This window comes from Rhizobium fabae (assembly GCF_003985135.1).
Taxonomy (GTDB): domain Bacteria; phylum Pseudomonadota; class Alphaproteobacteria; order Rhizobiales; family Rhizobiaceae; genus Rhizobium; species Rhizobium pisi.
The window spans coordinates 169470-227140 of the sequence record NZ_ML133648.1; the positions used below are offsets into that span (position 1 = coordinate 169470).

Annotated in this window: 53 protein-coding genes and 1 pseudogene (2 of these 54 cut by a window edge); 35 read left to right on the forward strand and 19 right to left on the reverse strand. The window is 61.9% G+C overall.

Annotation, left to right across the window (positions count from 1 at the left end):
* The 7 genes from EFB14_RS09395 to EFB14_RS09425 form a co-directional block, all read left to right on the forward strand.
* On the forward strand, window positions 1–911 hold the end of the coding sequence (locus tag EFB14_RS09395; protein WP_126824713.1) for an acetate--CoA ligase family protein. Its footprint begins 1144 nt before the window's first position; 911 of the gene's 2055 nt are visible here — the last part of the coding sequence; the start codon falls outside the window, past its left edge; the stop codon is at window positions 909–911.
* Between the two features lie 6 nt (window positions 912–917).
* Window positions 918–1700 carry a carnitinyl-CoA dehydratase gene (locus tag EFB14_RS09400; protein ID WP_125843353.1) on the forward strand — a complete coding sequence of 261 codons (783 nt, stop codon included), beginning with the start codon at window positions 918–920 and terminating at the stop codon, window positions 1698–1700.
* A 118-nt stretch (window positions 1701–1818) separates the two neighbouring features.
* The gene (locus EFB14_RS09405) at window positions 1819–3408 is read left to right on the forward strand and encodes an ABC transporter substrate-binding protein (RefSeq protein ID WP_126824716.1); all 1590 of its coding nucleotides are present in this window, start codon (window positions 1819–1821) and stop codon (window positions 3406–3408) included.
* 100 nt (window positions 3409–3508) lie between these two features.
* Complete coding sequence (locus EFB14_RS09410) at window positions 3509–4516, forward strand: ABC transporter permease (RefSeq protein ID WP_125843349.1); 1008 nt, start codon at window positions 3509–3511, stop codon at window positions 4514–4516.
* Complete coding sequence (locus tag EFB14_RS09415; protein WP_125843347.1) at window positions 4513–5340, forward strand: ABC transporter permease; 828 nt, start codon at window positions 4513–4515, stop codon at window positions 5338–5340. The genes EFB14_RS09410 and EFB14_RS09415 overlap by 4 nt, the downstream gene beginning before the upstream one ends.
* Window positions 5333–6964 (forward strand): ABC transporter ATP-binding protein, encoded by a 1632-nt coding sequence (locus EFB14_RS09420; RefSeq protein WP_126824719.1) that lies wholly within the window; start codon window positions 5333–5335, stop codon window positions 6962–6964. Before EFB14_RS09415 ends, EFB14_RS09420 begins: the two co-directional genes overlap by 8 nt.
* Window positions 6965–6984: 20 nt before the next feature.
* A complete protein-coding gene (locus tag EFB14_RS09425; protein ID WP_126824722.1) occupies window positions 6985–8988 on the forward strand; it encodes a CocE/NonD family hydrolase in 2004 nt (667 codons plus the stop codon).
* Between the two features lie 3 nt (window positions 8989–8991).
* Here EFB14_RS09425 and EFB14_RS09430 read toward each other — a convergent pair whose 3' ends face one another.
* Window positions 8992–9903, reverse strand: a complete 912-nt coding sequence (locus tag EFB14_RS09430; protein WP_126824725.1) for an alpha/beta hydrolase — start codon at window positions 9901–9903, stop codon at window positions 8992–8994.
* Window positions 9904–10168: 265 nt separating this feature from the next.
* On the opposite strand from EFB14_RS09430, the gene EFB14_RS09435 reads away from it, so the two are divergent.
* Window positions 10169–10693 carry an RNA polymerase sigma factor gene (locus tag EFB14_RS09435; RefSeq protein WP_125843339.1) on the forward strand — a complete coding sequence of 175 codons (525 nt, stop codon included), beginning with the start codon at window positions 10169–10171 and terminating at the stop codon, window positions 10691–10693.
* Window positions 10690–12765, forward strand: a complete 2076-nt coding sequence (locus tag EFB14_RS09440) for a VWA domain-containing protein (RefSeq protein ID WP_126824728.1) — start codon at window positions 10690–10692, stop codon at window positions 12763–12765. Before EFB14_RS09435 ends, EFB14_RS09440 begins: the two co-directional genes overlap by 4 nt.
* 63 nt (window positions 12766–12828) lie before the next feature.
* On the opposite strand, the gene EFB14_RS09445 is transcribed toward EFB14_RS09440, so the two are convergent.
* Window positions 12829–13755, reverse strand: a complete 927-nt coding sequence (locus EFB14_RS09445) for an SMP-30/gluconolactonase/LRE family protein (RefSeq protein WP_126824732.1) — start codon at window positions 13753–13755, stop codon at window positions 12829–12831.
* 220 nt (window positions 13756–13975) lie between these two features.
* On the opposite strand from EFB14_RS09445, the gene EFB14_RS09450 reads away from it, so the two are divergent.
* A complete protein-coding gene (locus tag EFB14_RS09450; protein WP_126824735.1) occupies window positions 13976–15052 on the forward strand; it encodes a LacI family DNA-binding transcriptional regulator in 1077 nt (358 codons plus the stop codon).
* 106 nt (window positions 15053–15158) lie between these two features.
* On the opposite strand, the gene EFB14_RS09455 is transcribed toward EFB14_RS09450, so the two are convergent.
* Window positions 15159–16190 carry an L-idonate 5-dehydrogenase gene (locus EFB14_RS09455; protein ID WP_125843331.1) on the reverse strand — a complete coding sequence of 344 codons (1032 nt, stop codon included), beginning with the start codon at window positions 16188–16190 and terminating at the stop codon, window positions 15159–15161.
* Between the two features lie 10 nt (window positions 16191–16200).
* A complete protein-coding gene (locus tag EFB14_RS09460) occupies window positions 16201–17142 on the reverse strand; it encodes a 2-hydroxyacid dehydrogenase (protein ID WP_125843329.1) in 942 nt (313 codons plus the stop codon).
* 134 nt (window positions 17143–17276) lie between these two features.
* Here EFB14_RS09460 and EFB14_RS09465 point away from each other — a divergent pair, with 134 nt between their 5' ends.
* From EFB14_RS09465 to EFB14_RS09505, 9 genes are all read left to right on the forward strand, one after another.
* A complete protein-coding gene (locus EFB14_RS09465; RefSeq protein WP_125843327.1) occupies window positions 17277–18041 on the forward strand; it encodes an SDR family oxidoreductase in 765 nt (254 codons plus the stop codon).
* Window positions 18042–18054: 13 nt separating this feature from the next.
* Entirely contained in the window at window positions 18055–18612 is a 558-nt protein-coding gene (locus EFB14_RS09470) for a gluconokinase (protein ID WP_125843325.1), read from the forward strand.
* Window positions 18602–19495 carry an NAD(P)-dependent oxidoreductase gene (locus tag EFB14_RS09475; protein WP_126824738.1) on the forward strand — a complete coding sequence of 298 codons (894 nt, stop codon included), beginning with the start codon at window positions 18602–18604 and terminating at the stop codon, window positions 19493–19495. The genes EFB14_RS09470 and EFB14_RS09475 overlap by 11 nt, the downstream gene beginning before the upstream one ends.
* Window positions 19496–19601: 106 nt before the next feature.
* Complete coding sequence (locus tag EFB14_RS09480) at window positions 19602–21098, forward strand: sugar ABC transporter ATP-binding protein (protein WP_126824741.1); 1497 nt, start codon at window positions 19602–19604, stop codon at window positions 21096–21098.
* 18 nt (window positions 21099–21116) lie between these two features.
* Entirely contained in the window at window positions 21117–22157 is a 1041-nt protein-coding gene (locus EFB14_RS09485; RefSeq protein WP_007634471.1) for an ABC transporter permease, read from the forward strand.
* Window positions 22158–22203: 46 nt separating this feature from the next.
* Window positions 22204–23301 (forward strand): ABC transporter substrate-binding protein, encoded by a 1098-nt coding sequence (locus tag EFB14_RS09490; RefSeq protein WP_126824744.1) that lies wholly within the window; start codon window positions 22204–22206, stop codon window positions 23299–23301.
* A gap of 95 nt (window positions 23302–23396) precedes the next feature.
* Entirely contained in the window at window positions 23397–23735 is a 339-nt protein-coding gene (locus tag EFB14_RS09495) for a hypothetical protein (RefSeq protein WP_125843315.1), read from the forward strand.
* Between the two features lie 456 nt (window positions 23736–24191).
* On the forward strand, window positions 24192–25262 hold the full coding sequence (locus EFB14_RS09500) for an LLM class flavin-dependent oxidoreductase (protein WP_126824748.1): 1071 nt from the start codon (window positions 24192–24194) through the stop codon (window positions 25260–25262).
* A gap of 505 nt (window positions 25263–25767) precedes the next feature.
* Window positions 25768–27723 carry a HAMP domain-containing methyl-accepting chemotaxis protein gene (locus tag EFB14_RS09505; RefSeq protein WP_126824751.1) on the forward strand — a complete coding sequence of 652 codons (1956 nt, stop codon included), beginning with the start codon at window positions 25768–25770 and terminating at the stop codon, window positions 27721–27723.
* 80 nt (window positions 27724–27803) lie between these two features.
* Here EFB14_RS09505 and mctP read toward each other — a convergent pair whose 3' ends face one another.
* From mctP to EFB14_RS09530, 5 genes are all read right to left on the reverse strand, one after another.
* Window positions 27804–29279 (reverse strand): monocarboxylate uptake permease MctP, encoded by a 1476-nt coding sequence (mctP, locus tag EFB14_RS09510; RefSeq protein ID WP_126824754.1) that lies wholly within the window; start codon window positions 29277–29279, stop codon window positions 27804–27806.
* Window positions 29269–29466: a DUF3311 domain-containing protein gene (locus EFB14_RS09515; protein WP_125843307.1), complete on the reverse strand. Its 198-nt coding sequence runs from the start codon at window positions 29464–29466 to the stop codon at window positions 29269–29271. Before EFB14_RS09515 ends, mctP begins: the two co-directional genes overlap by 11 nt.
* A 264-nt stretch (window positions 29467–29730) precedes the next feature.
* Window positions 29731–30381 carry a two-component system response regulator MctR gene (mctR, locus tag EFB14_RS09520; RefSeq protein ID WP_126824757.1) on the reverse strand — a complete coding sequence of 217 codons (651 nt, stop codon included), beginning with the start codon at window positions 30379–30381 and terminating at the stop codon, window positions 29731–29733.
* On the reverse strand, window positions 30378–31763 hold the full coding sequence (gene mctS, locus EFB14_RS09525) for a two-component system sensor histidine kinase MctS (RefSeq protein WP_126824760.1): 1386 nt from the start codon (window positions 31761–31763) through the stop codon (window positions 30378–30380). The genes mctR and mctS overlap by 4 nt, the downstream gene beginning before the upstream one ends.
* A 100-nt stretch (window positions 31764–31863) precedes the next feature.
* On the reverse strand, window positions 31864–32328 hold the full coding sequence (locus EFB14_RS09530) for an Lrp/AsnC family transcriptional regulator (protein WP_010029817.1): 465 nt from the start codon (window positions 32326–32328) through the stop codon (window positions 31864–31866).
* 161 nt (window positions 32329–32489) lie between these two features.
* On the opposite strand from EFB14_RS09530, the gene EFB14_RS09535 reads away from it, so the two are divergent.
* The 5 genes from EFB14_RS09535 to EFB14_RS09555 all read left to right on the forward strand — a co-directional run bounded on the left by EFB14_RS09535 (window position 32490) and on the right by EFB14_RS09555 (window position 36565).
* On the forward strand, window positions 32490–33269 hold the full coding sequence (locus EFB14_RS09535) for an ABC transporter ATP-binding protein (protein WP_125843301.1): 780 nt from the start codon (window positions 32490–32492) through the stop codon (window positions 33267–33269).
* A 47-nt stretch (window positions 33270–33316) separates the two neighbouring features.
* Window positions 33317–34090 (forward strand): transporter substrate-binding domain-containing protein, encoded by a 774-nt coding sequence (locus tag EFB14_RS09540; protein WP_126824763.1) that lies wholly within the window; start codon window positions 33317–33319, stop codon window positions 34088–34090.
* Window positions 34091–34102: 12 nt separating this feature from the next.
* Window positions 34103–34828, forward strand: coding sequence for an ABC transporter permease (locus EFB14_RS09545; RefSeq protein ID WP_125843297.1), 726 nt, complete (start codon window positions 34103–34105; stop codon window positions 34826–34828).
* A 13-nt stretch (window positions 34829–34841) separates the two neighbouring features.
* Window positions 34842–35531 (forward strand): ABC transporter permease, encoded by a 690-nt coding sequence (locus tag EFB14_RS09550; RefSeq protein WP_126824766.1) that lies wholly within the window; start codon window positions 34842–34844, stop codon window positions 35529–35531.
* A 125-nt stretch (window positions 35532–35656) separates the two neighbouring features.
* On the forward strand, window positions 35657–36565 hold the full coding sequence (locus tag EFB14_RS09555; protein WP_125843293.1) for a homocysteine S-methyltransferase family protein: 909 nt from the start codon (window positions 35657–35659) through the stop codon (window positions 36563–36565).
* 79 nt (window positions 36566–36644) lie between these two features.
* Here the strand turns inward: EFB14_RS09555 and EFB14_RS09560 are convergent, their stop codons facing one another.
* On the reverse strand, window positions 36645–37079 hold the full coding sequence (locus EFB14_RS09560) for a MarR family winged helix-turn-helix transcriptional regulator (RefSeq protein WP_125843291.1): 435 nt from the start codon (window positions 37077–37079) through the stop codon (window positions 36645–36647).
* 228 nt (window positions 37080–37307) lie between these two features.
* On the opposite strand from EFB14_RS09560, the gene EFB14_RS09565 reads away from it, so the two are divergent.
* From EFB14_RS09565 to EFB14_RS09575, 3 genes are all read left to right on the forward strand, one after another.
* Complete coding sequence (locus tag EFB14_RS09565) at window positions 37308–39119, forward strand: chloride channel protein (RefSeq protein ID WP_126824768.1); 1812 nt, start codon at window positions 37308–37310, stop codon at window positions 39117–39119.
* 138 nt (window positions 39120–39257) lie between these two features.
* Window positions 39258–39524, forward strand: a complete 267-nt coding sequence (locus EFB14_RS09570) for a type II toxin-antitoxin system Phd/YefM family antitoxin (protein WP_125843287.1) — start codon at window positions 39258–39260, stop codon at window positions 39522–39524.
* On the forward strand, window positions 39521–39955 hold the full coding sequence (locus EFB14_RS09575) for a type II toxin-antitoxin system VapC family toxin (RefSeq protein WP_126824771.1): 435 nt from the start codon (window positions 39521–39523) through the stop codon (window positions 39953–39955). The genes EFB14_RS09570 and EFB14_RS09575 overlap by 4 nt, the downstream gene beginning before the upstream one ends.
* A 45-nt stretch (window positions 39956–40000) precedes the next feature.
* Here the strand turns inward: EFB14_RS09575 and EFB14_RS09580 are convergent, their stop codons facing one another.
* The 5 genes from EFB14_RS09580 to EFB14_RS09600 form a co-directional block, all read right to left on the reverse strand.
* Window positions 40001–40771: an ABC transporter ATP-binding protein gene (locus tag EFB14_RS09580; RefSeq protein WP_125843283.1), complete on the reverse strand. Its 771-nt coding sequence runs from the start codon at window positions 40769–40771 to the stop codon at window positions 40001–40003.
* Window positions 40772–40780: 9 nt separating this feature from the next.
* Window positions 40781–41764, reverse strand: coding sequence for an ABC transporter substrate-binding protein (locus EFB14_RS09585; protein WP_126824774.1), 984 nt, complete (start codon window positions 41762–41764; stop codon window positions 40781–40783).
* Window positions 41765–41803: 39 nt separating this feature from the next.
* On the reverse strand, window positions 41804–42655 hold the full coding sequence (locus tag EFB14_RS09590) for an ABC transporter permease (RefSeq protein WP_126824777.1): 852 nt from the start codon (window positions 42653–42655) through the stop codon (window positions 41804–41806).
* 10 nt (window positions 42656–42665) lie between these two features.
* Window positions 42666–44018, reverse strand: coding sequence for an LLM class flavin-dependent oxidoreductase (locus EFB14_RS09595; RefSeq protein ID WP_125843277.1), 1353 nt, complete (start codon window positions 44016–44018; stop codon window positions 42666–42668).
* Between the two features lie 358 nt (window positions 44019–44376).
* Window positions 44377–45162 carry an IclR family transcriptional regulator gene (locus EFB14_RS09600; protein WP_125843275.1) on the reverse strand — a complete coding sequence of 262 codons (786 nt, stop codon included), beginning with the start codon at window positions 45160–45162 and terminating at the stop codon, window positions 44377–44379.
* A 223-nt stretch (window positions 45163–45385) separates the two neighbouring features.
* Between EFB14_RS09600 and EFB14_RS09605 the strand changes: the two genes are divergently transcribed.
* The 8 genes and pseudogenes from EFB14_RS09605 (at window position 45386) to EFB14_RS09640 (ending at window position 53647) form a co-directional block, all read left to right on the forward strand.
* Window positions 45386–46456, forward strand: a complete 1071-nt coding sequence (locus EFB14_RS09605; RefSeq protein WP_125843273.1) for an ABC transporter substrate-binding protein — start codon at window positions 45386–45388, stop codon at window positions 46454–46456.
* Between the two features lie 47 nt (window positions 46457–46503).
* Window positions 46504–48018 carry a sugar ABC transporter ATP-binding protein gene (locus tag EFB14_RS09610; protein WP_126824780.1) on the forward strand — a complete coding sequence of 505 codons (1515 nt, stop codon included), beginning with the start codon at window positions 46504–46506 and terminating at the stop codon, window positions 48016–48018.
* A complete protein-coding gene (locus EFB14_RS09615) occupies window positions 48015–48977 on the forward strand; it encodes an ABC transporter permease (protein WP_126824783.1) in 963 nt (320 codons plus the stop codon). Before EFB14_RS09610 ends, EFB14_RS09615 begins: the two co-directional genes overlap by 4 nt.
* A complete protein-coding gene (locus EFB14_RS09620; RefSeq protein ID WP_126824786.1) occupies window positions 48974–49915 on the forward strand; it encodes an ABC transporter permease in 942 nt (313 codons plus the stop codon). Before EFB14_RS09615 ends, EFB14_RS09620 begins: the two co-directional genes overlap by 4 nt.
* Window positions 49912–50865 (forward strand): amidohydrolase family protein, encoded by a 954-nt coding sequence (locus tag EFB14_RS09625; RefSeq protein WP_126824789.1) that lies wholly within the window; start codon window positions 49912–49914, stop codon window positions 50863–50865. Before EFB14_RS09620 ends, EFB14_RS09625 begins: the two co-directional genes overlap by 4 nt.
* Window positions 50858–52169, forward strand: a pseudogene (locus tag EFB14_RS09630) (alanine racemase). The gene EFB14_RS09625 and the pseudogene EFB14_RS09630 overlap by 8 nt, the downstream one beginning before the upstream one ends.
* Before the next feature lie 35 nt (window positions 52170–52204).
* Window positions 52205–52549, forward strand: a complete 345-nt coding sequence (locus EFB14_RS09635; protein ID WP_126824793.1) for a RidA family protein — start codon at window positions 52205–52207, stop codon at window positions 52547–52549.
* A gap of 84 nt (window positions 52550–52633) precedes the next feature.
* Window positions 52634–53647, forward strand: coding sequence for a succinylglutamate desuccinylase/aspartoacylase family protein (locus EFB14_RS09640; RefSeq protein WP_126824795.1), 1014 nt, complete (start codon window positions 52634–52636; stop codon window positions 53645–53647).
* 14 nt (window positions 53648–53661) lie between these two features.
* On the opposite strand, the gene EFB14_RS09645 is transcribed toward EFB14_RS09640, so the two are convergent.
* The 4 genes from EFB14_RS09645 to EFB14_RS09660 all read right to left on the reverse strand — a co-directional run.
* Entirely contained in the window at window positions 53662–54846 is a 1185-nt protein-coding gene (locus EFB14_RS09645) for a hypothetical protein (protein ID WP_126824798.1), read from the reverse strand.
* 95 nt (window positions 54847–54941) lie between these two features.
* Complete coding sequence (locus tag EFB14_RS09650; RefSeq protein WP_125843255.1) at window positions 54942–55883, reverse strand: sugar phosphate isomerase/epimerase family protein; 942 nt, start codon at window positions 55881–55883, stop codon at window positions 54942–54944.
* 78 nt (window positions 55884–55961) lie between these two features.
* Entirely contained in the window at window positions 55962–57134 is a 1173-nt protein-coding gene (locus tag EFB14_RS09655) for a Gfo/Idh/MocA family protein (RefSeq protein WP_126824801.1), read from the reverse strand.
* A 118-nt stretch (window positions 57135–57252) separates the two neighbouring features.
* Window positions 57253–57671 carry the end of a sugar phosphate isomerase/epimerase family protein gene (locus tag EFB14_RS09660; RefSeq protein ID WP_125843250.1) on the reverse strand. The gene runs 487 nt beyond the window's last position, so 419 of the gene's 906 nt are visible here — the last part of the coding sequence; its start codon lies beyond the right edge, outside the window; its stop codon occupies window positions 57253–57255.

Consider the following 57671-nt stretch of genomic DNA (forward strand, 5'->3'; position numbering starts at 1 on the left):
ATTTTCCCCGCAGTGACCGGTGTGAGGCATCCGAATGGATGACGACGGCGGACGCGGTTATCGCAGCAGCCTCCGCCACGGGTACGCTGGCCGGGCTTCTCGCGACCCTTCCTGAGAACATGCCGGAGCCTGTCGCCGAGCGCCTGATGTCAAATGGTATCGTCGCCTTCTCGGGTATCGACGAAGCCATCACCGCGGCCGAAGTCGCCGCTGGGATTGGCGAGGCCTGGGATCGTCCGCCTCCCCTGCCCTTGCTCAACGTCGTCCCCGCGGACGGCGAGATCGAGACACTGACGGAAGCTGATGCGAAGATAGAGCTTGCCGCCTGCGGCCTCCCTATCCCCGGGGGGCTGCAGGCTTTTTCTCCTGGCGAAGCCGCCGAGCTGGCGGAACGGCTCGGTTTCCCCGTCGTGCTGAAGGGTCTCGGTATCGCGCATAAGACCGAGGCCGGGGCCGTCGTGCTCAACCTCAGAGATCCAGAGGCGGTGTCGAATGCGGCGGCGGCTATGGCCTCTGATGCCGGTTATTTCGTCGAGAGGATGGTCGATGCGCCGGTCGCCGAACTCATTGTCGGGGCTACCCGCGACCCCGTCTTCGGATTGTCGCTCATGCTTGGAGCGGGTGGGATCCTCGTCGAATTGCTGGAAGATTCCATCATCCTGCCGCTTCCGGCGACGAAAGCAGATATTCACACGGCGATTGCGCGCCTCAAAATCGCAAAATTGATCTATGGCTATCGCGGGCGGCCGCGAGGCGATCTCGAGGCTATGATCGACACTATCGCAACAGCGGCAGATTATGTCGTAATGAACGCGGCACACCTGGAGGAACTGGACATTAATCCATTGATGGTTCTTCCCGAGGGACGCGGTGTCGCTGCGGTTGATGCCCTCATACGGCGGAGGAGGTAGGATAGGTTGAGCGACCAGATTCGCACACGACAGGACGGCGGAGTGCTCGAAGTCGTCATCGACCGGCCGAAGGCGAATGCCATCGACCTTGCCACAAGCCGTGCCATGGGCTTGATCTTCCGCGATTTCCGCGACGATCCGGCCTTGCGTGTCGCCATCGTGACGGGCAGCGGCGAAAAGTTTTTCTGTGCCGGATGGGACCTCAAGGCAGCGGCATCAGGCGATGCGGTCGACGGGGATTACGGTGTCGGCGGCTTCGGCGGGCTGCAGGAGCTGCGCGACCTCAACAAGCCGGTCATTTGTGCGGTTAACGGCATCTGTTGCGGCGGCGGACTGGAGATCGCGCTTTCGGCCGATCTGATCCTCGCGGCCGACCATGCGACCTTCGCCCTGCCGGAAATCCGCTCGGGCACGGTTGCCGATGCCGCCTCGATCAAGCTGCCGAAGCGCATCCCCTATCACATCGCCATGGACATGCTTCTGACGGGACGCTGGCTCGACGTTCACGAGGCGCATCGCTGGGGTTTCGTCAACGAGGTTCTGCCGGCAGACTGGCTGATGGAAAGGGCGTGGGAGCTTGCCCGCCTGCTCGAAAGCGGACCGCCGCTCGTCTACGCGGCCATCAAGGAAATCGTCCGCGAAGCGGAGGGTTCGACGTTCCAGACTGCCATGAACAAGATCACCAAGCGGCAGTTTGCGACGGTCGACATGCTCTATTCGAGCGAGGACCAATTGGAAGGCGCACGGGCCTTCGCCGAGAAGCGAAGCCCCATTTGGAAAGGAAGATAGGGAGGCGGCAGCAACCGCAGCATTTTCCCGCATGATGCGGGCATCGGAGGTGGAGAGGAAACCGCCTGCGAATCTGCCCGGAAGTTCTGTCAACGCACCATAAAGAAGGAACTGGGGAATGAACGACTACACCAAATATCTCGCAAGCCGCGTCACGGCAGGCGGACTGAGCCGCCGCGAATTCATGGGACGCGCCATGGCGGCGGGCATCACACTTGCCGTCGCCGACAAGCTCTTCACCGAAAGCGCTGAAGCTGCCGAACCGAAGCGCGGCGGCCACCTGAAGCTCGGCCTCGAAGGAGGCGCTGCAACCGATTCCAACGATCCGGCGAAATTCCTGTCGCAGGTGATGTTCTGCATCGGCCGCTGCTGGGGCGACATGCTGGTCGAATCCGATCCGCTGACGGGTGCTGCCGTACCGGCGCTTGCCGAATCCTGGGAACCGTCGAAGGACGCGGCGACCTGGACCTTCAAGATCCGCAAAGGCGTCAAGTTCCACAACGGCAAGGAGATGACGATCGATGACGTCGTTGCGACGCTGAAGCGCCACACCGATAAAAAGTCGGAATCCGGCGCACTCGGTGTCCTCGGCTCGATCAAGGAAATCAAGGCCGACGGCGGCAATCTCGTGCTGACGCTCAGCGAGGGCAATGCCGACATGCCGCTGCTGCTGTCGGACTACCATCTGGTCATCCAGCCGAATGGCGGCGTCGACGATCCTCTGGCCTCGATCGGCACCGGCCCCTACAAGATGACGAGCTTCGAGCCTGGCGTCCGCGCCACCTTCGAGAAGAACAAGGACGACTGGCGAACCGACCGCGGTTATGTCGATTCGATCGAGATCATCGGCATGAACGACGCCACCGCCCGCATCGCGGCTCTTTCATCAGGCCAGGTGCATTATATTAACCGCGTCGACCCGAAGACGGTCAACATGCTGAAACGCGCACCCAATGTCGAGATCCTCTCGACCGCCGGCCGCGGCCACTACGTCTTCATCATGCACTGCGACAAGGCGCCGTTCGACAATAACGACCTGCGCCTGGCCCTCAAATACGCCATGGATCGCGAGACCATGGTGCAGAAGATCCTCGGCGGCTACGGCAAGGTCGGCAACGACTTCCCGATCAACAGCACCTATGCACTGTTCCCCGAGGGCATCGAGCAGCGCGTCTATGATCCCGACAAGGCGGCCTTCCACTACAAGAAATCGGGCCACAGCGGCTCGGTCCTCCTGCGCACGTCGGAAGTCGCCTTCCCCGGCGCCGTCGATGCGGCCGTCCTCTATCAGGAAAGCTGCAAGAAGGCCGGGATCGAGATCGAGGTCAAGCGCGAGCCCGGCGACGGCTACTGGACCAATGTCTGGAACGTCCAGCCCTTCTCGACCTCCTATTGGGGTGGCCGTCCGACGCAGGATCAGATGTATTCCACCGCCTATCTCTCGACGGCGGACTGGAACGACACCCGCTTCAAGCGTCCTGACTTCGACAAGCTGCTGCTGCAGGCCCGCGCCGAGCTTGATGAAGCCAAGCGCAAGGACATGTACCGCACCATGGCGATGACGGTGCGAGACGAGGGCGGCGTGATCCTGCCGATGTTCAACGACTTCGTGAACGCCTCCACCAAGCAGGTGAAGGGCTATGTCCACGATATCGGCAACGACATGTCGAACGGCTACGTCGCAAGCCGGGTCTGGCTGGACGCCTGATGGCAAGAGGGGGCGCTTGCCCCCTCTGATCTCCAACGAAGCCGGGACCGTGGGATGAAACCCCGCGGTCCTCCCGACGTTTTAGCGCGAGGCCTTCGCCATGACCAATCCTGCCCCGAGCGACATCTTGCCTGGGCTAAAGTTCCGGCAGCGTTTTCCGTTGCTTGCCCTTATCCTCGAGCGCTTCGTGCTCAGCGTCGTCCTGCTTTTCGCTGTTTCCATCCTGATTTTCGGTGGTCTGGAAGCCCTGCCCGGCGATTTTGCTACCACCTATCTCGGCCAGTCGGCGACGCCGCAGGCCGTTGCCAATATTCGCCAGGACCTCGGACTGAACCGCCCGGTCACGACGCGTTACGTCGAATGGCTCGGCAACGCCGTGCAGGGTGATTTCGGCACCTCTTGGGCCAGCAAGAATTCGGTGAGCGAACAGATCGGCAAGCGCCTCGGCAACTCCCTCTTCCTCGCGGGTTTCGCAGCGGTGATTTCAGTGCCGCTTGCCGTCGGGCTCGGCATGCTGTCGGTGCATTTCCGCAACCGCATGCCTGACAAGATCATCAACGTGATCTCGCTTGCGGCGATCTCGCTGCCGGAATTCTTCATCGGCTACCTGCTGATCCTCTTCTTCGCGGTGAAGTTCGGCATGGCGACCTTCCCGGCGACGGTCTATGACAGCATGGGCTTCGTCGAGCGGTTGAAGGCGATCGCGCTGCCGACGGCGACCCTCGTGCTCGTCGTGCTCGCCCATATGATGCGCATGACGCGTGCGGCGATCCTTTCGGTCATGTCCTCGGCCTATATGGAGACTGCGGAACTGAAGGGCCTCAGCGCCTCCCGTTCGATCGTCAAGCACGCCGCCCCCAATGCGCTCGCGCCGATCATCAACGTCGTCGCACTGAATCTCGCCTATCTCGTGGTCGGAGTCGTCGTCGTCGAGGTCGTCTTCGTCTATCCCGGCATGGGCCAATATATGGTCGATGCGGTCACCGTGCGCGACATGCCTGTCGTGCAGGCCTGCGGCCTGATCTTTGCCGCCGTCTATATCTTCCTCAACATGACGGCCGATATCCTCGCGATCATCGCCAATCCCCGGCTGAGGCATCCAAGATGAGATTGCGAGACATCCCCATCACCGCCTGGATCGGCATCATCGGCATTGCCATCGCCTTCATCTGCGCCCTCTTCGCACCCTGGATCGCGCCCTATGGCGAGACCCAGGTCGTCGGCGACGTCTGGGCGCCTGCCGACGCGAATTACGTCTTCGGCCTCGACAATCTCGGCCGCGACATCCTCTCGCGGCTGATCTACGGCGCGCGCACGACACTGCTGGTCGCATCGGCTGCGACCATCATCTCCTTCTCGCTCGGCGTCATTTTGAGCTTCACCGCCGCCGTCTCACGCGGCCTCATCGACACCGTCTTTTCGCGCTTCAACGATCTGATGATGTCGATCCCGACACTGATCTTCGCGCTCGTGGTTCTTGCGGTGCTGCCTCAAAACATCATCGTGCTGATCCTCGTCATGGCGATCCTGGATTCGACCCGCGTCTACCGCCTCGGTCGTGCCGTGGCGCTCGACGTCGCGGTGATGGAATTCGTCGAGGCGGCGAAGCTGCGCGGCGAAGGCAAGCTCTGGATCATCTTCCGCGAAATCCTGCCGAACACGCTCTCGCCGCTGCTTGCCGAGTTTGGGCTTCGTTTCGCTTTCTCGATCCTGTTCCTCTCCACACTTTCCTTCTTGGGTCTCGGCATTCAGCCGCCGGCGGCCGATTGGGGCGGCATGGTCAAGGACAACAAGGACGGCATCATCTTCGGCATATCGGCAGCGCTGGTGCCGGGCTCGGCGATCGCGGCCCTTGCCGTCTGCGTCAACCTCGTCGTCGACTGGCTCCTGAAACGCACATCCAGCCTCAAGGGAGGGCGCGGCGATGCCTGAGCTTCTTTCCGTTCGCAATCTGAAGATCGAGGCGACCAGCTATCCGCCGGGCGAACCGCCGAAGCGGGTCACGATCGTCGACGGCGTTTCCTTCGATCTGCAGAAGGGCAAGGTTCTCGGCCTCATCGGGGAATCGGGCGCCGGCAAATCGACGATCGGCCTTTCCGCACTCGCCTATGGCCGGGGTGGCGCCGAAATCACCGGCGGCGAGGTGCTGCTGGACGGCTCCGACATCCTGGCGCTCGGGAAAAACGGCATCCGGAAGATTCGCGGTGCCCGGGTCTGTTATGTCGCGCAATCGGCCGCTGCCGCCTTCAATCCGGCGCATCGGCTCGGCGATCAGGTGATCGAAGCGTCCGTCAAACACGGACTGATGAGCAAGGACGAGGCGCGCAAACGTGCGCTTTATCTGTTCGGAGTGCTCGGCCTGCCCAATCCCGAAACCTTCGGCGAGCGTTTTCCCCACCAGGTTTCCGGCGGCCAGCTGCAGCGGGCGATGACGGCGATGGCGCTCTGCTCCAATCCCGAACTCATCGTCTTCGACGAGCCGACCACGGCGCTTGACGTTACCACGCAGATCGACGTGCTGGCGGCGATCAAGCATGCCATCGAGGAAACACACACAGCTGCCCTCTACATCACCCATGACCTCGCCGTCGTCGCCCAGATCTCGGATAACATCATGGTTCTGCGCTACGGCAAACAGGTGGAATATGGCAGCGTCCAGCAGATCATCGAGGCACCACGGGAAGACTATACCCGCGCCCTCGTCAATGTCAGGCAGGCCTATCGCGAGGAGGCCGCCGACCAATCCACGGCGCTTCTGAAGGTGGAAAATGTCGGCGCCGAATATTCCAACGGCTTCAAGGTGCTGCACGATGTCTCGCTGCATGTGCCGAAGGGGCAGACGCTTGCGGTCGTCGGCGAATCCGGTTCCGGAAAATCGAGCTTGGCTCGCGCGATTACCGGCCTCCTGCCGCCGAGCGGCGGGCGCATCGTCTTCGACGGCAAGCCGCTGATGCCCGATCTCAAGAACCGGCCGAACGATGATCTCAGGCGCATCCAGCTGATCTACCAGATGGCCGACACCGCCATGAACCCGCGACAGACGGTCCGCGACATCATCGGCCGCCCGCTGACCTTCTATTATGGCCTGAGAGGCGCTGAGAAGACGGCAAGGGTCAAGGAACTGCTCGACCAGATCGAAATGGGCAAGGGCTTTGTCGATCGCTATCCGGCCGAACTCTCTGGCGGCCAGAAGCAGCGCGTGGCGATCGCAAGAGCGCTGGCCGCCAAGCCCGAACTCATCCTCTGCGACGAGCCGACCTCGGCGCTCGATCCGCTGGTGGCAGAGGGTATCCTCAAATTGCTCCTGCGCCTGCAAAAGGAAGAACAGCTATCCTATGTCTTCATCACCCACGACATCGCGATCGTCCGGGCGATTGCCGACAGCGTGGCGGTGATGCATCGTGGCAAGCTGGTGCGGTTCGGTCCGAAATCGAAGGCGCTGTCACCGCCCTTTGACGATTACACCGATCTGCTGTTGAAATCCGTGCCGGAAATGGAAATCGGCTGGCTGGAACGCGTGCTCGCCACGCGTCGCATGGAAAGCGCCGGCAACTGAATGTGCATCAAGGAATGAGCATGGCCTCGCGCGGCTTCACCACCATCGAGAATAAATGGATTCTGCTGAAGGATGGGACGCGGCTAGCCGCGCGCATCTGGATGCCCGACGGCGCGGAGAAAGATCCCGTTCCCACCGTCTTCGAATTCCTGCCCTACCGCAAGCGCGACGGGACGAGCCCACGCGATGAATCGACCTATCCGGTGTTTGCTGCGGCGGGCATTGCAGGCGTTCGCATCGATATCCGCGGATCGGGAGAGTCCGACGGCGTCATCGACGGCGAATATACCGAACGCGAGCTTGCCGATGCCTGCGAGCTGATCGCCTGGATTGCCGCGCAGCCATGGTCGAACGGCTCGGTCGGCATGATGGGCATCTCCTGGGGCGGCTTCAACAGCCTTCAGGTCGCAGCACTCCGTCCGCCGGCGCTGAAGGCCGTCATTTCGATCGCCTCGACCGTCGACCGCTACAATGACGATATCCATTACAAGAACGGCTGCCATCTCTCCGCCCAGCTTTCATGGGCGGCGACGATGCTCGGTTATCAGTCGCGGCCGCCCGATCCTGCGCTTGTTGGTGAGCGCTGGAAGGAGATGTGGCTGGAACGACTGGCAGGCGAACCCTTCTTCATGGAAGAGTGGCTGAGCCACCAGCGACGCGATGATTTCTGGCGTCACGGCTCGATCTCAGAGGATTTTTCCCGCGTCGAAATCCCGACGTTGGTCATTGCGGGCTGGGCGGACGGCTATCGCAATACGCCTCTGATGGCGGTCGAGGGCCTAGGCGGCAAGGCAAAGGCGCTGATCGGCCCCTGGGTGCACAAATATCCGCACTTTGCCTGGCCGAAGCCGCGCACGGATTTCCATGGCGAAGCGATCGCCTGGTGGAACAAATGGCTGCGTGGCGAGGACAACGGCATCGACAACCTGCCCCAGGCCCGCGCCTATATTCTCGACGCCATCCGCCCTGCCCCGCGCCGCGACAGCGATCCGGGCTTCTGGGTCGCCAAAGATGAATGGTCGCCTCCGCGGATGCAGTGTTTCTATGTCGAGCAGTTCGGCAAGCTGACGGAAGGCATGCCGATCCCGCATGCGCCCGAGCATCCCGTCTATCTCAGCTCCCCTCTCGACACCGGCACGGCCTCGGGCGAATATTTTACGCTGAAGCCCGACGCCGAAATGGCAATCGATCAGCGCTCCGACGATGCCGGTTCGCTGGTCTTCGATACGGTGCCGCTTTCCGCCGATTGCGATTATCTCGGCCGGCCCGTGCTCACGCTTGCGCTGCGCGCGCGGGCGACGGGCGGCAATCTCTACGCCCGGCTCGTCGATATCCATCCCGACGGCACGGCGACGCGCGTCGCCTTCGGCGTCGTCAATCTCACTCACCGCGACGGCAATGCCGATCCCATGCCGCTCGTGCCAGGCGAGAATGTATCGATCCGGCTCGTGCTCGATGCCTGCGGCTATCGCTTCCGCAAGGGGCATCGCATCCGTCTCTCGCTTTCGACGGCTTATTGGCCGATGATCCTGCCGCCGCCTGAAGACGAAGGGATCGACATCGATATCGCCTCGCTCGGCCTGGGATTGCCGATGCTCGGCGACCACCAGCGGATCGAAATCGAGGAACCGGCCAATCCCGATCCGCTGCCGAAATACATCGAGCATGTCGCCGCCGCGACCAAACGGCAGGTCGTCCGCGATCTCTCGGCCAATCGAACCGATTATTGCATTCATGAGGATACCGGGCTCTACGAGCACCCTGAGACGGGGCTGTCGACCCGTCAATTGCGCGAGGAAGTCTGGTCGATTTCGCCGGGTGATCCGCTGTCGATGAAGGGCACGTCGACATGGACCTGCGACATGCGCCGCCCGGGCTGGTTTGTCCGCACGGTCGCGACCGCGCAGATCGCCTGCACCCGGACCGATTGGATCATCAGCGCCGTCGTCACCGCTTTTGAGGACGACGTGCAGATCTTCAAAAAGGTCTTTGCCGAAAAGCGGATCGCGCGCGATCTGATGTGATCGTCAAGTCGCGGCAAAATGCCTGACGGCCTCGCAGACGGCGCGGAAGCCGTCGCGCGCGCCGTCGCTCATGTGACGGGCGCGCAACCAGGCATGCACCATCTGCGGCTCTTCCCGGAACCAGACTTCGACGCCCGCGTCGGCGAGGCGGGCGGCGTATTGCCGGCTGTCGTCGCGAAGGGGGTCGAAATAAGCGGCGGTGATGAAGGCCGGCGGCAGCCCGGCAGCGGACGATACGTTGAGCGGCGCGGCGATGGAGTTGTCCGCCGGGGCCTGAAGAATCTCGCGGTAATAGGCGACATCTGCCGTCGTCAGGCCAGGTGCCTCGGCCATTTCGACGTAGGAGCCGGTATCGAGGCCTCCGCCGAGCGCCGGATAGATCAAGACCTGGCCGACAATACCGGGCAATTCCTCGTCGCGTGCACGCAAGGCAAGGCCCGCCGCAAGATTGCCGCCGGCGCTGTCGCCAATCAGTACGACCTTGTTGTCGGCGGAAAGCAGATGCTTCAACACGGCGAAGCCGTCATCCGTCTGTGCCGGCCAGCGATATTCAGGGGCGAGGCGATAATCGACCGAAACGAGTTCCGCGCCGGCAAAATCGGCGATCTCGGCGCAGATGGCATGATGGCTCTCGAGCGAACCGACGACAAAGCCGCCGCCATGAAGATAGAGAAGGACGGTACGGGTGCTGATCTTCCGGGGACGGTAACGCCGGATCGGTATGCGCTGGACCATGCCGTCGGCAAAGATCATGTCAGGGGGCAGCGGCCGGTCGAACCGTGCACAAAGAGCGTCGTACCAATGCCGTTGCTGCTCGACTGACGCTTCGACGGCATCGACGGGATAGAAGCTATCGCAAATTTCGAGAAACTGCAGGATGCCCTTTTCGGTAGGGGTAGGCGATGGAGCGGACATGGAGGGTCCTTTCGATTTGGGACAATGCAGATCCATGTCCCTGGCCGACTCTGCTTTCATCATGCGCTCTTGTGTTGCAGGCAATCTGTCCGCCAGCGACCTGTGGATGTCGCGACGCTCCATAATTTTGAACCTGCAATTCGGGCCTCCGTATATTTTTCAAAAGAACTGATAATTTTTTGGTCGTCGACCCAAGGAAAGCCATCGGAGAAACGTCTCAATCCCGAAATAGCATCTTGCTTGATAGCTTGGGGGTAGGTGCGCATTGGACGCGGAGCTCATAGAACGGGCGCAACGCGGTGACCGTGAGGCCTTCGGGCAACTGGTCTCGCGTCATTATGATTTCGTCCATGCGACGGCGTGGCGATGGTCGGGCAGTTCCACCGACGCCGACGACATCGCCCAGGAGGTCTGCGTCAAGCTCGGCGGGGCAATCCGCAGCTTTCGCGGCGCGAGCAGCTTCAGGACATGGCTCTACACATTGACGCTCAACGCTGCCCGCGATCACAGGCGTAAGCTTGCGCGAGAGGAGCGGACCTTCCGCGCCTATGCCGCCGAGCCGCAGCAGGATGGACCACTCGGAAATGACGACGAGGTCTCGAGCGAATTATGGGCGGCTGTGCGTGCTTTGCCGGAAAGACAATGCGACGCGGTGTTGCTCGTCTATGGCGAAGGCCTCAGCCACGCCGCCGCCGCCGATGTCATGGGCTGCTCGGAAACGACGGTGTCCTGGCAGGTCCATGAGGCGCGCAAGAGGCTGAAGGCTATGCTCGGCCAGGAAGAGGTATGACCGTGGACAAGGAACTCGAAAAGCTCTCCCGCACCACACCGCCGGCAGCCGATCCGGAGGCACGCGCGCGTGCGCTTGCGGCGGCGATGCAGGCCTTCGACGACGCCGCAGCGGTGCCCCAAGGAAATGCGAAGGGCTGGCGTCAAAGCTCCATCATCAACTGGATATGGAGCCCTGCCATGAACAAGAAATTTCTCGCCGGTTCAGCCCTTGCGACGCTGCTCGTCATTCCCGCCGCCGGCTATCTCGCAATCGAGCTGACCCGTAGCGGCTTGCCGATCGTCGATCAGGAAAAGATCACGGACAATATTTCGCAAATTATTGCGCCGAAACCGGCAGAACCCGTCACGGCCGCGCCTCAGCTTTCCGAGGCGGCGACCGAAGAGGACGGGCCGGCTCAATCGGCCGCCGCGACTGATGGGCAAACCTCACAGGACAAAGAGCAGCAGGCCGCAAAGCCCGATGCTCTCAAGAGTAAATTGGAGGATTCCGCCGCGACGGACGGGCTGGCCAAGCGCGCTGCGCCGGCCGCTCCGGGCATAGCGGTTGAGGGGCAGCTATTGACCGAACCGATGGCCGCCATCGTCCCTTCGCCTGCGCCGCCGGCGGAGGGACGGGTCCAGATCCAGCTCGATCCCGGCCGAGAGCGATTTGCCAATGCCGCGGCCAATCCGATCAAGAGCGTTGCGACCGATCCGGTGTCGACCTTCTCCGCCGATGTCGACAGCGCCTCCTATTCCTTCGTCCGCAGGTCGCTGACGGGTGGGGCGATGCCCGATCCGCAATCGGTTCGAGTCGAGGAGATGATCAATTATTTCCCCTATGACTGGCCTCGTCCCGAGAATGCCAATCAGCCGTTCAAGGCGACGGTGACTGTCATGCCGACACCGTGGAATCACGACACGGAATTGATGCATGTGGCGATCAAAGGCTATGACATCGCGCCGGCAACGGCGCCCCATGCCAATCTGGTGTTCCTGATCGACGTGTCGGGCTCGATGGACGAGCCGGACAAGCTGCCGTTGCTCAAGAGTGCTTTTCGCCTGCTCGTGAACAAGCTGAAGGCCGACGATACCGTCTCGATCGTCACCTATGCCGGCAATGCCGGCACGGTGCTGGAGCCGACCCGAGTGGCGGAGAAATCGAAGATCCTGTCTGCGATCGACAGGCTTGAAGCGGGGGGCTCGACCGGCGGTGCCGAAGGCATAGAGGCGGCGTATGATCTTGCCAAGCAAGCCTTCGTCAAGGACGGCGTCAACCGGGTGATGCTGGCGACCGATGGCGATTTCAATGTCGGTCCCTCGAGCGACGAGGATTTGAAGCGGATTATCGAAGAGAAACGCAAGGACGGCACCTTCCTGACCGTTCTCGGCTTCGGGCGCGGCAATCTCAACGATTCCCTGATGCAGACGCTGGCGCAGAACGGCAATGGCAGCGCCGCCTATATCGACACCCTGGCGGAGGCGCAGAAGGCGCTGGTCGAAGAAGCCGGATCGACGCTGTTTCCGATCGCCAAGGACGTCAAATTCCAGGTGGAGTTCAATCCGGAACGCATCGCCGAATACCGGTTGATCGGCTACGAGACGCGCGCGCTCAACCGCGAGGATTTCAACAATGACCGCGTCGATGCCGGCGATATCGGCTCAGGCCACAGCGTCACGGCAATTTACGAGATCACGCCCAGGGGAAGCCCGGCGGTCATGAATGACGACCTGCGTTACGGCCCGGCTGAGAAGGCGCCGGCCGAAACATCGGACAGCGCGCATCGTGGCGAACTTGCCTTCGTCAAGATGCGCTACAAGCGGCCGGGCGAAGACAAGAGCGCTCTCATCACCACGCCCGTCGGTGACAGCAACGCGGTCGCCAGCGTTGATGCCGCGCCGCAGGATGTCCGTTTCTCGGTAGCGGTCGCCGCCTTCGGCCAGAAACTGAGCCGCGTCGCCGCCGTTGATTCCTATTCCTATCAGGCGATTGCCGATCTCGCCGCGGCATCGCGGGGGACTGATACTTTCGGCTACAGGTCGGACTTCCTCGGCCTCATCAGGCTGGCGGACGGCCTCAGCCAACGGTGAAGGCTGATCGGATCGTCGGTTCGTGACAGAGAGGCTTTCTGAAAGGGGAGCCTCTCCTCGGCGTTAACCCAGTCTCGATCCGTTGGCCGTGAGATAAACAGCGTAAAGAGAGGTGGTCGCAGTGATGAAGAGACGGTTCAGTTTCTCTCCTGCGAAAGCAACATTGGAAACGATCTCGGGAATATGGATCTTGCCGAGCAGAGTGCCGTCAGGATCATAGGCGTGCACGCCGTCGCCGGCGCTCGCCCATATCCTTCCCTTCCGGTCGACGCGAAAGCCATCGAAAAAGCCGGCGGTGCATTCGGCGAAAACGCCGAGATCAGTGAGCTTTCCATCGCTTGACACTGCGAATTTTCTTATATGACGCGGACCGCCCGGCAGGTGCGAGGCGCCGGTGTCGGCGATGTAGAGCACTGTCTCGTCAGGTGAGAAAGCCAGCCCGTTCGGCTTGACGAAGTCGGATGTCATCTGATCGGTCGCGCCCGTCGCCGGATCATGCCGGTAAACATGGCATCCGCCGATTTCCTCTTCTCCGTAGTCGCCCTCGTAATCGTGGAGGATGCCGTAGCTCGGGTCTGTGAACCAGACCGTGCCATCGGATTTGACGGTGACATCGTTTGGGGAATTGAACCGCTTACCCGTGATCCGGTTGGCCAGGACGCTGACCCTGCCGTCGAATTCGGTTCGCGTGACACGGCGCGTCAGATGCTCGCAGGTGAGGAGCCGACCCTGATTATCGACGGTGTTGCCGTTCGAGTTGTTGCTGGGCGAGCGGAAGACGGAGGTATGCCCGCTGGTATCGTCGTAGCGCATCATCCGATTGTTGGGGATATCGGAGAAAACCAAATAACGGCCCGCGGCAAACCACGCCGGTCCCTCCAGCCAACGGCCGCCGGTCCAGAGCCGTTCGACACGAGCATGGCCGACGAAGCAGCTTTCAAAGCGCGGATCGAGAACCTCGAACCCCGTACCTTCGATTTCCCCGAACATGATGCCTCCTATCTCAAATTGTTATCGATATCATTTTGTCTTGTTTTTCAGGTCTCGTACAGATGTTGATGCGTCCGCACCTGCGGAAATCCCGCCCGAATTCGGCTTTTCAAGCTGTGGAACGACGTATGGCTGCAATAATATCGATTGTAGGATGATAGCGATAACTTTATCGTGTCTCGAACTGCCCGACTCTGAAGCTTTGTGAAAGCGGAGACCAGTGAAAAACGAGGATGAGCCGAAAGACAAGCGTCTCAAGCCGGGAGATGCTCAAAAGCTGACGATGGCGGAGGTCGCCAAATATGTCGGCGTATCGGCCATGACCGTTTCGCGCGCTTTTCGACAGGATGCGAGTGTTTCCGAGGAGACCCGCAAGCGCATCATGGAAGCCGTCGACGCGCTGGGCTATGTGCTCGATCTTTCGGCCGGCAGTCTTTCGTCGCGGCGCAGCGGCTTCATCGCGGCGCTGGTGCCGTCCATCAACAATTCAAATTTTTCCGACACAGCGCGAGGGATTACCGATGCGCTGGAGAATACCGGTCTGCAGCTTCTTCTCGGCTATACCGACTATTCGGCGGAGAAGGAAGAAGAGCTGATCGAGGCGATGCTGCGCCGCCGCCCGGAAGGCATCATCCTGACCGGTGGTTCACATACCGCGCGGGCGCGGCGGATGCTTGCAAAAGCCGGCATTCCCGTTGTCGAAACCTGGGAACTTCCGGAAGACCCGATCAATCATGTCGTCGGCTTTTCCAACAGCGAGGCGATGGCTTTGCTGGTGCGCACGCTTGCCAGCCAGGGATATCGGAAGTTCGGCTATATCGGCGGAACGACGGCGCGCGATACGCGCGGCAGCCAGCGGCGAAGCGGTTTCCAGAAGACTGTCGAAGAACTCGGCCTGGTACCGGGGCGGATGATTTCCTTCGGCATCCCGCCCATCACCATGGAGCAGGGCGGCCAGGCTATCGTCAGCCTGCTGGAGCGCTGGCCGGACACGGAAGTGGTTCTCTGCGTCTCCGACCTTTCCGCTTTCGGCGCCATCATGGAATGTACGCGCAGGGGAATGAAGGTTCCGCGGGACATCGCCGTTGCCGGTTTCGGCGACTATGAGATCTCATCCATCTGTCATCCGCGCATCACGACCATCAATGTGGACTGTTATGGCATCGGCCGCCAGGCGGCTGCTCGCCTGCTGCACGCCCTGCAAAGCGGCGAGGCGACCGGCGACGAGATCACATTGACCAGCTATAGGGTTGTCTTGCGCGAAAGCACCGATCGCGCCGGCGCGCCGACAGTGTGAGCACGACCACGCCGCACGTCTTTTCAGACGCGCGGCGCTGCAACAATTTGAATTGGCGATAATATTATCTCTACGCGATTCCGACTTAGGGAATCACGTGGTTGGGTCAGAAGGCGATCTGCACTTTCATCGACTTGCTGCGATCGCCCGCCAATTCGAAAGCAGCGACGGCCTCGTCGATGGCAAAAACACCCGTCAGCAGAGGCTTCAAATCGACGCGACACGCATTGATCAATTCGACGGCGAGCCCAAACTCCTCGTGGAAACGGAAAGTCCCGCGCATCTCGATTTCTTTCGCAACGATCATGTTCTGCGGAATGGAGACATCGCCGCCGAGGCCAAGCTGCACGAGAACGGCGCGAGGCTTCAGTGTTTCCAGGCCGGCGCGCACGGCCCTCTCATTGCCTGACGCCTCGAACATGACGTCGAAATATCCCTTGTCGGCGCTGTAAGCGGCAAGGTCGGCTGCATGCGTTGCCACGTTGATCGTTCGGTCCGCGCCACTGGTGCGGGCAATGGCCAGAACACTGTCGGTCACATCGGTCGCCACGATTTCGCGGGCGCCGAGAACGCGCGCCGCAACGATTGCCAGCATCCCGATGGGGCCGCAACCGGTGACAAGCACCCGTTTGCCAAGCAGCGATCCGGCGCGGTTTGCCGCATGCAGCGTCACGGCAAAAGGTTCGGCGAAGGCGGCCTCGTGAATGGAAATGCCGTCGGCGACCTTGTGGCATTGCCAGCGCTCCGCCACCAGGCGCTGGCGAAAGCCGCCCTGAATATGCGGCATTGGCATGGCGCTGCCGTAAAACCGCATGTTGAGGCAGTGGTTCTGCTGTCCCTTCAGGCAATATTGGCAATGGTTGCACGGCCTGCTCGGGGAAACCGCGACACGATCCCCCACGGCAAGGTCTGTGACGCCGGCACCCAGCGCCTTGATCGTGCCGGCGATCTCATGGCCGAGGATCATCGGTTCGCGCAGGCGAACGGTGCCGAAGCCGCCATGATTGTAATAGTGCAGGTCGGAACCGCAGATACCGCCGGCTTCGATGGCGATCTCCACCTGCCCAGCTCCCGCGATCTCCGGTTCGCGCTCCTCGATCCTGAGATCTTTGGCCGCATGAATGACGATGGCTTTCATATCGGGATCCTCACACGACGGGAGTTGGAAGCGGGCCACCCGCAAAATGCGCAGCGAGATTGTCTCTGACCAACTGGCCCATGGCCTTGCGCGTTTCGACAGTGCCAGAGCCGTGATGGGGCTGCAACACGACATTCTCAAGCGCCAGGAAACGTGCGTCGATCCTCGGTTCGTTCAGGAAGACGTCAAGGCCTGCGGCCTGAATGGTGCGGTCCTGGAGCGCTGCGATCAGCGCTTCCTCATCGACGGTCGTCCCGCGCGAAACATTGATCAGGATGCCGTTGGGGCCGAGAGCGTCGAGCACTGGCGCATTGATGATCTTCGTCGTCGCTGCCCCTCCCGGGACGATGACGACCAGAAAATCGGCCCAATCGGCAAGCTTTATGAGGTCGGGCTGGTAGGCGTAGGCAACGTCCTTGTGTTCATTGCGGGTAAAATAGGAAATGTCGCAGCCGAAGGCGGCAGCCCTTCTGGCGATTGCCTTTCCGATCCGTCCCATGCCGACGATGCCCACCTTCTTGCCGGACACCCGCGTTACCAGTGGCATGGCAACGTTGCCCCACTGGCCGGTGCGGACGAAAACATCGCCCTGCGGGATCTGTCGCGCCGTGGCGAGCAGCAATCCGATGGCGATATCGGCGACATCCTCGGTGAGCACGTCGGGCGTGTTCGTCACGCGAATGCCGTTGGCGCGGGCATAGGACAGGTCGATCGCGTCGGTGCCGACGCCGTAGCAGGAGACGATCTCCAGTTTCGGCAGTCGCTTCATCAGATCGGCGGAAGCGCCGAGTTCGCCACGGGTAGCAATGGCGCGGATATCGCCGCCGACTTTTGAAATCAGTTCCTGCCGATCCGCCGCTTCCCACAGGCGGTGGACACGATAATTCGCCTCCAGATCCACCATGTCCCATTCCGGATACGCACCGGCCATCAAGATTTCTACCTCAGGCATTTCGTCTCCATCCCGCATTTTGGCAGTTGATTATGTTATCGATAACATATAATCCGGGAAAGGGATGTCAAGTAAGTTTCACCCGGGTGACGGCGCAAGCCGTTACCCGCAGCGAGACTGGAGGAGTGATTTGCATGAAGAACCTGTTTGATCTTACCGGACGGTTGGCTCTCATCACCGGCTCTAGCCAGGGGATCGGCTATGCGTTGGCCGAGGGCCTGGCGCAGTATGGAGCCGAGGTCATCATCAACGGCCGCACGGCGGAAACGGTCCAGCGCGCGGTCGAAAGCCTCCGGGATCAAGGCCTGTCGGCCCATGCGGCCGTCTTCGACGTGACCAGCAAGGACGCTGCCGCACAGGGGATCGCGGCGATCGAAGCCGATATCGGGCCGCTCGACATCCTGATCAACAATGCCGGCATGCAATTTCGCACGCCCCTGGAACACTTCCCGGCGGACAAATGGGAATTGCTGCTGACCACCAATATTTCGAGCGTCTTTTACGTCGGCCAAGCGGCGGCCCAGGGCATGATCGCCCGCGGCCAGGGCAAGATCATCAATATCGCCTCCGTTCAAAGCGAACTGGCGCGCCCCGGCATCGCTCCCTATACGGCGACCAAGGGCGCGGTGCGGAACCTGACCCGCGGCATGTGTGCCGACTGGGCCAAGCATGGCCTGCAGATCAATGCGATCGCGCCGGGCTATTTCAAGACGCCGCTGAACCAGGCGCTCGTCGATAATCCCGAATTCTCGTCCTGGCTGGAGAAGCGCACCCCGGCCGGCCGCTGGGGCAATGTCGAGGAACTGGTCGGGGCTGCCGTTTTCCTGTCGGGCCGCGGTTCGTCCTTCATCAACGGGCACACGCTGTATGTCGACGGCGGCATCACGACCTGCCTCTGACAGAGGTGCGACGATGAGCTTCGCGAAGAAGGCACCGCCTCTGGCCGTCATTGTCATGGGCGTCAGCGGCTGCGGCAAATCCTCGGTCGGAGAACGGCTCGCTGCCCGAAACGGCATACCGTTTCTGGAGGGCGATCGGCTCCATCCCGCTCAAAACGTTGAGAAGATGGCGCGGGGCATACCGCTTGCCGATGACGACCGCCTACCGTGGCTCGACCGGATCGGCGAGGAAATAAGAACCTCACAGGATGCATCGCAAGGATTGGTGATTTCCTGTTCGGCGCTGAAGAGAAGCTATCGAGACAGGCTGCGGCAGGCGGCGGGCGGGCGCCTGGCCTTTGTTTTCCTGGAGGGATCCCGCGACCTGCTGCTGTCACGGATGCAGGCGCGCCAGGGCCATTTCATGCCGGCGTCCCTGCTCGACAGCCAGCTGCGGACGCTGGAGCCGCCGACCGGCGAAGCCGGTGTGGTGACGGTGGCGATCGACAATGCCTTGGATGATATTGTGGCGCTGGCTTGCAAGGGACTGAGCGGCATGGCCGTCAAGGGAGGAGATTATCATGCAGGATGATTATAGAGCAGATGTCGCCGTCATCGGCGCCGGCATCATGGGAACGGCGATCGTCACCCGATTGATCGAAACCGGGCACAAGGTCTCCGTTTTCGATCTCGATGCCGAAAAAGTCGCGGCTTTGGTGGCCAAGGGCGCCCGCGCAGCGAGCTCCGTAGAGGATGCGGTCTCGGCCTCGGAATTCTGCGTGCTCAGCCTCAATCACGCAAATATCGTGCGCGCCGTCGTCTTCGGTGAAAAGGGTGTCGCCGCGGCGGCGAATGCCGGCAAACTGCTGATCGACATGTCGTCCATCGATCCTGCCGAGACGGCCGAGATGGCGGCGCGACTGCGCCGGGAAACGGGCATGGCATGGGTGGATTGCCCGCTCTCCGGCGGCGTGCCCGGCGCGCTCGGCGGACGGTTGACGATCATGGCGGGCGGCAACCTGGAGGATTTCGAGCGGGCGCGTGTGGTGATGCGGCATCTTGCCGCCAACTATACGCTGATGGGCACATCTGGCGCCGGGCAGACTACGAAGCTGATCAATCAGCTGTTTTGCGCCGTGCTGTTTCAGGCCGTCGCCGAGGCGGTCAAGCTCGCGGAAGCCGGCGGCGTCGATGCGGCAGCCATTCCGACAGCCCTTGCCGGCGGCCGGGCGGACAACCGGATCATGCAGGAATTCATGGCGAAGTTCGCCGCGCGGGATTTCTCGCCGACCGGCAGGATCGACAACATGCTGAAGGACCTGGATTCGCTTCAGGCCTTTGCGCTGAAGACGAAGACGCCATTGCCGATGACGGGCGCAGTGGTCGAAATCCACCGCCTGCTCTGCGCCGGCGGTCTCGGGCCGAAGGATTCTGCCGAGATGATGCGCCTTCTCGACGGATTCCGCGGCGATTGATCTCAATCTCTGGAGAAATTCGAGATCGCCATCTTTCCGCTTGACCATCCACAAATGTTATCGATAACATACAGCAATGACAACCGCAGCTTTGGGAGGAGCCACAGTGGAAGCCAAGAGACTGCTGGAGTTCCAGTCGATCACCAAGAGCTTCGGCGGCACGCAGGCGCTGCGCGACGTCTCGATCGATTTGCGCGAGGGCGAGATTCTTGCGCTGCTGGGAGAAAACGGGGCCGGCAAATCGACGCTCATCAAGACGCTTGCCGGCATCTACAAGCCCGATAGCGGCGACATCCTGTTTCGCGGCCAGAGCTACCATCATCGCCCCCCAAAGCCGAACGAGCGGCAGCCGGTTGCCTTCATCCACCAGGATCTTGGTTTGATCGAGTGGATGACGGTCGGTGAGAACATGGGCCTGTCGCAGGGTTTCTCGATGCGTCGCGGCCTGATCGATTGGAACAGGACGCAGGCGCGCGCCAGGGAAGCCTTGAAGCTCGTCGGCTGCGATTTCGATCCGACCACGCGAGTCTCGGCGCTGTCGCGCACGGAAAAATCGCTCGTCGCCATTGCTCGCGCGCTTGCCGTCGAAGCCGATGTTCTTGTGCTCGACGAGCCGACGGCGAGCCTTCCCGCCGACGAAGTCGACCGGTTGTTCAATGCGATCCGCCCGCTGAAGGACCGCGGCGTCGGCATGATCTACGTCTCCCACAGGCTCGACGAGATTTTCCGCATCGCCGATCGGGTCGCCGTTCTGCGCGACGGCTGCATGGTGGGACAGAAGCCCGTCAGCGAGACCACTCCCGACGAACTCGTCACAATGATCATCGGCCGCAGCGGCGATAGCCTCTTTTCCAAAACCGCGATCACACCCGGCAAGGCGATCGTTAAGGTCCGCGATCTCGTTTGCGCCGGTACGAGCCCGATATCCTTCGATATCCGCGAGGGCGAGCTTTTGGGACTGGCCGGATTGCGCGGTGCCGGTCAGGAACGCATCGGCCGCGCTCTGTTCGGTTGCGAGCCCTTCGACGGCTCGGTTCTGCTGCATGATGAGGCCCCCGATCTTTCGAGTCCGCTGCGGGCAATGGCGTCGGGCATCGGATTGATCGCCCGTGACCGGACGGAAGAATCGGTGGCGCTCTCGCTTTCCATTCGGGAAAACACCTACCTCAATCCGGGAGCCGTCGGACGCGGGCTTTTGTCCTTCCTGTCGCCGCGCGGCGAAGCTGACCTTGCCCATAAGATCGGCCATTCAGTTGGCCTCAGGCCGAACGATCCGGATCTGCCGGTCGAGGCCCTCTCCGGCGGCAACCAGCAGAAGGTCGTCGTCGGCCGCTGGCTGGCGACTGGCCGCAAGCTGCTGATCGCGGAAGATCCAACCGCCGGCGTCGACATCGGCGCGCGTGCGGAAATCTACCGTCTGATCACCCAGGCGCTCGAGGCCGGCCTCGCGGTTGTCGTCGTCTCGACGGATTTCGAGGAAATTGCCCATATCTGCCACCGCGCGCTGGTTTTCTCGCGCGGCAAAATCGTCAGCGAACTGACTGGAAGCGCTCTGACGACGGAGGCGGTTATCACAGCCGCATCCGCATCGGAGGCCGCTTGAACTATCGGGAGAACAGCCATGCAATCCATTGAATCCACGGCGCTGGAGCCGACCAAGAGCGAAATGGCCGGCCTGTCTACAGGGCAGAAGATCGGACGCCTGATCCCGGTTTATGGTCTGGTGATCCTCACCGTCGGCCTGATCGTGATCTTCTCGATCCTTCTGCCCGATACGTTCCCGACCGTGTTGAACGTCCGCTCGATCGTGTCCGACAAAGCGATCATCGCGCTTCTGTCGCTGGCTGCGATGATCCCTATGGCATCGGGTCGCATCGACCTGACCGTCGGCTACGGCATCGTGCTCTGGCACATTCTCGCCATCAGCCTGCAGACGGCCTATGGCCTGCCCTGGCCGGTCGCCGTCCTCATCGTCCTCGCACTCGGCGTCTTCACCGGCTTCATCAACGGCCTGCTGGTCGAGGTTGCCAAGATCGACAGCTTCATCGCCACACTCGGCACGGGAACCGTCCTCTACGCGCTTGCGCTCTGGCACACCGGCGGGCGGCAGGTGGTCGGCGTCCTGCCTGAGGGTTTCTACGCGCTGAACGGCACCATGCTGTTCGGCCTGCCGATTACAGGCTTTTACGTGCTCTTGATCGCGATCTGCATGTGGATCGTGCTCGAATACCTGCCGATCGGCCGCTATCTCTACGCGATCGGCGCCAATCCCAAGGCCGCCGCCCTCAACGGCATTCCGGTCCGCAAATTCGTGATCGGCGCCTTCGTCACCTCGGGCCTGCTGGCGGCGCTGACCGGCGTTCTTCTCGCCTCGAAGCTGCGCATCGGCCAGGCGAGCGTCGGCCTCGAATATCTCCTACCGGCGCTTGTCGGTGCTTTCCTCGGGTCGACGACGATCAAGCCGGGACGGGTGAACGTCTGGGGCACCTTGATCGGCGTCATCATCCTGGCGGTCGGAATATCAGGAATTCAGCAATTCGGCGGATCGTTCTTCGTCGAACCGCTGTTCAACGGCGTGACCCTGCTGATTGCCATCGGCATAGCAGGTTACGCCCAGCGCAAGCGCGGGGCCGTGAGGAGGATCACGCCCGCATCGAAATGAGGCCGGATCGCCGGCATTTCATAACAAATAAAATGGAGGAGTGAACATGAAGCGCAGAACGTTATTGCAGGCAACGGTCGCAACCGTCGCCGTTATGCTGAGCATGCCGGCATTGGCCGACTCGATGGCCGACGCCAAGGCCGTGGTGGACAAATACGCGTCGAAGGTGAGTGCGTGGGATGGCCCGACGACCGGCCCCAAGGGCGCTGCGGGCAAGAACATCGTCATCCTCGCCGCCGATATGAAGAACGGCGGTATCCTCGGCGTGGTCAATGGCGTTCAGGAAGCAGCAGGTGCTCTGGGATGGACGGTGAAGGCGCTTGACGGCGCCGGTTCCATCGGCGGACGGACCGCGGCTTTCGGCCAGGCGATGGCGCTGAAGCCTGACGGTATCATCATCAACGGCTTCGACGCCGTCGAGCAGAAGCCGGCGATGGAAGCGGCCAAGGCGGCTGGCATTCCGATGGTTTCCTGGCACGCCGCCTCGGCGGTCGGTCCCGTTCCCGAAGTCGGCGTCTTCGCCAACGTCACGACCGATGCGATGGAAGTGTCGAAGTCTGCGGCGGATTGGGCCTTTGCCGACGCCGGCGGCAAGCCTGGTGTCATCATCTTTACTGACTCCACTTATGCGATCGCGATCGCCAAGGCCGACCGCATGAAGAAGGAGATCGAGGATCTCGGCGGCACGGTGCTCGAATATGTCGACACGCCGATTGCCGAAACCTCCCAGCGCATGCCGCAGCTCACCACATCGCTTCTGCAGAAGTATGGGGCGAAGTGGACGCATTCCCTGGCGATCAACGACCTCTACTATGACTTCATGGGGCCGTCGCTTGCCTCCGCCGGCATTGCCGGTGACGGAAAGCCGGTCAACGTCGCAGCCGGCGACGGTTCGGAGAGCGCCTACCAGCGTATCCGCGCCAAGCAGTATCAGGCCGTCACCGTCGCTGAACCGCTCAATCTCCAGGGCTGGCAGCTCGTCGACGAACTGAACCGCGCTTTTGCGGGCGCTCCGTGGTCCGGCTATGTGTCGCCGCTGCATGTGGTGACCAGCCAGAACGTCGAATTCGATGGAGGACCGAAGAACAGCTTCGACCCCGATAACGGCTATCGCGACCAATACAAGAAAATCTGGGGCAAATAAGCCCTTCGACCAAGGGCGTATCGACTGATACGCCCTCCTCCCCTGCACCACGTCACCATCGATCCGGCTCCAGCGAGTTTGGGAAAAGAGAACCTATGATCATTCGTTACGCTTTGTTTGAAGGCGAAATCCATCCCGGCAGAGAAGAGGAGTTCCGCGACTTTGTCAGGCAGCGGCTCGTCCCTCTGTGGACGAAATTCCCGGGCGCCGAGGAAGTCCGGGTGCTGGACGGGATGGAACGCGACGAAGGCGCCCCGGTCTACGCCATGGCGCTCGCCATTCGTTATCCCGATATGGAGGCGGTGAATGCAGCACTTCGCTCCGATGTGCGCTTCGAAAGCCGTGAGGTCACCGGGCAACTCCTGCAGCTCTTCACCGGCAAGGTGCATCATCACGTCTTCTCGGCCAACGAATATCCGCCGGCCACGGCCTGACATCAGGCGATCCCGGCTTCGGCAATAGCGGGCGATCAAAAACCGTCCGGCCTTCGGAGAGATCATTGCTGCAAAGCGCCTGCGGATGGCCCATCCCAGGCGCTTTTCTCATTGCCTGGCGCACTGGCTATCCCTGGGACGCGACGGATGGCGAAGTTTCCATTGCCGTCTTTTTGGGGACAATTTTTCGTCGGCGAGCCTAATATTAAACTAAATAGTCTATTGGTTTAGTGTATTATATTTCTTCTTACCGTGCATCGTTCCTGCTAACAGCAATCCGAAACGGGAAGATCGACGATGACATTGGCAAAGGCATTAAAAATTGCGTTGTTCAGTCTGCTTGGTCTCGGTGTCATTCACAATCTGGAAGCAGCCCCGGAGGCGCAAGTGGCCGTGTGATCTCTCTGGCGGCCTTAACCCCGGGTCCCTTTCCAATCCACAGAACTGCAGCATCGCATGAGCAATCATTCCGAATTTCTCTGGTATATTCCCAACGACGTCAGGCCCGGCCATCGCGGTGATTCCGCCGTCGAGGACCACAACAGCTTGGATACGCTGACCAGCCACGCCCGGGCGCTGGAGGAGCATGGCTGGAAGGGCGCGCTCATCGGCACCGGTTGGGGCCGGCCCGACACGTTCACGGTCGCCGCCTCGCTCGCTGCGCGAACCACCACCTTCGAGCCGCTGATCGCGATCCGCCCGGGTTATTGGCGGCCGGCGAACTTCGCGTCCGCGGCGGCGACGCTCGACCACCTGACCGGCGGCCGCGTGCGGATCAACATCGTATCGGGCAAGGACAACCTGGCTGCCTATGGCGACAGCGAGGGCGATCAGGCACACCGCTACGCCAGGACCAGGGAGTTCATGCATCTGGTCCGCAGACTGTGGACCGAAGAAAACGTGACCTCGGCGGGCGATCATTTCGGTGTCGCCGAATCCACCGTCGTGCCGCGTATCGAGGTCCGCGGCGACCGACGGCACCCCAAATTCTATTTTGGCGGCGCCTCGGAGGCGGCCGAGCGGGTGGCCGCGACCGAGGCCGATGTCCAGCTTTTCTGGGGGGAGCCGTTCGACGGCGTCCGCGAGCGGATAGAGCGGCTTAAAGCATTGAGCAGGGAACTCGACCGCGATCTTCCGCCGCTGGAATTCGGACTGCGCATCACGACACTGGTTCGCGACACCACGGAACAGGCCTGGGCCGACGCCGAGGCGAAGGTTGCCGAGATGGCGAAGAGCAAAGGCGCTGGCTGGCATGATCACCAGCGTATGCTCGCCGTCGGCCAGCAGCGGCTTCTGGCTCTTTATGAACGCGGCGACGTGCTCGACGACAATCTCTATACCGCGCCGGGCAAATACGGCGGCGGTGGCGCAGGCACCACGTGGCTGGTCGGTTCGGCGGCTGATGTCGCCGGCTCGCTGCGTAAATACGAGGATCTGGGCATTACGCACTTCGTGCTGTCCGACACGCCTTATCTCTCCGAGATCAAGCGGCAGGGCGATCAGCTGCTGCCGCTGCTCCGGGGCTGATGCTTGCGAAAAGCCGTCAGGTGATCGTCCGGCATCGGAGAAGTCATTGCGGAGATCATTGTCCGCATGTCGCGCGCAGGGAGTTGAGGAGTCCGGTTTGCAACAAAAGAGATATGCCAATTATCTCCAGCAACTTGGCATATTCTTCCTGATGTGCAGGATAGTGCATCTTGCGCGAAAAATACCGGCGAAATATACGAAATGCGCGACGCAATGATGCCTCTGCCGTCTGCGTTTACACTCTCTAAAATATATTCCCCTAAATTTTTAGGATATCGGAGTGACCTTCGCAGGATCGTCACCTGCGCCATGATGGCAGCCAGGCCCCGAAATCTCGCATGATATCTTTTTACCTCGATGCACGCTTCGCGCCTCGTTGCGCGCGCCGAGCGACGTCGGCGTATTCCGGGGTCAGATCGAGCTCCACACCTCAACGAGTTGTGACGAGCGATCATGCCAGCCGAGACACCTTTAACAAACCACGCCGAGGCGATGGAGAGCGATAATGAAGAGCATTAAGAGTTTCGGGATCGGGGTGCGCCTGACCCTCGGTTTCAGCTTCCTGCTTCTGCTGATGGCCGGCCTGACCATCTATTCGGCGGTGAAGGTTGCTGAGATCAACAGCAATCTTGAAACGATCAACGACGTCAACAGCGTGAAGCAGCGCTTTGCCATCAACTATCGCGGCAGCGTGCACGACCGCGCGATCGCCATTCGCGACGTGACCCTCGTGACATCAGCGGATGAGCGCAAGAGCGCGGAGGCATTGATCGAAAAGCTGGCGGCAACTTACGCCGAGAACGAAAAGCGTATGGCCGACATGGTTGCATCTCCGGCAGGTGCGACGGATCAGGAAAAGTCCATCCTGAAGGAGATCGCCGACATACAGGCGAAAACCAATCCTCTGGTTTCCCAGATCATCGCATTGCAGGAGAAGGGCGATGGCGAGGCAGCCCGCAAGATCCTGCTCGAACAGGCTCGGCCGGCCTTCGTTGCCTGGCTCGGCGCCATCAACAAATTCATCGATTTCCAGGAAGCGCTGAACAAATCGGTCGGCGGCGAGGTTCGAAGCGCGGCGAGCGGCTTCAAGCCGATTGCGCTGACAGCACTCGCGATTGCCGCTGTTCTTTCCATCATTGCCGCAGCCATCACATCCCGCACGATCGTCGGCCCGATGGCAAAACTTCAGCTTTCGCTGAAGGCGATGGCGGACGGAAATCTCGACGGTGATCGTCGTCTTGAAGCGCGGGGCGATGAGATCGGCAAGCTCGCGCGCGCCGTGGCCGGCTTGCGCGACGCAATTTCGGCGAAGGCGGAACGGGAAGCAGACGCGGAAGCCAAGCGGGCAGTGACGGAACGGCAGCGGCTCGAGCAGGATGCCGACGAACGTCGTACCCTTGCCGAGCAGACCGACAAGGCTGTCGGCCAACTGGGCAATGCCTTGCAGGCGCTGGCCGACGGCGACCTGACGCAGCAGATCGATACCCCGTTCATCCCGTCTCTGGAAAAGCTCCGGGCCGACTTCAATGTGGCGGTCGAAAAGCTCCGCGCCGCCATGCAGAGAGTTTCCCAGAACGCGAGCGCAATCGCCGCCGGCGCACAGGAGATCCGCTCCGCCTCGGACGATCTCGCCAAGCGGACCGAACAGCAGGCCGCATCGGTCGAGGAAACCGCCGCTGCGCTGGAAGAGATCACGACGACCGTCGCCGATTCGAGCAACAAGGCCCAGGAAGCCGGGCAGCTCGTGCGCAAGACCAAAGACAGCGCGGAGCGCTCGGGCAGCGTCGTTCGGGATGCGGTCGACGCCATGGGCAAGATCGAATCCTCCGCCACTGAAATCGGAAGCATCATCGGCGTCATCGACGAGATCGCCTTCCAGACCAACCTGCTTGCGCTGAATGCCGGCGTCGAAGCCGCCCGCGCCGGTGAAGCCGGCAAGGGCTTTGCCGTCGTTGCCCAGGAAGTGCGCGAACTGGCGCAACGGTCCGCCAAGGCAGCGAAGGAGATCAAGGAACTGATCAACGCTTCGAACGGCCATGTGAAAAACGGCGTTGCCCTCGTTGGCGAAACCGGCAAGGCACTGAAGGAGATTGCCGCACAGGTGCAGCAGGTCGACGGCAATGTCGGGGCGATCGTCGGCGCTTCGCAGGAGCAGGCAACGGGGCTGAAAGAGATCAATACCGCCGTCAACAAGATGGACCAGGGCACACAGCAGAACGCCGCCATGGTGGAGGAAGCCACAGCCGCCGCTCATAATCTCGCCAAGGAAGCGGACGCGCTGTTCCAACTCCTGGGTCAGTTCAATATCGGAGGATCGGTGGCATCCAAGCGCTCATCGCAGCCGGCTGCAGCGGCACAACATGCTCAGCCCGTAGCGTCGCCCGCTCGCCAGATGATTGCCAAGGTGGGCAAGTCGTTCCAGGGCAATGCGGCCTTGGCCGGCGATTGGGAAGAGTTCTGATCGCCGGATCTGATAGCAGCCTCTGCTGAAGCGTAAAGTGACGAAGGGCAGCGTTTGCTGCCCTTCGTTTTGAGGCACTCTTACGCCCGTACGGGAGCTTTGGCCGGAAGCACGGCGGTGATTGCGACCGCAACGGCGATGTTTGCAGCAAGCGCGAGCAGGCCGGTGTAGACGGTGAAGGGTTCGCCGCCGAGGCTCACCAGATGCAGAGGCTTCCAGCCGGCATCCCAGACGAGGAAGGTGCCGCCGCAGAAGCCGACGAACCAGCCGGCGAGCAAAGCGGGTGCACGGAACCAGTTGGTATAAAGGCCGAAGACCAGGGCCGGAAGCGTCTGCAGGATCCAGATTCCGCCGAGCAGCTGCAGGTCGAGTGCGAACTGCGTCGGCAGGAAGATGATGACGAGAAGCGCGCCGACCTTCACCACCAGCGACGTCACCTTTGCGACCTTGGCCTCGCCCGCATCGCTGACTTTGGGATCGACGTAGGCTTTCCAGAAGTTGCGGGTGAAGAGATTGGCAGCACCGATGCTCATCACCGCCGCCGGCACCAGCGCGCCGATGGCAATCGCTGCAAAGGCGAAGCCGGAGAACCAGCCCGAGAAGAGCGTCTTGAACAGGGTGGGAACGACATCGTTCGCACTGTCGAGCTTCAGGTTGGCGGCATGTCCCATATAGCCGAGCAGCGCCAGAAGGCCGAGCAGCAGCGTATAGGCCGGCAGCATGATCGCATTCTTGCGGATCGTCTTGCCACTGTTGGAGGCAAAGATGCCCGTCAGCGTATGCGGATACATGAAGGCTGCGAGAGCCGAACCGAGAGCGAGCGTCGCATAGGCGACATACTGGTTGCCGCCGAGCAGCAGGCTGCCGGAGCCTTTGGCCTGGAACGCCGCATCGGCCGAGGCGAAGACATTCGCATAGCCCCCGAGCTTCGACGGAATGAGTGCGACGGCTGCGATCACCACGATATAGATCATGATGTCCTTGACGAAGGCGATCAGCGCCGGGGCGCGCAGGCCCGCTGAATAAGTGTAGAGCGCCAGCACGATGAAGGCGATGGCGAGCGGCAATTCGCCGTGCAGCCCGAGCGCCTTCAAGACCGCCGTCATGCCGACGAGCTGGAGAGCGATGTAAGGCATGGTGGCGATGACGCCGGTTGCCGCGACAGCGAGTTCGAGACCGCGTGATCCGTATTGGCCGTGAACGACGTCGGCGGCCGTCACATAGCCGAAATCCTTGGCGCGTTTCCACAGAACCGGCATGACCATGAAGACGAAGGGATAGACGACGATGGTATAGGGCAGCGCGAAGAAGCCGTAGGCCCCGACGGTATAGACCAGCGCCGGGACGGCGATCACGGTATAGGCGGTATAGAAATCGCCGCCGACGAGGAACCAGGTGATCCAGGTGCCGAAGTTGCGCCCGCCGAGACCCCATTCGTCGATATGGGCCAGTGTCTCCGGCTTGCGCCAGCGGCTGGCGACAAAGCCCATGATGGTAACGAGGGCGAAGAAGAAGATGAAGACGGCGAGCGCCGTGCCGTTGATGTCAGTCGTCATGGCGAACGCTCCGATAAGCGATCCAGGTCAGCGTCGCCGTGATCGGCACCCAGAGAAGCTGATACCAGTAGAAGAAGGGAAAACCGAAAAGTGCCGGTTCGCGGAGATTGTAGAATGGCGGCCAGAGCAGACCAATAAATGGAATGACAAGCAGCCAGAGCGCTGCCTTGCTACGTGGTTTTTCCATGTCGGGATCCCTTTCAGACGCCGCAAGGCGGTCGCCATGTTCCAGTTGTCGGCGTGGAAGGCAGGTCTGTCAGCCGGCCGCGGTGGCAGGCCCGGTTCGGGTCGCTCGAGGTTTTCCGCACAGTCGGAAGCTGATGTAACGCATGTGAGTTCCTCCCAACGGCTCACGCTCGGTCAGCCGTGAGGGGAGTCCTATGGCGTTGATTTTATCCTCACAAGATGGACGCGGGGCCGAAATGCCGCGGTCTACCCAGAAGTGGGTAGGCTAGATTTTATCGACTTTCGAGACGATGCCGTGATCGAGCGCATAGCGGATGAGGCCCGCCGTAGTGGTGATGCCGAGCTTTCTCTTGAGGTTCTTGCGGTGCGTTTCCGCCGTGGCCGAGCTTATCCCAAGCGCCTCGGCGATCTCCCTGTTGCTTCGGCCGGCAACAATCAGCCCGAGGATGTCGCGCTCGCGCGGTGTTAGGGGATCACTGCCCTCCTCGGCACGCTCGCCCATCAGCGCGTCGAAGACGCCCGAGGAGAAATAGGTACCCCCATCCGCCACTGTCTCGATGGCCGCGACGATTTCGTCAGTCGAGACATCCTTGAGGACGTAGCCCGCGGCGCCATGCATAACGGAGGAGGAAATATACTCCCGGCTGTCATGCATGGAGAGCATCACGACGCGGGTTTGCGGAAGTTCGTTCCTGAACAGTTCGATCGCGTCGATGCCGCTCAGCTTCGGCATGTTGATGTCCATCAGCACCACCTGCGGCTGGATCTGACGGGCGATGTCGAGGCCGATTTGCGCCAGCCCCGCCGTCCCAGTGACTTCGATATGGTCGAATGTCTCGAGCACGGCCTTCAAGCCGTCCAGCACCAGCGGATGGTTGTCGATCAGCAGTACCCTGATTTTCGGGCGTTCATTCATGCCGCTTCCGCCTGCTTGCCGGCGGGCAGATTGACCGATTTCGGCATCATGGCGGTCAGCGTCGTGCCGGCCTCGCTGCTGTTGATGAGCAGCAGGCCCCGGAAGTGGGCCATCCGCTCCTGCATGTTGCGCAGGCCGAGGCCAGACCTGCCGGATGTGCCGTCCTTGCTTTCATCGAAGCCGCTGCCGTTGTCGGAAATCGTCATGCGGGCGCGGCCACCGTCGCTCCAGAGTTTGACTGCAAGCCGGGAGGCGCCAGAATGCCGCTCGACATTGTTGAAGGCTTCCTGTGCGACGCGATAGAGGGCGGTGTTGGCTTCGGCCTTCAGCGTATCCGTGAAGCCCGAAGCATCGATCTTCGTCTCGATCCCGGTCCGCTCGGCGAAGTGATGGCATAGTGCTTCGAGGGCCGCCGTCAGGCCAAGGTCGTCGAGCACGCGAGGGCGTAGATCGTGCGACAGCCGGCGGATTTCCTTGATCGCGCCGTTCAACGCTTCGATGCCGCGCTCAATGGTGAAGGCCGCATCGTCGACATTGGTCCTGACCTTGCGGCCGGCGAGATCCATGGCATAGCGCACGCCGACGAGATTCTGGGAAATGCCGTCATGCAACTCGCGGGCAAGCCGCGCGCGCTCTTCTTCCTGGGTATCGATGACCCGCTGCGTCAGCGCCTTGAGCCGGCCATCGGCCATGCGGCGCTCGTGGAAGGTCAGGAGCATGCAGGTCGTGAAAACGACGAGCACCGAAGGCACGGCGATCAGCGCGACGATGATGAAGGTCCGTCTTATGTTGGCGCGCATCACCGCATTGGCGGCCGCACTCTGGGCAAAGACATCGTCCAGGTAAACGCCGGTTCCCACGACCCAGTGCCATTTGTCGAGACTGACGACGAAGGAGAGCTTGTCGGCGATCTGTCCGGTCGATGGTTTCTGCCATTTGTACTGATGCAGGCCCCCGCCGGCCTTTGCCGTGGCGATCAGCTCGGCAATGACCTTGTCGCCATCCGGATCGGTGAGGTCCAGCCAATTGTGCCCATGCCGAAAACTCTGGCGTGGATGGACGATGTTGTTGCCGTCGTAGTCGTAGACGAAGAAATATCCGTCCTTGCCGTAGTCGAGCGAGGTCAGAATCTCAGACACCTGCTGCTTGGCCGCCTCGTCGTCGGGACCGGCCTTGTCATAGATCGCCTGGATGGCGGACAGGGCAAGGTTGGTCAGATTGAGGATTTCGGCTTCCTTGGTCTTCAGCATGTTCTGTTCGAACGTATCGATGCTGTTCTTGGCAAGGTTTGCCGATTGCCATGTGATGAAGGTGGTGATGGCAAGGATCGAAATGACGAGCGGAACGATCGCCAATGCGATGATCTGGTGTCTGAGCGTCAACGATCATTCCTCCCGAGAATGTGTGCCCGGAATTATGCCCTTTGGCAAATGCGAGTCCAGCGGCTTGTCCGCGCGGCGGACCAACGCGGCCGCGCAAGCACTATTCGAGCGGCACGAACAGGCCGAGCTTGACGTCCCGCAGCACGACATTTGTGTGCATGCGGCGGATCTGCGGATTGTCGGCCATGATCAGGGCGGCGATGTCGTCATAATGCTCGACGTCGCGGGCGGTGACGATCGCGATCAGATCCACGGCGCCGGTGACGTAATAGACCTGCTGGATATGGTCCTGCTTCTCGGCCCACACGCGGAACTTCGCCAGCGCGTCGTAATTGTCCCGTTCGATCTCCATGCCGACGATGAATACCATCGATGTCCCGGTCGCCTTCCGGTCGACGACGGCGACTTCCGCCTTGATGATCCCTTCCTCGCGCAGGCGCTTCAGCCGCCTCTGCACAGCCGAAACCGACAGGCCGATCCGTTCGGCTATCGTTTCGGCCTTCAGCTGGCAGTCGCGCTGAACGATATCGAGAATGTCACGGTCAAAACGGTCCAGTTGTTCCATGTTCACTCCAGTTCTCGCCGCAGCGCTTCACGTTTTCTGCCGCATTCGCCGCACGAAGAAGATTATTTTGCACAAAATATGCAGAATGGATGAAAATTGCGCGAAAAAACCGCGTTATTTTATCATTATCCTTCGCAAACTCAGTTCAGCCGGAACCATGCATGCCAGATCAACCCTTTCCTGCTCTTCGCGTCGAAGATCTCCATAAAAGCTTCGGCTCGCAACAGGTTCTCAAGGGTATCTCTACGCAGGCCCACAAATCCGATGTGATCTCCATTATCGGTTCGTCGGGCTCCGGCAAGAGCACCTTCCTCAGATGCATCAATTTCCTGGAAACGCCCGATCGCGGTCGCATTGCCGTGAACGGTGAGGAGGTCGCGCTGAAAGCCGGCCGCGGCGGGCGGCTGCAGCCACGCAGCTGGCGGCAGATCGAACGGCTGCGGACCGGGCTCGGCATGGTCTTTCAGAGCTTCAATCTCTGGGCACATCGCACGGTGCTCGAAAACGTCATCGAGGCGCCGGTGCATGTCATGGGCATTCCCAGACGCGAGGCGATCGAAAAGGCAGAGGCCCTGCTCCACAAGGTCGGGCTTTTTGAGAAGCGTGACGCCTATCCCGCCTTTCTCTCCGGTGGCCAGCAGCAGCGCGCGGCAATTGCCAGGGCGCTTTGCGTCGATCCTGCCGTCATGCTGTTCGACGAGCCGACTTCGGCGCTTGATCCGGAGTTGGTCGGCGAGGTTCTCAAAGTCATCCGCGATCTCGCGGAAGAAGGGCGGACCATGCTGATCGTCACGCATGAGATGCGCTTCGCCCGCGATGTCTCGAACCGTGTTCTCTTCCTGCATCAGGGACGGATCGAAGAGGAAGGCTCGCCGGAACAAGTCTTCGGATCGCCGGTCAGCGCCCGCTGCCGGGAGTTCACCGGTCTCAGCGCCCACTGATGCCCACCGTGCCATCATCGACAACACCAACCAGGAGAATCCTGCGAATGAAACTGCTCCCCATGCTTTTCGCCGGCGCGGCACTTGCGCTTTCCGCGGTCGCCGCACAGGCCGAAGTCCGCTTCGGCGTCATGAACGAATCTTACCCGCCCTTCTTCGCCAAGGATGCATCCGGCGAATGGCACGGATGGGAAATCGACCTGATGAACGCCGTCTGCGACGAGATGAAGGAGAAGTGCTCGATCGTCGATATCTCCTGGGATGGTCTGATTCCGGCTCTCCAGAGCAAGAAGTTCGACGTGATCTGGTCATCGATGTCGAATACCGCCGAACGCTCGAAGGTGATCGATTTCACCGACAAATATTACAACACGCCGAGCACCTTGATCGGTCCCAAGGATCAGAAGCCGGGCGCCACTGCCGAGGATGTGAAGGGAAAGACCATCGGCATCCAGGTGTCGACGATCCAGTCGGAATACTACAAGAAGTATTTCGCCGGGGCTGCAGAAGAGAAGACCTACCAGACACTCGACGAGGCTTTCCAGGATCTCGCCTCCGGCCGCATCGATTATGTCTTCGGCGATTCACTGGCGCTCGACGCCTTCCTGAAGAGCGACGGCGGCAAGGATTGCTGCGCCAAGATGGGCGACGTCGCCGACGACAAGGAGATCCTCGGCGCCGGCGTTTCGGGCGGCCTTCGCAAGGAAGATACCGAGCTGAAAACCAAACTGAATGCGGCCATCGCTGCCGTCCGCGCCAGCGGCAACTATGACGCCATCACCAAGAAATACTTCGATTTCGACATCTACGGCGCGAAGTAAGCAATCCTGACGATGGCGACTGCGCAACAAGGCATTCTGGAACTGCTGTCTCCCTATCCTCCGGGATGGGGTGGCGTCCTGCTGACGGGCGCGGTCTCCACAGTCGCCATCTCGGCCTGCGCCTTCGCCATCGGTCTTCTGCTCGGCACGGCCGGCGCGCTTGGAAAGCTTTCGGGCAATCGAGCGCTCCGCCTTCTGCTCGATCTCTATACGACGCTGATCCGAGCCGTTCCCGAGTTGATCCTGATTGTCGGGCTCTATTATGCCGGCACCGATGGCCTCAACCGGCTTCTGGCCGCGTTGGACCTGCCGCCGATCGATGTGAACGGTTTCGTCGCGGCCATCGCCGTGCTGGGTTTCGTGCAGGGGGCCTATATGACGGAGGTGCTGCGCGGCGCGATCCTTGCCGTTCCCGTTGGTCAGATCGAGGCGGCCAAAGCCTTTGGCATGGGGCCGATGCTGCGGTTCCGCCGCGTGCTGCTGCCGGCGCTTTTGCCGAATGCGCTGCCGGGTCTTGCCAATCTGTGGATGTCGGTCACCAAGGACAGCGCGCTGGTTGCGGTCGTCGGTTATCAGGAACTGGCGCTCGCTACCCGTCTCGCCGGGGCGAGCACCAAACACTACTTCGTCTTCTTCCTTGCTTCGGCCCTTCTCTATCTCGTCATCACGTTGGTTTCCAACGTCGCCTTCAAGTTGATCGAAGGGCGGGTGCGGCGCGGCCAGCCGCGCCTTGCCTGAAGAAAGTGCGCCCATGAGTTTCACCTGGATCTCTTCTTACTGGCCGCTTCTTCTGACGGGGGCCTGGCAGACCGTTGCGCTGCTTGTCATTTCCGTGGTGTTCGGCTTCGTCCTTGCGATCGGTCTCGCCTTCGCGCAGGTCAGCGGCGGCAGGTTTACGCGGCTCTTTGCTCGCGGTTACTGCACCTTCTTCCGCGGCACGCCGCTGCTGATCCAGCTGTGGCTGCTCTATTACGGGGTCGGGTCGCTGTTGCCCATGGTTCCCGGTATCCGCCAGAGCCTGTTCTGGCCTGTCTTGCGCGAGGGCTTCTTCTTCGCCGCCGTCAGCTTCACGCTGAATTATGCGGCCTACGAAGCGGAAGTACTGCGCGGCGCGCTGCTCGCCGTTCCCAAAGGCGAACTCGAAGCCGGCCGAGCCTTCGGCCTGTCGCCCTGGAAGCTGACCCGCCGCATCTGGCTGCCGCGCGCCATTCACATCGCCCTGCCGACTATTGCGGGAGAGATCGTCATGCAGCTCAAGGCGACGCCGCTCGCCTTCACGGTGACGGTGATGGATCTCTACGCCGTGGCAAACAAGGTTCGCCAAGACACGCTGCTCGTCTATGAACCGCTGATCGTCGTCACCCTCTTCTATCTCGCCCTGACCGCAGTGATCGCCCGCGTCTTTCGAGGTCTCGAAGCGCAAGTGCCGGTTCGCCGCTAGGCGTGGGAAAAAGGACTGGTCATGAATTCCTGTACGCGATGAAGCGTACCACGCACACCTCGCCCACTTTGTTTTGAAAAGCCTGCTGCCGGTGACGGCGCGACGGCCTGAATGGAGATCACTTCTTGAGCACGATGCGAATTCTCGATGGCGGCATGAGCCGCGAGCTTCTGCGGCTTGGGGCCGAACTGAAACAGCCGGAATGGTCGGCATTGGCGCTGATGCATTCGCCGCATATCGTGCGTAGGGTACACGAGGAATTCATCGCCGCCGGCTCTGAGGTCATTACGACGAATAGTTATGCGCTCGTGCCCTTTCACATCGGCGAGGACCGATTCCAGCAGGAGGGCGCGGAACTGATCCGTCTTGCCGGGCGCCTGGCGCGGGAAGCCGCCGATGCCGTCGCCGACCGAAAGGTGGTGGTCGCCGGTTCGCTGCCGCCGATCTTCGGCTCCTACGAGCCGCAGAATTTTCAGCCTTCCCAGGTGCAGGATTATCTCAAGGTGCTCGTCGAAAACCTCGATCCTTTCGTCGATATATGGCTCGGCGAAACATTGAGCCTGATCGCCGAGGGCGAGGCAGTGCGCAGGGCAGTGGTGGCATCAGGCAAGCCGTTCTGGATTTCCTTCACATTGGCGGATGACGAGGCAGCCATAAGGGGCGGCGAGCCGAAGCTTCGCTCCGGCGAAAGCGTCGAGGACGCCGCGTCATGGGCGGCTTCATCGGGTGCCGAGGCGTTCCTGTTCAACTGCAGCAAGCCCGAGGTCATGCGCGCGGCCGTGGAGACCGCAGCCCGCGTGTTCCGGAAGGCGGACGCTCAGATCGAAATCGGCGTCTATGCCAATGCTTTCGAAGGGGAAACAGGCGAGGCTGCCGCCAATGAAGGCCTGCACGATACCCGCGATGACCTGAATGACGATGCCTATTCGCGCTTTGCCTGTTCCTGGGCCGGGGCCGGCGCGACGATCATCGGCGGCTGCTGCGGTATCGGGGCTGCCCATATTCATCGCTTGAGGAACACGCTCTTGGGCTGAACGCCGGAGGGCCAGACGGCCCGCCGCTGGCGCAACTTTTCACGCTCCGATCTTGCCTGCGGCGTGGCGCAAGAGTGCGCTATTCCGCTTTGTGGGCCGATTTCTGAAGTTCGAGGAGAAGCTCGATCAGCTTTGGGGCCATCACCCTGATTTCCGAGAGATGAACGGCGCTCAGTCTCGTCAGGAGTTCGTCCGCCTTCTCGGTCAAGAGAATCGTCTGGCGGCGTCTGTCGACCGGATCGGCATGGCGTTCAACCAGTCCGGCATCCGACAACCGCCCGACGAGTTCGGTCGCCGTATGGGGCGCGATGATGAGCCGCTCGGCCAACATGCCGATCGTCATGGCATCGCCGCGTTGTCCCTTGATCGCGAGCAGCGCCTGATGCTGCTGGACGGGCAGTCCTTCCGCCTGCGCGGCGGAGGCGCTGAAGTCCATGAACTGGCGAAGCGCGAATCGGAGGTCGGCGAGAGCCTCGTAATCCTCCTGTCTCAGCGGCGGCACGGTCTTCTTCAAACTCAGTCTCCTCTGCCGCTTCGACGAAGTGCCGCAATCGACGCGATCGGCCGCGGTTCATAGAGCGCAAACTGTTCCCCGATCTCGAATAGATGGGCCGCCGCCGACCGGTCAAGTGAAGCGCCTTCTGAGACATTTTCACCACCGCACTTTCATCCATTGATTTATATCGTATCACGATATATTTAGCGGCGTAAACGTACCCACTTCCGCGTAGCAGAGGCTTTCATGGCGCAGCATCAACCCAGCAACCGGCCGCACGATTTCACGGGTGGTCTTTCCCGGCGCGAGGCCGGAGATTTCACCACCGACAGGCGGGTCCTCCTGCTGGTCGGAATGTCGATCATCGTCGGCACAGCTGGCGCCTTTGCCGCCTCGTGCCTCGTCAGCCTTATCGCGCTCGTGACGAATGCCATCTGGTTCGGAGAGATCGGCATTCAGCCCGCCTCTCTGGCTGGCGTGCCGCGGTCGCTGTGGGTGGTGCTGGTCCCGCCGCTCGGTGGGCTCGTCATCGGGTTGGTGGCCCGCTTCGGATCGGAGAAGATCCGTGGCCACGGCATTCCCGAGGCGATCGAGGCCATCCTGATCGGCGGTAGCCGGATGTCGCCGAAAGTTGCGGTGCTCAAGCCGTTGTCGTCGGCGATCTCCATCGGAACCGGCGGCCCGTTCGGCGCCGAAGGACCGATCATCATGACGGGCGGCGCGATCGGATCGCTTTTCGCGCAGTTCTTTCACATGAGCGCGGCCGAGCGGAAGACGCTGCTCGTCGCCGGCGCCGCTGCGGGCATGACGGCGATTTTCGGTTCGCCGATCGCCGCGGTCATGCTGGCGGTCGAACTGCTGCTGTTCGAATGGAAGCCGCGCAGCTTCATTCCCGTCGCCGTCGCAGCCTGCGTGTCGATCTGCTGGCGTCCGCTGCTGTTCGGCGCCGGGCCGCTGTTTCCGGCCCATTTCCAGGTGGCTCTGCCTTGGTGGGGGATTTTCGCCTGCGCGGCGATGGGCATCATCTCAGGCCTGCAATCGGGACTGCTGACGACACTGCTCTACAAGATCGAGGACCTGTTCGAGGCATTGCCGATCCACTGGATGTGGTGGCCCATGCTCGGCGGCCTCGTCATCGGCCTCGGCGGCCTGATCGAACCGCGGGCAATGGGCGTCGGCTACGACATCATCGACGGTCTGCTCAACAACCGGCTGCTCGCACCGGCTGTCATGTCGATCCTGCTGGTGAAGATGGTCATCTGGCTATTTGCCCTGTCGTCCGGCACCTCGGGCGGCGTGCTTGCTCCCCTCCTCATCTTCGGCGGCGCTCTCGGATGGCTAGTCGGGATCGTCATGCCGGGCAATGATCCCGGTTTCTGGGCGCTGGTCGGAATGGCGGCCGTGATGGGTGGAACCATGCGCGCGCCGCTGACGGGAACCTTCTTTGCCATGGAGATCACCGGCGACATCAGCACGCTCGTTCCCCTACTTGCCGCAACGGTTACGGCCTATGCCGTCACGGTGCTTCTGCTGCGCCGCTCGATCCTGACCGAGAAGATCGCTCGCCGCGGACAGCACATCACCCGCGAATATGGCGTCGACCCGTTCGAACTGTCGCGGGCAAGGGAGATCATGATCAGCGATGTCGATACGCTTCCCGGCACCATGACGGTGGGAGAGGCGTGCGATTTCTTCGCCTCTCCGCAGAAAACGCACCGGATCTATCCGGTGGTCGATGCGATAGGCAGGCTGTCCGGGATCGTCTCGAGGGCGGATGCCCTTCTCTGGCAGGGGAAATCGGACCTCGTCACCCAGACGCTTGCAGAAAACGTCACGGACGATTCCGTTCCCGTGGGACACCCTGATGATACGGTCGCCTTCATTGCCGACCTTATGCTCTCGACGGGCAACGGGCGTATTCCGATCGTCGATCCCGGCTCGGGCAAGCTGTGTGGCTTGATCGCCCGCAAAGACCTGCTGCGGCTGCGCAGTTCCTACCGATCCGCGGAACTGGATCGGCGGCCTTATCTGACCGCGGGGGTAAGAGGCAGGCCGTGATCGCCGCCTTCCCCGCAATTGGTGGCCGAGTATCGCGACGCTTGTAAACTGAACCCTGCGACGCAATCCGCTCGGCTTGCAGTTCACCCGATCTCGGCTTATATAGTCACTATGGTCATTCTGGTCAGGAGATGAGCGATGCAGCCGTCACCGCAAGACAATGAAAGCTGGACTGTTGCCAGTGCAAAGGCCAAGCTTTCCGAGGTCATCGAACGCGCGCAATCCGCGCCCCAGACAATCACGCGAAACGGCAAGCCGAGCGTCGTTGTCGTTTCTGCAGACGAATGGCAAAGGAAGACCGCGCGCAAGGGAACGCTTGCCGAATTTCTGATGGAATCGCCGTTACGCGGCGCCGATCTGGACCTCGAGCGTCAACGTGACGAACCGCGTGATCCGGCACTGTGAGGCTTCTACTGGACACCAATATCCTGTCCGAGGTGACGAAGCCGAACCCTAGCGTGCGCGTCTTGGAATGGCTGGACAGGCTCGACGAGGATCGCTCGTTCATCAGCATCGTTTCGATCGCAGAGATCAGGCGCGGCGTTGCCCTGATGGACAAGGGACGAAAACGCGACGCACTGGCCGAATGGCTTGCCCAAGATCTGACGCAACGCTTCGAGCATCGTATCATTCCGGTGGACGAACCGGTTGCCCTGGCCTGGGGCGACCTCATGGGCCTTGCAAAGCGGAGTGGCCGTGGCCTGTCGTCAATGGACGGCCTCATCGCGGCTACCGCGATTGCTTACGATCTCACCCTGGTGACGCGTAACACCAGGGATTTCGAGGGCTTGGGCATCGAACTCGTCGATCCCTGGATAGAGCGAACCCCCGGTTAAACGGACTGAAGCCAGCGGGCGGTAAAAGCGCCCCGACAACAGACTTCAATGCAGCCCGAAGAGGTTCAGCAATTCCTCACGGTGCCGGACGAATTCCGGGGCACTGCGGTCACGCGGGCGGGGCAGATCGATTTCGATCAGGCGCGGCTCGCCTCCCTTTTCCCTGGGCAGGATGAGAATCCGATCGGCGAGATAGATCGCCTCTTCGAGATCGTGCGTGACAAGGATGGTCGTCACGTCCTCATCTCGCCAGATGCGGGCGAGTTCCTGCTGCATGCCGATCTTGGTCATCGCATCGAGCGCGCCGAGCGGTTCGTCGAGCAGCAGGATCTCCGGCTGGACGGCGAGCGCTCGGGCGATGCCGACGCGCTGCGCCATGCCGCCTGACAATTGCCGGGGATAGGCCGCTTCGAATTGCTGCAGGCCGACAAGCTTGACGTAGTGGCTTGCTCGGCTCCGCGCCTGCTCGCGGGAAAGACCCCTCGTTTCCAGCCCGAAGGCCACATTATCGAGCACTGTCAGCCAGGGAAGCAGCCGCGGCTCCTGGAAGATGACGGCGCGCTCTGCGCCGACGCCTCGTATCGCCTTGCCGTCGACGAGCACCTCTCCGCTATCGGACTCCTCGAGCCCGGCCAGAACCCTAAGCAGGGTGGTCTTGCCCGAGCCGCTCGCGCCGACGATGGCGAGGCTTTCGCCGGAGCGGACGTGGAGATTGATATCCCTGAGAACCTGCAGGGGTGTCCCGTTCAGCTTGTAGGATTTGGAGAGGCGACGGATCGTCACCTCCCCGCGGCGCGTGTCTTCAGCGATGCTCATCACGCTTCCTCAGTTGCTTGCCGGCTTGGCGTCGGCCGTAAAGAGAATGTCCTTGGCCGCCAGCTGGCCTTGCTTCAGCTTGCCTTCGCGAACCAGGACATCGATCCAGAACTGGATGTCGTGCTCGACCGGCAGGCCTCCGGCGCGTACGCCATAGCCGCGGAAATACTGCGCGATATCAGGGTTCTCACCGCGTTCTGCCAGCGCCTTGGCCAGGATCTTCTTGGTTTCCTCAGGATGCTCGCGGGCATAGTCGAGGGCGCGGGCCGACTGCTCGACGAAAATCTTCGAGGCTTCCGGATGTTGCTGAATGAAATCGCGACGCAGGACCACGAAGCCCCCGGCGATGTCTCCGAGCACGTCGGTATCGTCGAAAACCGCACGTAGGCCGCCGTTCTTCAGTGCCGCACCCTCGAAAGTCGTCTGCCAATAGCCGAAGGCGGCAATATCGACCTGCTTGGAGCGCAGCACCTGTTCGAGCTGCGGCCCGGGAACGACGATCTGATTGGCTGCGTCCGTCGGCAGGCCGGCGGAATGCAAGGCCTCACGGATGGTGTAGTCGAGATGCGCGCCAAGCGTGTTGACCGCGATGCTCTTGCCGACGATGTCCTTGATGCTTTTGATCGGGCTGTCTTCCAGCACGTAGAACGTCGACTGCACCTCGTCATTGATACCGTTCGACGGGTAGGCGGCGACGAAGTCGTTGCCGCCGATGATCGAATTCAGGACGGCGGAGGTGGCAGCGCTGCCGATCTCGACATCGCCGGATGCCAGAGCGATGAGGGAGGCCGGCCCACCCTGGGCATAACCGACATTCTCGAGCGTGATGCCCGTGCCGTCGAAATAGCCGAGTTCGGCGGCGAGTTCGTGGGCGGCAAGGCCGCCCTGGCTGGCGAGGTAGCGCAACTTCACCGTGTCGGCGGCGCCGGCCGGCGTGGCAAGGCCGAGAGCGATCACGGCCGGCAGCAGAAGGTTGCGGGGATGGAATGTCATCGGGGTGTCCTTTCGGAAAGAGAAAATCGGTAAAACGGGTCAGGCGCTCGGCTGAGACCAGCGGCAGAGGCGGCGCTGCAGAAGAACGAGCAGGGCATTCGCCGCAAGGCCGAGAAAGGCGAGCAGAAGGATCGCCGCAAACATCAGCGGGATCTGGAAATTGTACTGGGCGTTCATGACCTGGAAGCCGATGCCCTTGTTGGCGCCGATCATCTCGGCGGCGATCAGCAGGAGAAGCGCTGTCGTGGCCGAAAGGCGCAGGCCGACGAAGATCGCAGGCACGGAGGCCGGCAGGATGACGCGGCGGAAGATGGTCAGCGGTCCGGCGCCATAGGTCCGCGCCATCTCGATGAGCTTCTTGTCCACCTCCTTGACGCCGCTAATCGTGGAGAGCAGGACCGGAAACAGCGTCGCCCAGAAGATCACGAAGATCTTGGATGTTTCGCCGAGGCCGAGCAGGAGGATGAAGACGGGATACAGCGCCAGCGCCGAGGTCTGGCGGAAGAGCTGCAGGATCGGATCGAGCGCCTGCTCGACCATGCGAAACTGGCCCATGAACAGTCCGAGCGGAATGCCGATCACGACGGAGAAGGCAAAGGCGGTTCCCGCGCGTTGCAGACTGATGGCGATGTCATCGAGCAACGCGCCGTTGGCGAGATTGGTCCAAAGAGCCGAGAGGATCACGTTCAAGGGCGGGAAGACGGCGGGATTGACCCAGCCCCTGGTGCTCGACACCTGCCAGAGCACGAGGAAGGCGATGAGCAGGCCGTAGCGCGGCAAAAACGATGCAAGCACCCGGCGCACGTGGGATCCGAGACCGGAAATATTGCTTTCTCGGCTTTTCAGGCCGCCGAAGCTTGCGGGAAGAGCCTGGTTGATTTCATAGGCCATGGTCCACTCCTCACTCTGCTGCCTGGAGAGTTGCACGCCCTGCAGCCCATCGGTTGGTCGGGAAAGGCAGGCCGAGGTTTTCCCGGAGCGTCTTGCCCTCGTAAGCCGTGCGGAACAGGCCGCGGCGCTGCAGTTCCGGGATGACCAGGTCGACGAAGTCGTCGAGCGCCGTCGGTAGCCAGGGCGGAAGAATGTTGAAACCGTCGGCCGCTTCGTTCTCGAACCATGTCTGCAGCGTATCGGCGATTTGTTCGGCGGTTCCGACGATGGTGTAGTGCCCGCGGGCGGATGCGATCCACTGATAGAGCTGGCGGATGGTGAAATTGTTTTCGTCGGCGATCTGGCGGATGAGTGCCTGGCGGCTCTTCATGCCTTCCGTCGGCGGCGCGGGCGGAAGCGGCCCGTCGAGATCGTAACCGTGCAGGTCGAGTGTGCCGCCGGTCAGGCCGTTAAGCAGGCCGATCCCGTCCTCTTCGACGATGAGCGAGGTCAGACGCTCGTATTTCTCGCGCGCTTCCGCCTCGGTCCTGCCGACGAAGGCGGATACGCCGGGCATGACGAGGATATGGTCGGGGTTCCGGCCGAGGCCGCGGGCGCGTGCCTTGATGTCCCGGTAGAATTCCTGGGCGGTTTCGATGTGCTGGTGAGCGGTGAAGATGACTTCGGCCGTCGCTGCGGCAAGCCCGCGCCCGTCGTCGGACTGCCCGGCCTGGACGATAACGGGATGCCCCTGGGGCGAGCGCGAGACGTTGAGCGGACCGCGCACGCTGAAATGCTCGCCACGGTGGTCGGTATCGTGCAGCTTCGTCGGGTCGAAGAACACGCCGGATTCCTTGTTGCGGATGAACGCGTCGTCCTCGAAGCTTTCCCAGAGTTTGCGGACGACTTCGACATGCTCGGCGGCGCGGCGATATCGCTCGGCATGCGGGAGCTGCGTTTCGCGGTTGAAGTTCTGCGCCGTGAGGTCGCCCGTCGTGGTCACGACGTTCCAGCCGGCCCGGCCCTCGGAGATCAGATCCAGCGAGGCGAACTTGCGAGCGGTCGTATATGGCTCCTCATAGGTGGTCGAGGACGTCGCGATGAAGCCGAGATGGGTGGTCAGAGGCGCAAGGGCGGAGAACAATGTCACGGGTTCGAAGCCGGCCACGCGGGCATTGCCGCCTTCACGCGCCCCGCCGAAGCCGACAGCCAATCCGTCGGCCAGGAAATAGGCATCGAAGAGGCCGCGCTCGGCAGTCAGGGCGAGCTGTTTGTGAAACTCGAAGCTGGTCGCGCCGTCGACTGGCTGGTCGGGATGCCGCCATGAAGCAACATGCTGTCCGCCACCGGGAAGAAATGCTCCAAGCCTGATTTTCCGTGTCATCTCGCGTCCTCTCCGTTTGCCCTCGACAGCCGCTCTTCTCCAAAGCCAAGGTTTAATTTGGCTGTCGGTGACTAAAATACGTTTCCCATAGATTTTATAGAGAAACTTAATTTCATAGTTTCGGAGGCAGAGTGAATAGATTTGCGGGATAAGCTTGAAACTCGAAATCAACGATCGAGGCAGCCCGGAATATGCGATCCCGCGGCCGGTCCTTGAGGTCTCGCGATCGTGGACGGCAGACACGCGGCATCCTGCAAGCGCGGCCAGGTGGCCATGCTTGTGTGACGCAATTTAAGAAACATGCGGAAAAGGGCCGGTTTACGGATGAGCCCTATCAAGGTCTGTTGCGCTCGGAGCGTCAGCCTCTTTTTGATCGTGCCGGGGCGTGGCCCAGACCGGTGGCGGCCTTTTTCAGGCAGTCGAGATAGCGGTCCCGGTTCGCAATGCCGTCGTCGCGGGGCGTGACGAGGCAGAGCGTTGCGGCTGCATGGCCTTCCTCGTCCCGCACCGGTACGGCAAAACAGTGCGTGAAGCTGTCAACAATGCTGTTGAAGGTGAAGAGGCCTTCACGCTCGGCCTGGCGCACTTCGGCGATGAAGGTTTGCGGGTCGAGCCATTCGCCATTCGGCAGGCGGAAATCCTGCGACGGAATGAAGTTCAGGATGTCCTGGTCCGACAGATGCGCGACGAGCAGGCGGCCCGATGCCGTCCACGGGATCGGCACCGATTGGCCGACATCCGTCGAAATGCGGAATGGCCGCGCGCCTTCGCGCATGCGCACGACCGTATATCTGTTGCCATCGAGCATGCAGAACTGCGCCGTCTCCCGGGTCTCGTCGGCAAGCTGTTCCAGCGCCGCCTCGCATTCGCGGGTGAAGTCGAAATGGTTCTCGTAGGCGGCACCCAGGAAATAGAGCTTGCGGCCGAGATAGACACGCCCCTCGCCGCCGGTGAATTCGAGAATGCCGTTGCTGAGGAGCAGATTGACGAGTTCGTAGACCGACGAGCGCGGCGCGCCGATCTGCGCAGCGATTTCGTTCGGCTTCAAGGCCTGGCGTTTCTGGCGCAGGAAATCGAGGATTTCGAAGGCTCGGTCGAGCCCGCGGGCGCGTTTGCCGACTGCTTCGTCCTGAATTGCGTCCATTGCCATCGATCCTTGTTTTTGTCGGGCCAAGCTTTTCAAACCCTCCGCCGCATCTGTCAACCGATCCTGTCATTCCTCGCGAACGAAATTTTTCAACCCCTCTTGCGAGGCGGAAAAAACGGCATAAGATCGCCGCGTCCGGTATATAGATCACATGTACATTATATTGGACAAATGGGAGATGGCAAGCCGATAGCGCTGCCGCACAAAAAAGGGGATCGACATGAAGCATCTTGAAAACAGCATTTCTGCCTCGCTGCGCTGCCGCCTCCTCGCGGGCGCTGCCGCCGCTGCGGCACTTCTCGCCTTTTCGGCCGGCACGGCGTCCGCCGCAGCCAATTGCATCAAGGGTGACAGGAAGGCGCCCTACACGATCGGCTGGGCAAACATCTATTCGGTGCCGACCTGGATGAAGCAGACCGAAGGCACCATCAAGGCCGAAGTGGACGAACTGAAGAAAGACGGACTTGTAAAGGACCTGATGATCACGGACGCGCAGGGCAACGCCCAGACGCAGATCCAGCATATCCAGTCGATGATCGACGCAAATGTCGACGCCATTGTCGTAATCGCCGGTTCCTCCAATGCGCTCGACCGCGTCATCTCAGATGCCTGCGACAAGGGCATCGCCGTCGTCAACTTCGACAGCCTTGTCAACACCGACAAGGTGACCGCCAAGATCAACACCGATTCCAATGAATGGGGCGCGACCGCTGCCAAATGGATGGTCAGCCAGCTCGGCGGCAAGGGCAAGATCATCATCATGAACGGCCCGGCCGGCATTTCGGTGAGCGATGATCGCCGCAAGGGCGCCCAGCCGGTCCTCGATGCCAATCCGGGCCTCCAGGTGATCACCGAGACCAACACGGAATATAACGTCGCGCCGGCGCAGGAAGCGATGACCAGCCTGCTCTTCGCCAATCCCGAAATCGACGGGGTGCTGTCGCTCGGCGGTGCACTGTCGGCCGGCTCCGTCATGGCCTTCGAGCGCCAGGGTCGTGAACAGGTGCCGACGACGGGCGAAAATGCCCGGCAGTTCCTGGAGCTCTGGAAGGAGAAGGGCCTGAAGGGCTGGGCGACCATGCAGCCCAACTGGCTCGGCGCGCTTTCCGTCTACACCGCCGTGCAGGCGCTCCAAGGCAAGGACGTCCCGGCCTTCGTCAAGGTGCCGCTGCCCGTCATCGACGACAGCACGATCGGCAGCTATCTCGCACGTGCCGACAAGTTCCCCGCTGACGGCTATATCTACTCGGACTATGACAAGGCGCTCTTCGACAAGCTGCTCGCCAAGTAATCCGCTCAAATAATCCGCCCAAGTAACTCGGGTTGAGGGAAGCCGTCATGACGGAAGAACGACCCCTGCTGGAAGCCCGGCAGGTGTTCAAGGGATTTTTCGGCAATCCCGTTTTGAAGGGCGTCGATATCGCCCTTCTGCCGGGCAGGGTTCACGCCCTGCTCGGCGAAAACGGCGCAGGCAAATCCACATTGATCAACCTCCTGTCGGGCGCCCTCCAGCCCGACAGCGGTTCCATCCTGGTCGACGGCAAGCCGGTCGGACGTTTCAGCCCGGCAGCTGCGCGCGCGGCCGGCATTGCCGTGGTGCAGCAGGAGTTGAGCCTGACGGCCAGTCTCTCGATCGCCGAAAACATCGGGCTCGGTGCCTTTCCGCGCCGGTTCGGGCTCATCGATTACCGAGCGCTCCACCGCGGCGTGCAAGAGGTCTGCGACTTGGTCGGGCTCACCGAGCCGCTCGACATGCCGGTCGCCGATCTTGCGCTCGGCCGCCGTCAGATGGTGGAGATCGCCAAGGCACTGTTCCGCAAGCCGCGCGTGCTCATTCTGGACGAGCCGACCTCGTCGCTCTCCGCGCACGAAGCCGGCATCCTTGCCCGGCTGATCGAGACGCTAAGAAAGCGTGGCACGGCACTTCTCTATATTTCCCACCGCCTCAACGAAGTGCAGGCGCTCTGCTCGCATGTCACGGTGCTGAAGGACGGCTTGGTCACCGCAGACCAGTCGCTGTCCGGCATCGACGGCGAAGGCCTGGTGCGCCTCATGGTCGGCCGCGAGACTGGCGACCTGTTCCCACCGCGCGCTGCCGCTAGACCCGGCGAAATACGCATCAGCGTCGAGGGCTTCTCCGCCGGCATGGTGCACGACATCGGCTTTTCCGCATGCGCCGGCGAGATCGTCGGCATCGGCGGACTGGTGGGACAGGGGCAGGAAGACCTACTACTTGGTCTCTATGGCGCGATTCCAGCCTCGGCCGCTCGCGCGGAAGTATCCGGCAAACTCGCCCTGCCCGCTGATGTCGGCGAGGCGAATGCGGCGGGCATCGTCTATGTTCCGGCTGACCGCAAGCATGAAGGGCTGGTGCTGCCCCACTCCATTGCCTCCAATCTCATCTTGCCCTCGCTTGGGCGGCTCACCCGCAACGGCTTACGCGACCGGCCGTCGGAAACCGGCCTAGTCGCCGATCTCGCGCGCCGCCTGACGATCAAAGGCGATACGGCACGCCCGGTGCAGGCGCTTTCCGGCGGCAACCAGCAGAAGGTGGCGCTCGCCAAATGGCTGCCGCTCGATCCCTCCGTCCTGCTGCTCAACGATCCGACGCGTGGCGTCGACATCGAGACCAAGCGGGAGATCTATCTCATGTTGCGCGCCTTCGCGGCCGAAGGACGGCTCGTCATTCTGGCAAGTTCCGATACGCCGGAGCTCGTGCATCTCTGCGACCGCGTCGTCGTTCTGCGCGAGGGGCGCGTCGCGGCGGCGCTATCGCACGATGAAATCAGCGAAGGGGCGATCGTCGGCGCGGCCATGGGCATCTCGGCCGCACCACAGGGAGCCGCAGCATGAGCACAAGTTCGTCATCCCGGCTCTACGGCTCTGTCCAGCTTCGCCGCAACCGCGGCCTCGGCGGCCTCTACCTTGTCGTTGCCGCCTTTCTCATCCTCTACGCCGTGCTCTTTCCCGGCATCCTTTCCATCGGCGGCTTCTCCAAGTTCACGCAGAACTGGTTCCCGCTCGCGCTCGTCACCATGGCGCAGGCGCTGCTCATGCTAAACGGCGGCATCACGCTGGCGATCGGACCGCTGGTCAGCCTCGGAGCCGTGATCGCCGCAACGACGATGGAAGGGACGCTCGGCGTGCCGGGCGGCATTCTCGCGGTCGCGCTTGTCGGCCTTGCCATCGGCGCGGTCATCGGCGCCATCGTCACGTATCTGCGGTTGCCCGCAATCATCGTCACGCTTGCCGGCTCCTTCATCATCGGCGGGGTCGCCCTCATCCTGCTGCCGCGGCCGGGCGGGTTCATTCCCGACTGGCTGTCGACCACGCTGGCCGGCCACACGCCGGTCGCCTTCCTGCTGCTCGTCGTCATCCTGGTACTCTGGAAGGTCTTTCTCGCAACGCCTCTCGGCCTCGGGATCTACGCGGCGGGCGACAATCCGGTCGGCGCATTCCGTTCCGGCGTCCCAGTTGAACGTGTGAAGGTCGCAGCCTTCGCGCTGTCCGGTCTTCTCGCCGCCCTGACCGGTCTCTTCGTCGCCGCCCAGACCGGGTCGGGCGATCCCGTCATCGGCACGCCCTTCACGCTGAACTCGATCGCCGCCGCCGTGCTCGGCGGCGTCGGCTTCCTCGGCGGCAAAGGCACGATGCGCGGCGCGATCTGCGGCAGCCTGCTGCTCTCGGTCATGATCAACGTCATGTTCTTCCTCGGCTTCCCACCGGTTGCGCAATATGTCGCTCAAGGGTTGATCATCGTCGGCGCGGTCGCCGTGCCCGAGCTTCTTGGCACATGGAGGGCAAGGCGATGAACATCATCAGATCCGCGTTCCGCAATCCGCCGCTCCTGACCTTCCTTCTGGTCGCGTTCGTCTGGATCGTTGCGAGCTTCACGCTGCACGGTTTCGGCGCCTATGGACACCTGCGATATCTGATCGAACTTGCTGCGGTGATCGGCATCGTTGCTGCCGGTCAGACGCTCGTCATCCTGATGGGCGGCATCGATCTTTCCGTCGGCGCTGTCATCACGGTCACGGCAATCCTGCTGCCGTTGATTTCACCTGCCTGGGACCCGACCGGCCTCGCCGGCATCGTGGCAGCCCTTGGCGTCGCCACGGCTATCGGCCTGATGAACGGGGCCGGTGCTGGCTATCTTCGCGTGCCACCGATCATCATGACGCTTGCGATGGCGACCTTCCTGCAGGGCCTGCTCGTTATCATTGCGGGCGGCAGTGCCGTCACCGTCAGCAATCCGGCGGTCATCCTGCTCGGGCAGGCGCGGCCGCTCGGCATTCCCTCGGGCATCGTATTGTGGCTTGTCGTCTCGGTTGTCGTCCTGCTGCTCGTTCATCGCATGCCGATCGGCGCCCGTTTCCTTGCACTCGGAGCGAATCCGCTGGCTGCCCGCCTTTCCGGCGTCAGCGTCACGCGCAACACGCTGATCGTCCATACGCTTTCGGGCTTTTTCGCAGGGCTCGCCGGCATTCTCGTGCTCGGCATGAACCGGCAAGGCTATGTCGGCATCGGCGATCCCTACCTGCTGACGTCGATCGCCGCGGTGGTGCTCGGCGGCACGTCGATTTTGGGTGGGCGTGGCACCTATGCCGGAACCATTCCGGGAGCAATCCTGCTCGTCACGACGACTGCGCTGATCACCGTCGTCAACGCCTCGCCCGGCTGGCGGTCGATCATGTTCGGCACGCTGATCCTCGCGCTTCTGCTTATTTCCGGCCGCGAGGCGCGCCGATGACGCAAGCCTATGACGGGCCGGTGATCGACCCACATCACCATCTCTGGGATCTCAGCCTGCAGCGTCATCCCTGGCTGCAGAAGGCGCGGGCGGCTGGTGAAGAGATAGTTTTCGGCAGCCTGGCGCCGATCCTGTGCGACTACGGCATCGGGGATTATCGTGCCGATGCCGCACACCAGAACGTGGTTGCGACCGTCCATGTCGAGGCCGGCTGGTCCGACGAGCATCCGCTGGAGGAAAGCCGCTGGCTGGACGGGCTCGACCGCACGTCCGGGGCGGCGCACCGTTATATCGCGCGCGTTCCCCTCGACGGGCCGGACGCCATGCGCCTGCTCGAGGCGGAAGCGGAAAACCCCAACGTCGTCGGCATCCGCGATATTCTGAGCTGGCATCCTGAAGCGGCGAAGAGTTTTGCGCCGCGCGCCAATCGCATGAGCGATCCCGCCTGGCGGGCGGGGCTTGCCGAGGTGACGCGCCTCGGGCTGGTCTTCGACCTGATGCTCTATCCCTGGCAGATGGGCGAGGCACTGGAGCTGGTACGTGCCTTCCCGCTAACGCTTTTCGTGCTCAATCACGGCGGCAGTCCCGCCGACAGGACCGAGGACGGCATGGCGCTCTGGCGCCGCGGCCTGCGGGCGCTCGGCAACGAGCAGAATGTGCGTCTGAAGATTTCCGACCTCGTCGCCTATGACAACCAATGGACGCTCGAAAGCCTGCGGCCGGTGATCGAGCTTTGCCTCGATTGTTTCGGTCCTGACCGTTCGATGTTCGCGAGCGACTTTCCGGTCGCCGGCCTGCATGCCTCTTTCGACGAGGTCTATCAGGTTTTCCGCATCGTCGCCTCGCAGCTGTCTTACGACGAACAGCGCGCTTTGTTCTTTGCCACCGCCAACGACACCTATCGCCTCGGCATCGCCGAACCGGCCGATATCTGGGGCTGCCATGTCTGACCTTCATACCACGACGGAAAACGTGCTGATCGACGAGCGGGTGCGCGGCTTTCCACCGGGCCATCCGCCGCTCTCGCTTGCTGCCATCGGCAAGCAGGGATGGAAACCTTATGACGGCAGGATGGCCCTGCCGCTGATCTCGCTCGACCGGCAGGCCTTCGCCGACAATGCCGAACTGATGATGATCTATGTCAAAAGTCACGGCGCCGAAATCGCTCCACACGCCAAGACGCCGATGTCGACGGTCCTGGCGGATACGCTTGTTGCAGCCGGCGCTTGGGGCATGACGGTCGCCGACATTCGCCAGGCTGCGGTCCTGCTCAAGGCGGGACAGCGCCGGCTGATCCTCGCCAACGAGATCGGCGGGGCCGCCGCCGCCCGCCGGCTTGCCGCCCTGCTTGGCCAATATCCCGATGCGGAATTGCATGTCTTCGTGGATTCGATGGCGTTGCTCGAGGCTCTCTCCTCCGCATGGCAGGGGCGTGCAGATCTGCCGCCTCTCGGGCTGATGGTAGAGTTCGGCGCCGGTCGCGCCGGTATCCGCAGCGCTGATGCCGCAGCAAAGCTTCTCGACACGATCCTCGCCATGGAGACACCGGCCTTCTGGCTGACCGGCATCGCCGCCTATGAGGGCGCGGCCGCGACTGCCGATCCGGAAGAGACGATGCTGCGGATCGACGCGCTGATGGCGATGACATCAGATTTCCTGCCGAAGCTGCGCGCCCGCATCGGCAATCAGCGCCCGCTCCTCGTTACATCAGGCGGGTCGGGTGTTCTTCGATATTGTGGTCGCGCGGCTTTCAGCCGTCGTCGCGGCCGATCCCGCCTGCAGGCTCGTGTTGCGCAGCGGCGCGATCTTCTTCCACGATCATGGCATCTACGAACGCGGCCTTGCCGGCCTCGATGCGCGCGGCGGCTTGCGCATCGGCGGCGAGATGATTTCCGCGGCTGCGGGTTTCCGCCCCGCGCTGCGGGTCTGGGCCGAGGTGTTGTCCCGGCCGGAGCCGCAGCTCGCGATCTCAGGAATGGGCATGCGTGATGTGGCGATGGACCAGGGGATGCCGCGGCCCTTGGCGGTCTATCGCAATGGCGCCCGTCTCGCCGATCTCGAAAGTGCAAAAGTTCTGCGCCTCAACGATCAGCACGCCTTCCTGGCGCTTGCCGATGATAGCGACGTGTTGGTCGGCGACGTTATCGAATTCGGTATCTCGCATCCCTGCACCTGCCTTGACCGGCACGCAATTCTCTATGGCCTCGATCCCGATCATTCGGTGACGGTGGCCTATCTGACCAGCTTCGGCTGAACTCTTCCTCCAAAAGCAAGAAAAGGAAAAGCTGCATGATCCAGCGTTACCAGAAAGGTTCCCGTATGAGCCAGGCCGTCAGCTATGGCGGGCTCGTCTACATTGCCGGCCAGGTTGCGGAAAATCGCAAGGCCGGCATCGAGGACCAGACCCGCGACGTGCTTGGCAAGATCGACGCTCTCTTGGAAGAAGCCGGTACTGACCGCTCGCGCCTTATCGCTGTCAACGTCTTCCTGCCGGCAATCGTCGATTTCGAGGCGATGAACAGCGTCTATGACAGCTGGATCGACATCGAAAATCCGCCTGCCCGCGCCTGCACCGAAGCTCGTCTCGCCGATCCTGATCTGCGCGTCGAAATGACCGCGGTCGCCGCGCTCTAGCGTATCGGCCCGAAAATCGGATTCGATTTTCGGAAAGCACGATGCGTAGGTAACGGCATCGCAACCGCCCGCACTGGAGACATCATGCATAGCGGTCTCGTCAATCCGATCGACTTTTCGCGCGAGGGCCGGCAGGCCGGCCACCTCGCGATTCCCTATTCGATCGACCGTTCGCCCTATTATCAGATCCGTATTCCGATCCTTCGCCTCAGGAATGGCGAGGGACCGTCCCTGCTGCTGATGGCGGGCAACCATGGCGATGAATATGAGGGCGAACTCCAGCTCGGGCGGCTGATGCGGTTGCTCAAGGTTGAGGAAATCCGCGGCGCGGTCACCATCCTGCCGATGGCAAACCTGCCGGCGGTGATGGCGGCCAAGCGCTGCTCGCCCTTTGACGGCGGCAACCTCAACCGCGCCTTTCCCGGCGATTCCACGGGGTCGCCGACGGCGCGCATGGCGCATTTCCTCGAACATGAACTCTTTCCACGCCATGACGTTGTGCTCGACCTGCATTCGGGCGGCACGTCGATGGCGCACCTGCCCTGCACGCTGATCGAACGGCAGGCCGATGCTGTCCGCTTCGAGCGGTCCGTCTCGCTGGTGCGCGCGCTCGGTGCGTCGCATGCCTTCATCGCCGACAATGGACCGGCGGCGCCGACATCGATGGGTGCTGCCCGGCGGTCGGGAATCATCGGTCTTTCGGGCGAGTTCGGCGGTGGTGGAACGGTGACGCCCGAGACGATGGCCTTCACGGCAGCAGCGATCGATCGGCTGCTCGTTGCGCTCGGCATCGTCGGACGCCCGGTCCTGTCGCGCCTACCGCTCGCCGAGCCCGGACCGTTGCAGCTGCTTTCGCTGTCTCGTCACAGCCAGGGCATCTATGCGAACCGAAGAGGCTGGTTCGAGCCCGCCGCAGCCCTCGGCGCATCCGTTTCCGCCGGCGATCTCGCCGGATGGTACCATGACCTGGAATGCCTGGAGCAACCGGAAGAAGAGCTGCGCTTTGCCGAGAGCGGCATCGTCATTTCCCACAGGCTGCATTGCGACAGCCAGGCCGGCGACTGCCTGATCCAGGTCGCTGAACCAATCGCCTCCTGAGAGCGCTGATCTGCTCAAGCGATTGTGTGGACCGCCGCCTTGACCCAGTCGAGGCGCTTTGCCGGTATCAGGCCGTAATTGTAGAAGTTGACGCCATCAGCGCCGGCATCGACGGCGGCCTTGGCGCGTGCCGCCAGGATCGCCGGCCCGTCGACCTCCGGATAGAAGACACGCAGACCCACCCCGAGGAACTTTTCCGGCCCGATCGCCGCCCGGCCGGTCCGAATGACATCGCCGACGGCATCCGGCTCCATATCGTAGCAGCAGAGGATCGCCCCGTCGCAGAGCCTGCCGACTGCTGCCAGATCGACGCCGCCGAGCCAGCCGTCCTTCAGATCGATGAGCACGATGCGGCTTGCGGGATCGGCCGCCGCCTTGATTTCGCCGATCAGACTGGTCACCGGCTCGCTGCGCCAGGCAAGGTAGGCATGCAGGTCGGAATGGTCGCGGAAGGCATCGATGCCGGCTGCCGGGAAGTCCGGGAATTGCCGATCCGGCACGGCGCGTTCGCAGAGTTCCGCGATGAAGCGCGCCACCGTTCGGCGCGCGCCCTCGACCGGCACGCCGGCCTTTCCGGCGCGTGCCGTGCAATGGTCGCAGAAGCAGAGCGACAGCAGGAAATCGTCTTCGGCATTCAGCCCGACACCGTCCTTTTCGTGATGGTACTCGTGCGCGAAGCCCATGAAATTCGGGCTTTCGAGCTCCACCATATCAGGCCGATAGTTGGTTGTGATGTCGCGCACGAGGGTGACGACATAGTCCCTCGCCTCAGGGCTTGAGGGGCAAAGATTGTAATAGTTCGGATTGCCGAAGGCGTTCCGCGTCACGTGATCGGGATGCAGCATGCCGAGACGGCTGTTGTGCAGGCAGACCGTCCAGCAGGAAACTTTGAGGCCGGTCTTCTCGCGCCCTTCGACGAGCGCATCCAGCATGTCGCCGCGCTCGGCCACATTTCGGGCCATCAACGGCCTGATCACCTTGTCCTTCCACAGGATTTCATCCGGCCGGAAATAGACCGTCCCGTCCTCGGGAAAATAGGCTTTCTGCTGCGGGCTCCGCGGCTGAAGGAAACGGCCGGCGTGATAGGACGTCGCCAAGCTGACCGTGTTAAGGCCCGCCCGTCCGCGAAGCTCGGCGGCAAAGGCGTCGAGCCCCTGGTCCTGAATGTCCCAGGGGTAAGTCCACATGGAAAGATGCATGGCGTGCTCCCCTCAAATCTGTCCGCTTTATAGAACACGCGTCCATAATAGTGTCCAGATCGATCTTTCCGCACAAGCACGCCCCACTCGCTCCGTCAGCGGCTGATCGTTGCCTGCAGCGCGTCGATGGAGGACTGGATGCCCGCCTCGGTCGACATGGTGAAGTCTTCCATCTCGAGACTGACCCAATCGTTGTAGCCAACCATGCGAACCACAGAGAAAAACTCCTTCCACCACTGCAGGTCATGGCCAGCGCCGACGGCAACGTAGTTCCAGCTGCGGTTGGCGACGTCAGTTACGTCCTTCAGTTCAAGCAGACCGTTGACATCGGCAAGCCCGCGCTCGATGCGCGTGTCCTTGCCGTGGCAATGATGGATCGCACCGCCCAGCGCCCGGGCGGAAGCGATCGGGTCGGCACCCTTCCAGAACAGGTGGCTGGGGTCGAGGTTCATGCCGACAGTCGAGCCGACCTCGTTGCGCAGACGGAACAGAGTCTCGGGGTTCCAGACGAGCATTGCCGAGAAGTTTTCCAGCGCATATTTCTCGACGCCCACTTCCTTGGCAAGCTTCACGAGCTCATGCCAGAGCGGGAATGCGCGGTCCTCCCACTGATAGCGATCACGCTCGGGCATCTCCTCCGGCCAGCTCTTGGTGTAGACGAGCCAGTTCGGAACCATGTCGCCGGGTGCTGCTTCCGGCAATCCGGACATCGTGACGATGGTCTTCACACCGATTTCACCGGCGAGACGGATCGTCTGTTCCATCTCCTTGCGGTGGCGCTTGCCCATGTCACCCGGATCGAGCGGGTTGGCCGAGCAATTGAGCGCGGCGATTTCCAGGCCCCGCGCTTCAATTTCCTTGAGCTTCGTCTTCAAGAGACCCTTGTCGGCCAGCAGCTCGTCGGCGCGGAAATGCGGTGCACGAGACCAACCGCCGCCGGTCATCTCGATACCCTCGACGCCAAGTTTGACGCATTTGTCGAGCATGTCGGTGAAGGAAAGGTCACCCATCACATCGGTGCAGATCGATAGTTTCATGTCATTGTCTTTCCAAAAGAGGGGTTGGGGACGCGCCCGGGAGGAGGATGGAGGAGATCCGGCGCGCCCCCCGGTGGATCAGTTGAACTCGACCCAGGCCGAACCCGCGTCTGCCGAGCGGACGCAGTTTTCCAGCCAGCGCACGCCTTCGGTGCCGGCTTGAATGCCGGGGTAGTGATGGTCTCTGAGGAAGGCCTCGTCGCCGCGGCGTTTTGCATCGATCGACTGGGCGATCCAGAGGTAGATGTTCGCCCAGCTGTCGCCGAGGCCCTCGGTGTGCAGCGCGCCCATGCGATCGCAGGCGAGGCTTTCCTCTTCGAGGTAGGGCATGCCGTGGTGCAGGGTGCGGTTCGGTTCGCCCTGCACTTCGTAAATCAGCTGGTCGGGATGGGAATCGGACCATTCGATGGAGGCCTTGGAGCCGACGAAACGGTAGCGCTGCGAACCCATATTGCCGGCATTCACCGAGGACACCCAAAGACGGCCGCGGGCGCCGTTGTCGTAATGCATGAGAACGGTCGCGTGGTCTTCCAGCGGCGCACGGGTCGGAATGAAGGCCTTGCGATCGCAGAGCAGTTTTTCGATCTTGATATGCGGCAGCACCACTTCGGAGAGGTAGTAGAGGTGTGTGCCGATATCGCCGAGAACGAAGGTCGGGCCGGCGGTCTTGGGATTGGTGCGCCACTTCACGGCTTCGCCGGCACCGACATCGTCGCCCGCGTTGAAGCCGTGGGTATATTGCATGTCGACGATTCTTATATCGCCGAGCATGCCCTTCTTGACCATCGCCGCCATCTGATGAACCAGCGGATGGCCGGTAAAGCCGTAGGTGACGCCGACGATCAGGCCCTTCTCTTCGGCGAGTCTCGCGACCTCCTCGCATTCGGCAACGGTGAAGAATAGCGGCTTTTCGCAAATTACGTGAAGGCCGGCTTCGAGGCACGCCTTGGTGATCTCGTAATGGGTGAAGTTCGGCGTGGCGATCGACACGACCTCGACACCGTCCTCGCGCCCGGCCTCCTTGGCGATCAGCTCCTTAAAGTCGCCATAGCACCTGTCGGCTGCGACGCCGATCTTCGTGCCGAAGTCGCGTCCGCGCTCGGCGTCGAGGTCGAAGGCGCCGCAGACGAGCCGGTAGGTGCCGTCCCGCTGGGCGCCGGTTCTGTGCTTGTAGCCAACCTGTCCGGTACGGCCGCCGCCGACCATGCCCCAGCGCAGCGGGCGCTCGATGGATCTTTCTCCGTTGATCATCTTCTGTCCTTCCAAGAATTGATGTCTGTGATGTTTAAGCGTTCCGGGCAGAACCCGGTCGCGGTCGCTCGCGCCAATCGCTTGGCTGCACCGCCAACCGCTAGAGGGACATCGCGCGTTATTTCGCGGTCCAGTACTTGTCGACGTAGCGCTGCATTTCGGCGCGCATGAACTTGCCGGAGTGGTCGGCCTTGTCCTCCCAGGCGAAAACGCATGCGGTCATGATGCCGTCGAACCCGATCTCCGCCAGCGTGCCGAAGAAGTCTTCCCAGGGAACCTCGCCCTGGCCGATGTTCAGGTGCTGATGCACCCTGGCCTGCGTGCCCGGAGGGTTGAGGATGTAGCGGAGCCCCGAAGAGGCCTTGTGATTGAAGGTGTCGCCGACATGGACATGGGCGAGCACGTCCTTTGCTTCCCGGAGCATCGCTTTGGTGTCATCGCCAAAATAGAAAGTATGCGGCGCGCAATAGAGGAACTTGACGTTCTTCGAGTTGACCGTCCTGATGATATCGAGCGCTGGCTGCAGGGTTTCGCACC

Bases quoted from the DNA above. Each gene is read 5' to 3' on its own strand.
- EFB14_RS09405 (WP_126824716.1), top strand. From the start codon at position 1,819: ATGAACGACTACACCAAATATCTCGCAAGCCGCGTCACGGCAGGCGGA.
- EFB14_RS09410 (WP_125843349.1), top strand. From the start codon at position 3,509: ATGACCAATCCTGCCCCGAGCGACATCTTGCCTGGGCTAAAGTTCCGG.
- EFB14_RS09415 (WP_125843347.1), top strand. From the start codon at position 4,513: ATGAGATTGCGAGACATCCCCATCACCGCCTGGATCGGCATCATCGGC.
- EFB14_RS09420 (WP_126824719.1), top strand. From the start codon at position 5,333: ATGCCTGAGCTTCTTTCCGTTCGCAATCTGAAGATCGAGGCGACCAGC.
- EFB14_RS09425 (WP_126824722.1), top strand. From the start codon at position 6,985: ATGGCCTCGCGCGGCTTCACCACCATCGAGAATAAATGGATTCTGCTG.
- EFB14_RS09430 (WP_126824725.1), bottom strand. From the start codon at position 9,903: ATGTCCGCTCCATCGCCTACCCCTACCGAAAAGGGCATCCTGCAGTTT.
- EFB14_RS09440 (WP_126824728.1), top strand. From the start codon at position 10,690: ATGACCGTGGACAAGGAACTCGAAAAGCTCTCCCGCACCACACCGCCG.
- EFB14_RS09445 (WP_126824732.1), bottom strand. From the start codon at position 13,755: ATGTTCGGGGAAATCGAAGGTACGGGGTTCGAGGTTCTCGATCCGCGC.
- EFB14_RS09455 (WP_125843331.1), bottom strand. From the start codon at position 16,190: ATGAAAGCCATCGTCATTCATGCGGCCAAAGATCTCAGGATCGAGGAG.
- EFB14_RS09460 (WP_125843329.1), bottom strand. From the start codon at position 17,142: ATGCCTGAGGTAGAAATCTTGATGGCCGGTGCGTATCCGGAATGGGAC.
- EFB14_RS09465 (WP_125843327.1), top strand. From the start codon at position 17,277: ATGAAGAACCTGTTTGATCTTACCGGACGGTTGGCTCTCATCACCGGC.
- EFB14_RS09470 (WP_125843325.1), top strand. From the start codon at position 18,055: ATGAGCTTCGCGAAGAAGGCACCGCCTCTGGCCGTCATTGTCATGGGC.
- EFB14_RS09475 (WP_126824738.1), top strand. From the start codon at position 18,602: ATGCAGGATGATTATAGAGCAGATGTCGCCGTCATCGGCGCCGGCATC.
- EFB14_RS09485 (WP_007634471.1), top strand. From the start codon at position 21,117: ATGCAATCCATTGAATCCACGGCGCTGGAGCCGACCAAGAGCGAAATG.
- EFB14_RS09490 (WP_126824744.1), top strand. From the start codon at position 22,204: ATGAAGCGCAGAACGTTATTGCAGGCAACGGTCGCAACCGTCGCCGTT.
- EFB14_RS09495 (WP_125843315.1), top strand. From the start codon at position 23,397: ATGATCATTCGTTACGCTTTGTTTGAAGGCGAAATCCATCCCGGCAGA.
- EFB14_RS09500 (WP_126824748.1), top strand. From the start codon at position 24,192: ATGAGCAATCATTCCGAATTTCTCTGGTATATTCCCAACGACGTCAGG.
- EFB14_RS09505 (WP_126824751.1), top strand. From the start codon at position 25,768: ATGAAGAGCATTAAGAGTTTCGGGATCGGGGTGCGCCTGACCCTCGGT.
- mctP (WP_126824754.1), bottom strand. From the start codon at position 29,279: ATGACGACTGACATCAACGGCACGGCGCTCGCCGTCTTCATCTTCTTC.
- EFB14_RS09515 (WP_125843307.1), bottom strand. From the start codon at position 29,466: ATGGAAAAACCACGTAGCAAGGCAGCGCTCTGGCTGCTTGTCATTCCA.
- mctR (WP_126824757.1), bottom strand. From the start codon at position 30,381: ATGAATGAACGCCCGAAAATCAGGGTACTGCTGATCGACAACCATCCG.
- EFB14_RS09530 (WP_010029817.1), bottom strand. From the start codon at position 32,328: ATGGAACAACTGGACCGTTTTGACCGTGACATTCTCGATATCGTTCAG.
- EFB14_RS09535 (WP_125843301.1), top strand. From the start codon at position 32,490: ATGCCAGATCAACCCTTTCCTGCTCTTCGCGTCGAAGATCTCCATAAA.
- EFB14_RS09540 (WP_126824763.1), top strand. From the start codon at position 33,317: ATGAAACTGCTCCCCATGCTTTTCGCCGGCGCGGCACTTGCGCTTTCC.
- EFB14_RS09545 (WP_125843297.1), top strand. From the start codon at position 34,103: ATGGCGACTGCGCAACAAGGCATTCTGGAACTGCTGTCTCCCTATCCT.
- EFB14_RS09550 (WP_126824766.1), top strand. From the start codon at position 34,842: ATGAGTTTCACCTGGATCTCTTCTTACTGGCCGCTTCTTCTGACGGGG.
- EFB14_RS09565 (WP_126824768.1), top strand. From the start codon at position 37,308: ATGGCGCAGCATCAACCCAGCAACCGGCCGCACGATTTCACGGGTGGT.
- EFB14_RS09570 (WP_125843287.1), top strand. From the start codon at position 39,258: ATGCAGCCGTCACCGCAAGACAATGAAAGCTGGACTGTTGCCAGTGCA.
- EFB14_RS09580 (WP_125843283.1), bottom strand. From the start codon at position 40,771: ATGAGCATCGCTGAAGACACGCGCCGCGGGGAGGTGACGATCCGTCGC.
- EFB14_RS09585 (WP_126824774.1), bottom strand. From the start codon at position 41,764: ATGACATTCCATCCCCGCAACCTTCTGCTGCCGGCCGTGATCGCTCTC.
- EFB14_RS09590 (WP_126824777.1), bottom strand. From the start codon at position 42,655: ATGGCCTATGAAATCAACCAGGCTCTTCCCGCAAGCTTCGGCGGCCTG.
- EFB14_RS09595 (WP_125843277.1), bottom strand. From the start codon at position 44,018: ATGACACGGAAAATCAGGCTTGGAGCATTTCTTCCCGGTGGCGGACAG.
- EFB14_RS09600 (WP_125843275.1), bottom strand. From the start codon at position 45,162: ATGGACGCAATTCAGGACGAAGCAGTCGGCAAACGCGCCCGCGGGCTC.
- EFB14_RS09605 (WP_125843273.1), top strand. From the start codon at position 45,386: ATGAAGCATCTTGAAAACAGCATTTCTGCCTCGCTGCGCTGCCGCCTC.
- EFB14_RS09610 (WP_126824780.1), top strand. From the start codon at position 46,504: ATGACGGAAGAACGACCCCTGCTGGAAGCCCGGCAGGTGTTCAAGGGA.
- EFB14_RS09615 (WP_126824783.1), top strand. From the start codon at position 48,015: ATGAGCACAAGTTCGTCATCCCGGCTCTACGGCTCTGTCCAGCTTCGC.
- EFB14_RS09620 (WP_126824786.1), top strand. From the start codon at position 48,974: ATGAACATCATCAGATCCGCGTTCCGCAATCCGCCGCTCCTGACCTTC.
- EFB14_RS09625 (WP_126824789.1), top strand. From the start codon at position 49,912: ATGACGCAAGCCTATGACGGGCCGGTGATCGACCCACATCACCATCTC.
- EFB14_RS09635 (WP_126824793.1), top strand. From the start codon at position 52,205: ATGATCCAGCGTTACCAGAAAGGTTCCCGTATGAGCCAGGCCGTCAGC.
- EFB14_RS09640 (WP_126824795.1), top strand. From the start codon at position 52,634: ATGCATAGCGGTCTCGTCAATCCGATCGACTTTTCGCGCGAGGGCCGG.
- EFB14_RS09645 (WP_126824798.1), bottom strand. From the start codon at position 54,846: ATGCATCTTTCCATGTGGACTTACCCCTGGGACATTCAGGACCAGGGG.
- EFB14_RS09650 (WP_125843255.1), bottom strand. From the start codon at position 55,883: ATGAAACTATCGATCTGCACCGATGTGATGGGTGACCTTTCCTTCACC.
- EFB14_RS09655 (WP_126824801.1), bottom strand. From the start codon at position 57,134: ATGATCAACGGAGAAAGATCCATCGAGCGCCCGCTGCGCTGGGGCATG.